This is a genomic window from Rahnella sp. BIGb0236 (assembly GCF_004364755.1).
In the GTDB taxonomy this organism is placed as follows: Bacteria; Pseudomonadota; Gammaproteobacteria; order Enterobacterales; family Enterobacteriaceae; genus Rahnella; species Rahnella victoriana.
Genome location: NZ_SOAO01000021.1, coordinates 1 through 52,430 on the forward strand (window position 1 = coordinate 1; position 52,430 = coordinate 52,430).

General features: G+C 54.4%; 51 protein-coding genes. 43 read left to right on the top strand and 8 right to left on the bottom strand.

The genetic code is table 11. The annotated features are described in order from the left end of the window. Nucleotides 1-780 precede the first annotated feature (780 nt). Both EDF78_RS24490 and EDF78_RS24495 read right to left on the bottom strand, forming a co-directional pair. Nucleotides 781-1,071: a Bor family protein gene (locus tag EDF78_RS24490; RefSeq protein WP_133824145.1), complete on the bottom strand. Its 291-nt coding sequence runs from the start codon at nt 1,069-1,071 to the stop codon at nt 781-783. 299 nt (nt 1,072-1,370) lie between these two features. Next, entirely contained in the window at nt 1,371-2,384 is a 1,014-nt protein-coding gene (locus EDF78_RS24495; protein ID WP_133824146.1) for a helix-turn-helix domain-containing protein, read from the bottom strand. Nucleotides 2,385-2,498: 114 nt separating this feature from the next. Here EDF78_RS24495 and EDF78_RS24500 point away from each other — a divergent pair, with 114 nt between their 5' ends. The 27 genes from EDF78_RS24500 (at nt 2,499) to EDF78_RS24630 (ending at nt 32,676) form a co-directional block, all read left to right on the top strand. Beyond that, nucleotides 2,499-3,974 (top strand): MFS transporter, encoded by a 1,476-nt coding sequence (locus EDF78_RS24500; protein ID WP_133824147.1) that lies wholly within the window; start codon nt 2,499-2,501, stop codon nt 3,972-3,974. Nucleotides 3,975-4,040: 66 nt separating this feature from the next. Beyond that, nucleotides 4,041-4,634, top strand: coding sequence for a hypothetical protein (locus EDF78_RS24505; protein ID WP_133824148.1), 594 nt, complete (start codon nt 4,041-4,043; stop codon nt 4,632-4,634). A gap of 99 nt (nt 4,635-4,733) precedes the next feature. Further along, nucleotides 4,734-6,428: a methyl-accepting chemotaxis protein gene (locus tag EDF78_RS24510; protein WP_133824149.1), complete on the top strand. Its 1,695-nt coding sequence runs from the start codon at nt 4,734-4,736 to the stop codon at nt 6,426-6,428. Between the two features lie 189 nt (nt 6,429-6,617). Beyond that, on the top strand, nt 6,618-8,288 hold the full coding sequence (locus tag EDF78_RS24515; RefSeq protein WP_119822394.1) for a methyl-accepting chemotaxis protein: 1,671 nt from the start codon (nt 6,618-6,620) through the stop codon (nt 8,286-8,288). Between the two features lie 81 nt (nt 8,289-8,369). Further along, entirely contained in the window at nt 8,370-9,242 is an 873-nt protein-coding gene (gene cheR / locus EDF78_RS24520; RefSeq protein ID WP_095922328.1) for a protein-glutamate O-methyltransferase CheR, read from the top strand. Continuing rightward, entirely contained in the window at nt 9,242-10,291 is a 1,050-nt protein-coding gene (locus EDF78_RS24525) for a chemotaxis response regulator protein-glutamate methylesterase (protein WP_095922327.1), read from the top strand. The genes cheR and EDF78_RS24525 overlap by 1 nt, the downstream gene beginning before the upstream one ends. Nucleotides 10,292-10,337: 46 nt before the next feature. Further along, a complete protein-coding gene (cheY, locus tag EDF78_RS24530) occupies nt 10,338-10,727 on the top strand; it encodes a chemotaxis response regulator CheY (protein WP_095922326.1) in 390 nt (129 codons plus the stop codon). A 10-nt stretch (nt 10,728-10,737) separates the two neighbouring features. Beyond that, a complete protein-coding gene (cheZ, locus tag EDF78_RS24535; protein ID WP_095922325.1) occupies nt 10,738-11,382 on the top strand; it encodes a protein phosphatase CheZ in 645 nt (214 codons plus the stop codon). A gap of 525 nt (nt 11,383-11,907) precedes the next feature. Then, nucleotides 11,908-12,099: a DUF4762 family protein gene (locus EDF78_RS24540; RefSeq protein ID WP_095922324.1), complete on the top strand. Its 192-nt coding sequence runs from the start codon at nt 11,908-11,910 to the stop codon at nt 12,097-12,099. 138 nt (nt 12,100-12,237) lie between these two features. Continuing rightward, complete coding sequence (locus EDF78_RS24545) at nt 12,238-12,912, top strand: DsbA family protein (protein WP_095922323.1); 675 nt, start codon at nt 12,238-12,240, stop codon at nt 12,910-12,912. Nucleotides 12,913-13,031: 119 nt separating this feature from the next. After that, nucleotides 13,032-13,859: an ABC transporter gene (locus EDF78_RS24550; RefSeq protein WP_243839488.1), complete on the top strand. Its 828-nt coding sequence runs from the start codon at nt 13,032-13,034 to the stop codon at nt 13,857-13,859. Between the two features lie 63 nt (nt 13,860-13,922). Beyond that, nucleotides 13,923-16,061 (top strand): ATP-binding cassette domain-containing protein, encoded by a 2,139-nt coding sequence (locus EDF78_RS24555; protein ID WP_133824151.1) that lies wholly within the window; start codon nt 13,923-13,925, stop codon nt 16,059-16,061. Nucleotides 16,062-16,126: 65 nt separating this feature from the next. Beyond that, nucleotides 16,127-17,239, top strand: a complete 1,113-nt coding sequence (locus EDF78_RS24560) for an efflux RND transporter periplasmic adaptor subunit (RefSeq protein ID WP_233432911.1) — start codon at nt 16,127-16,129, stop codon at nt 17,237-17,239. Continuing rightward, the gene (locus tag EDF78_RS24565) at nt 17,232-19,175 is read left to right on the top strand and encodes an ABC transporter permease (protein WP_095922320.1); all 1,944 of its coding nucleotides are present in this window, start codon (nt 17,232-17,234) and stop codon (nt 19,173-19,175) included. Before EDF78_RS24560 ends, EDF78_RS24565 begins: the two co-directional genes overlap by 8 nt. Continuing rightward, complete coding sequence (locus EDF78_RS24570; protein WP_133824152.1) at nt 19,172-20,566, top strand: efflux transporter outer membrane subunit; 1,395 nt, start codon at nt 19,172-19,174, stop codon at nt 20,564-20,566. Before EDF78_RS24565 ends, EDF78_RS24570 begins: the two co-directional genes overlap by 4 nt. Before the next feature lie 3 nt (nt 20,567-20,569). Further along, nucleotides 20,570-21,841, top strand: a complete 1,272-nt coding sequence (locus EDF78_RS24575) for a beta-ketoacyl-[acyl-carrier-protein] synthase family protein (protein ID WP_133824153.1) — start codon at nt 20,570-20,572, stop codon at nt 21,839-21,841. Continuing rightward, nucleotides 21,841-22,665, top strand: coding sequence for a MaoC/PaaZ C-terminal domain-containing protein (locus EDF78_RS24580; RefSeq protein WP_131694388.1), 825 nt, complete (start codon nt 21,841-21,843; stop codon nt 22,663-22,665). The genes EDF78_RS24575 and EDF78_RS24580 overlap by 1 nt, the downstream gene beginning before the upstream one ends. Before the next feature lie 56 nt (nt 22,666-22,721). After that, entirely contained in the window at nt 22,722-22,976 is a 255-nt protein-coding gene (locus EDF78_RS24585; RefSeq protein ID WP_095922316.1) for an acyl carrier protein, read from the top strand. 8 nt (nt 22,977-22,984) lie between these two features. Next, a complete protein-coding gene (locus tag EDF78_RS24590) occupies nt 22,985-23,719 on the top strand; it encodes an SDR family oxidoreductase (RefSeq protein WP_133824154.1) in 735 nt (244 codons plus the stop codon). Between the two features lie 704 nt (nt 23,720-24,423). Continuing rightward, nucleotides 24,424-24,972, top strand: a complete 549-nt coding sequence (locus EDF78_RS24595; protein WP_095922315.1) for a tyrosine-type DNA invertase — start codon at nt 24,424-24,426, stop codon at nt 24,970-24,972. A gap of 496 nt (nt 24,973-25,468) precedes the next feature. Next, nucleotides 25,469-25,990: a fimbrial protein gene (locus EDF78_RS24600; RefSeq protein WP_095922314.1), complete on the top strand. Its 522-nt coding sequence runs from the start codon at nt 25,469-25,471 to the stop codon at nt 25,988-25,990. A gap of 89 nt (nt 25,991-26,079) precedes the next feature. Next, nucleotides 26,080-26,766 carry a molecular chaperone gene (locus EDF78_RS24605; protein ID WP_131694385.1) on the top strand — a complete coding sequence of 229 codons (687 nt, stop codon included), beginning with the start codon at nt 26,080-26,082 and terminating at the stop codon, nt 26,764-26,766. A gap of 101 nt (nt 26,767-26,867) precedes the next feature. Beyond that, nucleotides 26,868-29,426, top strand: a complete 2,559-nt coding sequence (locus EDF78_RS24610) for a fimbria/pilus outer membrane usher protein (RefSeq protein ID WP_095922312.1) — start codon at nt 26,868-26,870, stop codon at nt 29,424-29,426. A gap of 14 nt (nt 29,427-29,440) precedes the next feature. Next, nucleotides 29,441-30,529, top strand: a complete 1,089-nt coding sequence (locus EDF78_RS24615) for a fimbrial protein (protein WP_229921055.1) — start codon at nt 29,441-29,443, stop codon at nt 30,527-30,529. 35 nt (nt 30,530-30,564) lie between these two features. Further along, nucleotides 30,565-31,119: a fimbrial protein gene (locus tag EDF78_RS24620; protein ID WP_095922311.1), complete on the top strand. Its 555-nt coding sequence runs from the start codon at nt 30,565-30,567 to the stop codon at nt 31,117-31,119. Between the two features lie 117 nt (nt 31,120-31,236). Continuing rightward, nucleotides 31,237-31,950: a response regulator transcription factor gene (locus EDF78_RS24625; protein ID WP_229921054.1), complete on the top strand. Its 714-nt coding sequence runs from the start codon at nt 31,237-31,239 to the stop codon at nt 31,948-31,950. A gap of 75 nt (nt 31,951-32,025) precedes the next feature. After that, nucleotides 32,026-32,676, top strand: a complete 651-nt coding sequence (locus tag EDF78_RS24630) for a LuxR C-terminal-related transcriptional regulator (RefSeq protein ID WP_095922310.1) — start codon at nt 32,026-32,028, stop codon at nt 32,674-32,676. Nucleotides 32,677-32,781: 105 nt separating this feature from the next. On the opposite strand, the gene EDF78_RS24635 is transcribed toward EDF78_RS24630, so the two are convergent. Next, nucleotides 32,782-33,333 carry a tyrosine-type DNA invertase gene (locus EDF78_RS24635; RefSeq protein ID WP_095922309.1) on the bottom strand — a complete coding sequence of 184 codons (552 nt, stop codon included), beginning with the start codon at nt 33,331-33,333 and terminating at the stop codon, nt 32,782-32,784. A 583-nt stretch (nt 33,334-33,916) separates the two neighbouring features. Between EDF78_RS24635 and flhB the strand changes: the two genes are divergently transcribed. The 5 genes from flhB (at nt 33,917) to EDF78_RS24660 (ending at nt 38,412) form a co-directional block, all read left to right on the top strand. Then, nucleotides 33,917-35,071, top strand: coding sequence for a flagellar biosynthesis protein FlhB (flhB, locus tag EDF78_RS24640; RefSeq protein ID WP_095922308.1), 1,155 nt, complete (start codon nt 33,917-33,919; stop codon nt 35,069-35,071). Next, nucleotides 35,064-37,148, top strand: coding sequence for a flagellar biosynthesis protein FlhA (gene flhA, locus EDF78_RS24645; protein WP_095922307.1), 2,085 nt, complete (start codon nt 35,064-35,066; stop codon nt 37,146-37,148). The genes flhB and flhA overlap by 8 nt, the downstream gene beginning before the upstream one ends. A gap of 1 nt (nt 37,149) precedes the next feature. Further along, the gene (locus tag EDF78_RS24650) at nt 37,150-37,566 is read left to right on the top strand and encodes a flagellar protein FlhE (protein ID WP_095922306.1); all 417 of its coding nucleotides are present in this window, start codon (nt 37,150-37,152) and stop codon (nt 37,564-37,566) included. A gap of 190 nt (nt 37,567-37,756) precedes the next feature. Continuing rightward, nucleotides 37,757-38,095, top strand: coding sequence for a toxin (locus tag EDF78_RS24655; protein ID WP_095922304.1), 339 nt, complete (start codon nt 37,757-37,759; stop codon nt 38,093-38,095). Next, nucleotides 38,092-38,412, top strand: coding sequence for a helix-turn-helix domain-containing protein (locus tag EDF78_RS24660; RefSeq protein ID WP_095922303.1), 321 nt, complete (start codon nt 38,092-38,094; stop codon nt 38,410-38,412). The genes EDF78_RS24655 and EDF78_RS24660 overlap by 4 nt, the downstream gene beginning before the upstream one ends. A gap of 66 nt (nt 38,413-38,478) precedes the next feature. On the opposite strand, the gene flgN is transcribed toward EDF78_RS24660, so the two are convergent. From flgN to flgA, 3 genes are all read right to left on the bottom strand, one after another. Next, a complete protein-coding gene (gene flgN, locus EDF78_RS24665; protein WP_095922302.1) occupies nt 38,479-38,916 on the bottom strand; it encodes a flagellar export chaperone FlgN in 438 nt (145 codons plus the stop codon). Between the two features lie 49 nt (nt 38,917-38,965). Beyond that, nucleotides 38,966-39,268, bottom strand: coding sequence for a flagellar biosynthesis anti-sigma factor FlgM (flgM, locus tag EDF78_RS24670; protein ID WP_095922301.1), 303 nt, complete (start codon nt 39,266-39,268; stop codon nt 38,966-38,968). Nucleotides 39,269-39,430: 162 nt separating this feature from the next. Then, a complete protein-coding gene (flgA, locus tag EDF78_RS24675; protein ID WP_233432853.1) occupies nt 39,431-40,156 on the bottom strand; it encodes a flagellar basal body P-ring formation chaperone FlgA in 726 nt (241 codons plus the stop codon). 164 nt (nt 40,157-40,320) lie between these two features. On the opposite strand from flgA, the gene flgB reads away from it, so the two are divergent. The 11 genes from flgB (at nt 40,321) to flgL (ending at nt 50,475) form a co-directional block, all read left to right on the top strand. Further along, nucleotides 40,321-40,731 (top strand): flagellar basal body rod protein FlgB, encoded by a 411-nt coding sequence (flgB, locus tag EDF78_RS24680; protein WP_095922299.1) that lies wholly within the window; start codon nt 40,321-40,323, stop codon nt 40,729-40,731. A 5-nt stretch (nt 40,732-40,736) separates the two neighbouring features. Then, complete coding sequence (gene flgC / locus EDF78_RS24685; protein WP_013575164.1) at nt 40,737-41,141, top strand: flagellar basal body rod protein FlgC; 405 nt, start codon at nt 40,737-40,739, stop codon at nt 41,139-41,141. A gap of 11 nt (nt 41,142-41,152) precedes the next feature. Then, a complete protein-coding gene (gene flgD, locus EDF78_RS24690) occupies nt 41,153-41,854 on the top strand; it encodes a flagellar hook assembly protein FlgD (protein WP_119822406.1) in 702 nt (233 codons plus the stop codon). A gap of 76 nt (nt 41,855-41,930) precedes the next feature. Then, a complete protein-coding gene (gene flgE, locus EDF78_RS24695) occupies nt 41,931-43,178 on the top strand; it encodes a flagellar hook protein FlgE (protein ID WP_095922297.1) in 1,248 nt (415 codons plus the stop codon). A 34-nt stretch (nt 43,179-43,212) separates the two neighbouring features. Further along, on the top strand, nt 43,213-43,968 hold the full coding sequence (locus EDF78_RS24700) for a flagellar basal body rod protein FlgF (RefSeq protein ID WP_095922296.1): 756 nt from the start codon (nt 43,213-43,215) through the stop codon (nt 43,966-43,968). A gap of 21 nt (nt 43,969-43,989) precedes the next feature. Beyond that, nucleotides 43,990-44,772 (top strand): flagellar basal-body rod protein FlgG, encoded by a 783-nt coding sequence (gene flgG, locus EDF78_RS24705; protein ID WP_095922295.1) that lies wholly within the window; start codon nt 43,990-43,992, stop codon nt 44,770-44,772. A gap of 129 nt (nt 44,773-44,901) precedes the next feature. Beyond that, nucleotides 44,902-45,606 (top strand): flagellar basal body L-ring protein FlgH, encoded by a 705-nt coding sequence (locus EDF78_RS24710; protein ID WP_095925152.1) that lies wholly within the window; start codon nt 44,902-44,904, stop codon nt 45,604-45,606. Nucleotides 45,607-45,616: 10 nt separating this feature from the next. Continuing rightward, nucleotides 45,617-46,723, top strand: coding sequence for a flagellar basal body P-ring protein FlgI (locus EDF78_RS24715; RefSeq protein WP_095922294.1), 1,107 nt, complete (start codon nt 45,617-45,619; stop codon nt 46,721-46,723). Next, nucleotides 46,723-47,691 (top strand): flagellar assembly peptidoglycan hydrolase FlgJ, encoded by a 969-nt coding sequence (gene flgJ / locus EDF78_RS24720; protein WP_095922293.1) that lies wholly within the window; start codon nt 46,723-46,725, stop codon nt 47,689-47,691. The genes EDF78_RS24715 and flgJ overlap by 1 nt, the downstream gene beginning before the upstream one ends. Nucleotides 47,692-47,832: 141 nt before the next feature. Beyond that, entirely contained in the window at nt 47,833-49,485 is a 1,653-nt protein-coding gene (gene flgK, locus EDF78_RS24725) for a flagellar hook-associated protein FlgK (protein ID WP_119822407.1), read from the top strand. Between the two features lie 27 nt (nt 49,486-49,512). Next, on the top strand, nt 49,513-50,475 hold the full coding sequence (gene flgL / locus EDF78_RS24730; RefSeq protein WP_119822408.1) for a flagellar hook-associated protein FlgL: 963 nt from the start codon (nt 49,513-49,515) through the stop codon (nt 50,473-50,475). 328 nt (nt 50,476-50,803) lie between these two features. On the opposite strand, the gene EDF78_RS24735 is transcribed toward flgL, so the two are convergent. Next, nucleotides 50,804-51,499 carry a CidB/LrgB family autolysis modulator gene (locus EDF78_RS24735; RefSeq protein ID WP_095922290.1) on the bottom strand — a complete coding sequence of 232 codons (696 nt, stop codon included), beginning with the start codon at nt 51,497-51,499 and terminating at the stop codon, nt 50,804-50,806. After that, complete coding sequence (locus tag EDF78_RS24740) at nt 51,492-51,896, bottom strand: CidA/LrgA family protein (protein WP_119822410.1); 405 nt, start codon at nt 51,894-51,896, stop codon at nt 51,492-51,494. The genes EDF78_RS24735 and EDF78_RS24740 overlap by 8 nt, the downstream gene beginning before the upstream one ends. Nucleotides 51,897-52,430: the final 534 nt, after the last annotated feature.

Sequence of the window (52,430 nt, forward strand, 5' to 3'; positions counted from 1 at the left end):
CGATGGTGCGAGATGGTCGTGAATGGGCAGCAAATTAATCGCTGCCGGATTGACATTCGACACAGCTGCTCCCCCTTCGCAGGGGGAGGAGCTAAAAACCGCCCCGGTCTGGCCGCCAGACATTGCTGAGAAAGTGCTCAGTTAGCTCCCACCCCTGCGAAGGGAAGGGCCGGGGTGGGGTATTAATGGCATCTGTGAACTGACCCTTTTTTTCGCACCCTTTCTAACTCATTGATTTTACTAAATCACGCAAGCCACATAAAAAGAGGGTATTTCTGCCGAAATAGGAATAATCTTTTGCAGTTCAACGCCTAAACCTGAAAACCCAACAGTTCACTGCCGCATAGGCCGCTTAGAAAGGCTGAGTAACATATCCCGTATCCATGCTGGGGTTGCCGAAGCCATCGGCGTAAAAGCCGAAACCATCTGGCCGAGCCGTTACACCGAAATCAACTACAACTGAGACCGGCTCCCTCCCCTGCGAAGGGGAGGGTTGGGGTGGGGTATTAAAGACGGCTTAACTGTTTGCGTTTCCATCAAACCCACACCCCATCCCAGCCTTCCCCTCGTGAGAGGGGAAGGAGCAAAAGCAAAGCGTGCTGCTTTGAGTTCACTGCCGCACAGGCAGCTCAAGATCGCAGGTCAATGCAGGAGGGCGCGATCTGATTATTGAGACCACAAGCGTTGAAAATTAATTAATACTAAGATCTGATTTAAAAGATGCCTGCTAATCATCTTTAGCAATGACAGCAGGCATTTATAAAAAATCATCATGAGTTATTATTTCGTGCAATAAACTCTTGCTTCACGAGGTGTATATATTCCTAAAGTGATGATGCGCAGGAATACATCCATACCTGATTCCTGAACTTCAGTACGAACAACTTTATTTGCGCCGCCACAAATTTTTGCTGCGTCTATTGTATGTTCTTGCCCAATACCATTAACGAAGAAAGCTTGTCTGGTAACATGAGCGGGTTGCTCTGCAATACCCTCATTTAATTTGAATGTCTGTTGAGCGCAGCCTGACAATGCAGTGACAGCAAGGACCGAAATAATTAATTTTTTCATGATAACTCATATTGATAATAAAGAGGTGAAATCATATATTCTGGCCTGTTGATACTTTCACAAATCCGACCACTCACTATTATTCGTTATTAAAGTACTTGGTTTACTCTGTGTTGAACTATGTGAGGATTGAGGCTTTTCTGTGTTGTATTAACGGAGGGTAAAGGTTATTAGCCGGTTGCATTTTAATATGAATGATAATCAATAATATTCAGCCATTATACTAATAATAAACGCTGCGTATTTATGCGGATCACGATTGGGCTGACTGTTTACTGCCGTCCAGCCAGCCCCAGCACTCACCCCACCAAATCCCGTTCAACAAACGCCTTGCGCCACTGTGACGGCGTCGTCCCGAGCCGCTGGCGGAAGTGATGGCGTAAAGTTTCCGGCGATCCGAAACCGGCCTGTTCGGCGACGCGGTCGATACTCAGTGTGCCGTTTTCCAGCAGGGCGCAGGCTTTTTCCAGCCTTACGCTCAGCATCCATTCGCCCGGCGTGGTGCCGGTAGCATCATGAAAACGACGCAGGAAGGTACGGCGGCTCATGCCAGCTTGTGCGGCGAGTTGATCAATCACCAGCGGCGTATTGAGATGGCTGCGTAAATCATCGAGCAGCGGAGCGAGGGTTTTTGCCGGATGCCGCGGCACTGGCTGTTGTATCAGCTGCGCCTGATTGCCTTCACGCAGCGGCGGCGTCACCATCCTGCGCGCGGTGCGGTTAGCGACTTCAATGCCGTAATCGCGGCGGATCAGGTGCAGACACAAATCGACGCCCGCCGCGCCACCGGCTGAGGTGATAATGCTGCCTTCATCGACATAAATCATGCCATGTTCAACCTGTACCCGCGGAAATCGCTGCGCCAGCACATCGGTGCTGTTCCAGTGCGCGGTGGCGCGTTTGCCGTCCAGTAAACCGGCAGCGCCGAGCACGAAACTTCCCGCGCAGATCGACACAATCCTCGAGCCGTTACGATGTGCTGTTTGCAGGGCCGCGATCAGCCGGTCAGAGGCCGGTTCGTGGATGCTTCGCCAGCCGGGGATGACAATGGTTCCCGCATCTTCCAGCAGTTCCAGCCCGCCATCGACCAACAGCCGCACGCCGCCTTGGGCGCCAAACGTTCCTTCCTCGACGGAGGCGACGGATAACTCATACAGCGGTTCGCCGGTGAGTTCATCGGCGCGACCAAACGCTTCGACGGCTGTCCCGAACTCGAAGGTACACAGACACTCATAGGCCAGCAGCACCAGCCGCCGGTTTCGCGGAGCAGGATTGCGCGGGGAAGACATCAATGACAGACCAGCGTTTTGCATAAAAGGAAAACCATCAGATTGGCATGATCTTGACGATATATGGCATCCGCGCGGATTTCTACGCCGCCGTCAATCTTCCATGCTGTGCGTCTCTTACCCTTGCAGGATTTCAGCATGAAAAACACCTTCGCCCTGATGGCGGTATGTCTGGCGGCTCTGATGTCAGGACTGGAAATCTCCAGCGTACCCGTATTATCACCGATACTTGAACAGCAACTGCATGCCAGCTTCCGTGAACTTCAGTGGATCATGAACGCCTATACGCTGGCCTGTACCACGGTACTGATGGCGACCGGCACGCTGGCCGACCGCTATGGTCGAAAACGTGTTTTTATCCTCAGTATTGCTGCGTTCGGACTGACGTCACTGTTATGTGGTTTAGCAGGCAGTGCGCAATGGCTTATCGCAGGACGTTTCGCGCAGGGGCTGAGTGGCGGTGCGATGCTGACTTGCCTGATCGCTATCCTCTCGTCGCAATTTCCGCAAGGAAAACCACGCAGCCGGGCTTTCGCTGCATGGGGAATAACCTTTGGTTTCGGGCTGGGATTTGGCCCGGTCATCGGCGGCATACTGGTTGCCTGGCTGAGCTGGCGATGGGTGTTTCTGATTCACGTATTTATCGCCGTACTGACCCTGATTCTGGCGCTGAAAAACGTAGTGGAATCCCGGGACGGACAGTCCCAAAAACTGGATCTCGGCGGGCTGGTTACGCTGTCGGTCACGGTGATGGGCGCGACGTTCCTGATTACGCAGGGCAGCAGTCTGGGCTGGAACAGCCTCACCGCAGGCGCCGTTCTGCTGGCGACTGCCGTCAGTGCTGCGATGTTCATCTGGATTGAAAAACGCCATCCGCATCCGATGTTCGATTTCTCTGTTTTTCGCATCCGCGCATTTTCCGGGGCGCTGATGGGATCCATTGGCATGAACTTCAGCTTCTGGCCGCTGATGATTTATCTGCCGGTCTATTACCAGGGCGGGCTGGGCTACGACAGCGTATCCACTGGTCTGGCGCTGCTGGCCTACACCTTACCGACTTTGCTGATGCCGCCGCTGGGCGAAAAGCTGACGGCGCGTTTTGGTGCGTCCCGGCTGATCCCGGGCGGGTTATTCGCAATCGGTGCGGGCTTTATGCTGATGCACATCGCGGTGGTTCATCATCTGAGCCTGTTACCCGGTGCGTTGCTGGCAGGCATGGCGCTCGGGCTGACCAATACCCCGGTCACTAACACTACCACCGGTTCGGTCGCAGCAAACCGCGCGGGAATGGCCTCAGGCATTGATATCAGCGCACGACTGATCACACTGGCGATCAACATTGCGCTGATGGGCAGCCTGCTGGTGGCGGGAATTGCCGCGAGCCTGAAAAAGGTCATGCCAGCCGCAGGGGAACTGTCTTCTCTGGCAGAACGTATTGCCGGTGGCGCAGTGACTGAGGACTTGCCCGGTGCGCAGATTGCGCAGGCGCTGACGGAGGGTTTTGCCGTCATTCTGGTCTACGGCATGGTCGGGGTGTGGATGCTGTCGCTGATGAGTTATGTGCTGTTTAACGTCAGACGGCAAAACAAAGCCCGAACCGCAATGAAAACTTGAGAATGTACGACGGGTGGCGTACATTGCGGGCAGTGTTTTCATCAGTGTTCATCATTAAGGAAGAATATGATTATTTATAAAGTCGGGGATGAGAAAAAGGCGATGTGCGGCGTGTGTGAGGCTTTTCGCACGGTGAGCTATCAGCTGCGCGATGTGCCGTTTGATGACGGCAGTGGTGTGGTGAAAAATATCATCGCGGGCGTGTGCAAAACCTGCGGCAATGTCGCGGTGATCCCTTATCAGTCTGTGCCTGCCATCCGTAAACAGCTGCAGGTACAACGTAAAGCCGTGGAAACCCGTGTGCCTGCGCACATGATTGATCTGCTGAATCTGGCCAGCGCGGAATTGGGGGCAACCCCTGATTTCGTGCCGTTACTGCTGAAGTATTACATTCATCAACTGGCCTCAAACCCGGAGGCGGCTATGCGTATGGTCACCCTGTTGACCTCCGAACTGGCGACCGGTCTGGCCAATAAGCGTCTCTCGCTGAAAGGGCGTGAGATTGGCAATGATATCGAAAAGCTCAAAAACCTTTCCCAAATCGACAACACCACCGAGCTGCTGAAAGGCGTGGTGCTGATGATTCACCACGATCTTCTGGTCAGTCCGGATAGCCATCGCATCGCACTTTTAAAGAGTTTTGTCGCCACCGTGGCCTGATCTCATTCCCCCCGAAAAAAATCTGATCCCTATCACATAAAGTTCCTCTTCTGTCTGCCGATAACTGTTCCAGATAATTCTCATTTGAAAAGGAACAACATGTTTAACCGTATGAAAGTGGTCACGGGCATCGTGATCTTACTGGTGGTCTTCGGTGCTTTACAGTTGGTATCCGGTGGCCTGTTCTTTAAATCCCTGAAGACAGACAAAGACAATTTCACCACATCACAGCAGATCCGTTTACAGCAGGCAGAATTTAATGCCAGCTGGATTTATCTGCTGCAAACCCGTAACACCCTGAACCGCGCGGGTATACGGTTCATGCTTGACGCTAACCAGATGGGGAGCGGGGCAACGGTCAAGGAACTGATCGATACGGCGACGAAAGATCTGCAAATCGCCGATCAGCACTTTGCCAATTATCAAAAAATCCCGGTGGATGCCAGCCAGAACCCGCAATACGCGGAAGAGGCTAAAAAGCAATATCAGGTGCTGCACGACGCACTTTCTGAACTGATTGAGCTGATTGGTCTGGGGCGTATCAATGACTTCTTCGAACAACCGACTCAGCAATATCAGGATAACTTCGAAAAAGCGTTCGTCACCTATATCGATCAGAACGATCACCTCTACGACAACGCGGTAAAAATCAGCGACAACTCTTTCCACCACGCCATGTGGATGCTGGGCACTGTGCTGATTGTACTGGCTATTTTCATTGTTCTGGCCTGGGTCGGCGTACAACGCGTTCTGATCCATCCGCTGAAAAATATCGTCGATACCATCCGCAAAATTGCAACCGGTGATCTGACGCACGAAATAGTCGTGAAAAGCCGTAATGAAATCGGCCAGCTTGCCGATAGTCTCAAGTACATGCAGGACGAACTGATCCGCACGGTCTCCGGTGTACGCCACGGCGCTGATGCGATTTACAGCGGCGCGAGCGAAATCTCCGCAGGCAACAGCGATTTGTCTTCACGTACCGAGCAGCAGGCGTCCGCGCTGGAAGAAACCGCAGCCAGCATGGAACAACTGACCGCCACCGTGAAACAGAACGCCGAAAACGCCCGTCAGGCCAGCCAGCTGGCGCTGAGCGCATCGGAAACGGCACAGAAGGGTGGGAAAGTGGTGGCAAACGTGGTCGATACCATGAATGACATCGCCAGCAGCTCGAAGAAAATCACCGACATTACCGGTGTGATTGACGGGATTGCCTTCCAGACCAACATTCTGGCGCTGAACGCCGCCGTTGAAGCCGCGCGCGCAGGTGAGCAGGGCCGTGGATTTGCGGTCGTGGCCGGTGAAGTTCGTACTCTGGCGCAACGCAGCGCACAGGCAGCAAAAGAAATTAAAGGGCTGATTGATGATTCTGTCAGCCGTATTAATACCGGTTCAGTGCTGGCGGAAAGTGCCGGTGACACCATGCACGACATGGTCAATGCCGTCACGCGTGTGACTGACATTATGGGCGAAATCACCTCGGCATCGGATGAACAAAGCCGTGGGATCGAGCAGGTCGCACAAGCCATTACTGAAATGGATCGGGTGACACAGCAAAACGCCTCACTGGTTGAAGAATCCGCGTCCGCTTCGGCGGCGCTGGAAGAGCAGGCCAGCCTGCTGACGCAATCCGTGGCGGTCTTTACGCTGAGTCAGACCACAAATAACAACGTGCGCCAGAACCCGGCCTCTTCGGCCAGACTGCCTCTGTTGACTCCGAACCTTTCAGGTTCAAAAGCCGGTACAGGTGGAGCGCAGGGTACAGATTTAACCGAAAACTGGGAAACCTTCTAAGCACGTACATCAACATCGCTACCCAACATAGCCAGGTTTGCAGGAAGGCGGCAAACGAGGAAATCCCGATGCGCTTACTTCAGTAAGAGATTCGGATGACTGAGAGCAGCCAACGCAACTGCAGACCTGAATATGAAGGGTATTAAGAAATAAGGTGCCGGTCAGGGCTGACACCTAACGAGGTTATCCATGTTTAAGCACATCCGTGTGTCCACCTGCATGTTTTTGTTATTGATAGTGTTCTTTGTAATGCAACTGGTTAACAGCGGATTATCGCTGCAGGCTGCCCACACGGATAAAATGAATTTTGAACAGATATCCAACACCACGGAACAACGCGATGCGCTGAGCCAGACCTGGTCTTATCTGCTGCAAACCCGTAATACCCTGAACCGTGCAGCAACACGTCTGGCGCTCCAGCAACCGCAGGACAACATCACTCAGCTGATAGCGGATGCCAAAAGCAGCCTGAAAAATGCCGAAGATTCTTATGCCGCGTTTCTGGCGCTGCCACGCAGAACCGAAAAAGCCGCAGAACTGACCACCGTGAACAAAGCCAGTTATCAGGCGCTGCATGACATGTTGCAGACGCTGATTAACCTGCTGTCCACCGGTGACATGAATGGCTTCCTGAACGGTCCGGCACAAAAATATCAGGATCAGTTCCAGAAAGACGTCGGCGATTATGTCGCCTACGTGGGCGGACGTTTCCAGCAAGCCAAAGCGCAAACGGCGGCGTCATACCAGAACGTTATGATCAACACCTCGGTGGTGCTGGTATTGCTGATTGCCCTGACCGCGCTGGCGCTGGTCGTTACCCGCCGCATTCTGTTTACGCCGCTGACCGTGATGCGCGGGCATTTTGACCGTATTGGTGCCGGTGATATCTCCGCGCCGATCACGGTAGAAGGGCGCTACGAAATCAAAGTCATGCTGGAAAGCCTGCAACAGATGCAGAAGTCGCTGGCAGACACCGTCCGTACCGTCCGTCACGGGGCTGACACCATGTTCTCCGGTCTGAAAGGCATTGCCGCCGGCAACACTGATTTATCTTCCCGTACCGAGCAACAGGCGTCGGCACTGGAAGAAACCGCAGCCAGCATGGAACAGCTGACCGCTACCGTGAAGCAGAATGCCGAGAACGCCCGTCAGGCGACACAACTGGCGCGTGATGCGTCGAATACAGCCGAAAAAGGCGGCGAACTGACCGGCAATGTGGTGAAAACCATGAATGATATTGCGGGCAGCTCGAAGAAAATCAGCGCGATCACCAGCGTCATTGATGGCATTGCATTCCAGACCAATATTCTGGCACTCAACGCGGCGGTAGAAGCTGCCCGTGCCGGTGAGCAGGGGCGTGGATTTGCGGTGGTCGCCGGTGAAGTGCGCAGTCTGGCACAACGCAGTGCTCAGGCCGCGAAAGAAATTAAAGCCCTGATTGATGAATCCGTCAGCCGTGTCAGCCAGGGTTCAACGCTGGTGGAATCCGCCGGGAATACCATGGATGACATCGTGCGTGCAGTAACCCGTGTCACCGACATTATGGGCGAAATCGCGTCGGCGTCTGACGAACAAAGCCGTGGGATCGAGCAGGTTTCGATTGCCGTGACGCAAATGGATCAGGTTACGCAGCAAAACGCCACGCTGGTTCAGCAGGCTGCTTCTTCCACGCATGCGCTGGAAGTCGAGTCTGAAAATCTGACCCGGGCAGTATCGGTGTTCCGCCTGGCCTCTGCGGACGGAGCGGTTTCACGCCGTGGCCTGCAGGCTCAGGGCGTAACACCTCGCCAGGTGGCGCAACCCGCGTTACTTCCGGCCACCGCGCGTGCGGGTTCGGCAGATAACTGGGAAACCTTCTGACAGGGTCATCTGATGAAAAGTCAGCGGATGAAGAGTAATTGGGTACCCGTAACACCACCTGTCCATTAATGGAGCTGCACCATGAATCAACCAGGCTCGCCAATGAGTGCTGATAACACCTCGATCATGGCACAGATGATCCAGCGTTTACCGCTGTCCGATACCCATTTCCGCCGGATCAGCGAGCTGATCTATCAGCGCGCGGGTATTGTGCTGGCGGATCACAAACGCGAAATGGTCTACAACCGCCTGGTCCGGCGGTTGCGGATCCTCGGGCTTAATGATTTCGGCAGCTATATGGCGCTGCTGGAAAACGACAGTAACAGTCCGGAATGGCAGGCGTTTATCAATGCGCTGACCACTAACCTGACGGCATTTTTCCGCGAAGCGCATCACTTCCCGATCCTGGCGGAGCATGCCCGTTCGCGTCCGAATAATTACAGCGTCTGGAGTACGGCGGCGTCGACCGGCGAAGAGCCGTATTCCATCGCCATGACGCTGAGCGAAGCACTCGGGCCGCGCATGGCAAACTGCCGCATTCAGGCCAGTGACATCGACACGCAGGTGCTTGAGAAAGCCACGGCGGGCGTGTACCGGCTGGAAGAGCTGCGCACGCTCAGCCCGCAGCAGTTGCAGAAATTTTTCCTGAAAGGCACCGGCCCGCACAGTGGTCTGGTGCGTGTGCGTCCCGAACTGGCGCAAATGGTGGCTTTCCAGCAGCTGAATTTGCTGGCAAACCAGTGGCAGCTGAACGGTCCGTTTGATGCAATTTTCTGCCGTAATGTGATGATTTATTTCGATAAAGAAACACAGGAGAAAATTTTACGCCGATTTGTTCCGTTACTTAAACCGGGTGGCCTGATGTTTGCCGGACACTCCGAGAACTTCAGCCAAATCAGCCGGGAATTTTATTTGCGCGGTCAGACCGTCTACGGCCTCGCCAAGGAGAGGTAATGAATAAAATCAGAGTGTTGAGCGTCGATGACTCGGCGTTAATGCGTCAGCTGATGACTGAAATCATCAACAGCCACCCGGATATGGAAATGGTGGCGACCGCGCCGGACCCGCTGGTGGCGCGCGATCTCATCAAAAAATTCAACCCGGATGTGCTGACGCTGGATGTCGAAATGCCGCGCATGGACGGACTGGATTTTCTGGAAAAACTGATGCGCCTGCGCCCGATGCCGGTGGTGATGGTCTCCTCGCTGACCGGTAAAGGCTCGGAGATCACCCTGCGTGCGCTGGAACTGGGGGCGATTGATTTCGTCACCAAACCGCAACTGGGGATCCGCGAAGGCATGCTGGCCTACAGCGAGATGATTGCCGACAAGATCCGCACGGCCTCGAAAGCGCGTCTGAATAAAAGCGTCAACATTGATCAGCCGCGCATTCTCAGCCATACGCCGCTGCTGAGCAGTGAAAAGCTGATTGCCATCGGGTCGTCTACCGGCGGAACCGAAGCCATCCGCCATGTGCTGCAACCGCTGCCGCCGACCTGTCCGGCGCTGATGATCACCCAGCATATGCCACCGGGCTTTACCCGCTCTTTTGCGGACCGTCTGAACAAGTTATGTCAGATCACGGTGAAAGAGGCGGAAGACGGCGAACGTGTACTGCCGGGCCATGCGTATATCGCGCCGGGCGACCGGCATATGGAGCTGGCGCGCAGTGGTGCCAACTATCAGGTTAAGTTGAACGACGGTCCGGCGGTGAACCGCCATCGTCCGTCGGTCGACGTATTATTCCGTTCGGTGGCGCAATTCGCCGGACGCAATGCCGTCGGGGTGATCCTGACGGGAATGGGCAATGACGGAGCCGCCGGCATGCTTGAGATGCACCGCGCAGGGGCTTACACCCTTGCACAAAACGAAGCCAGCTGTGTGGTGTTCGGTATGCCTCGTGAGGCTATCGCCACGGGTGGCGTAAACGAAGTGGTGGATCTCAGCCAAATCAGCCAGCGGATGCTGGCACAAATATCAGCCGGTCAGGCATTACGTATTTAATTTTTCAGCCTTGCGCTGGGTAGCAAACCTTAGGAGTAGATAAAACATGGCCGATCCAAATCTGAGATTTTTGGTAGTAGACGATTTCTCTACCATGCGTCGTATCGTTCGCAACCTGCTGAAAGAGCTGGGCTTCAACAACGTTGAAGAAGCGGAAGACGGTGTCGATGCACTGAACAAACTGCGTGCCGGAGGTTTTGACTTCGTGGTATCCGACTGGAACATGCCTAACATGGACGGTCTGGATCTGCTGAAAACCATCCGTGCTGACGGCGCACTGTCCAAACTGCCGGTGCTGATGGTGACGGCAGAAGCGAAGAAAGAAAACATCGTTGCCGCCGCACAGGCCGGGGCCAGTGGCTATGTTGTGAAACCTTTCACCGCCGCCACGCTGGAAGAAAAGCTGGGCAAAATCTTCGAAAAACTGGGCATGTAGGAGTACATATATGGCAGAGATACCAATGCCTGCAAATGATGCAGCCACCGCGGGCGATATTATCGCCCGCATTGGGCAACTGACCCGTATGTTGCGTGACAGTATGCGTGAACTTGGCCTGGATCAGGCCATTGCTCAGGCGGCAGAAGCGATCCCGGATGCCCGGGATCGTCTGGACTACGTGGTGACCATGACGGCTCAGGCGGCTGAACGCGCCCTGAACTGCGTCGAGGCCGCACAGCCACGTCAGAACAAACTGGAGTCGGGTGCCAAAAAACTCGACAAGCGCTGGGACGAGTGGTTTGAAAATCCGATTGAATTATCGGATGCCCGCGAACTGGTCACGGACACCCGCAGCTACCTGAAAGAAATCCCTGAGCACACCAGCTTCACCAATGCTCAGTTGATGGAAATCATGATGGCGCAGGACTTCCAGGATCTGACCGGTCAGGTCATCAAACGCATGATGACCGTGGTACAGGAAATTGAAAATCAGCTGTTAATGGTGCTGATGGAAAACATTCCTGAACAACAGGTTAAAGCCAAGCGCGAAAATGACAGTCTGCTGAACGGCCCGCAACTCGACGCCAACGGCGTCGGTGTGGTGGCTTCGCAAGAACAGGTTGATGATCTGCTGGATTCATTAGGTTTCTGATGAAGAACGTGTTGTGCCCATCCGTTTCCTGCGAAAGGAGGCGGATGGGATGTTGGCTCCCTTTGCTGTATTTTCCTTCCTAAGTCCCCGCGAAAGCGTTACGTCACGCTTAACTCCAATATTTTTTAAAATATTTTGCCCTTCGGGGATCCGGTATTCTTAATATTATCCGGGAAATATCCTGCATCATAAATAAGGCAGATCTGGCATCGGGCACGGCTGAATTTATCCGATGCGCTTTATCTTAATTTTATATCAGAAAACTCCTGTGACATAGGTAATGGAACGGTTGATTTTGCTCGTTTTATGTCATTTCAGGTGTATTGCCCAATTAAAAAACCGCCGCTACAATGCGCCGCATCCGACAATGAAAGCCTGAATGTTTCTGTTCTGGGTAATTATTTCGGAGCACAGGAGGACGTGTTTTATCATGTTTTTCTGTGCGGGGATTCACTGGAAACAGGTCAGTGAATAATATCCCCAAACTATTTTTATATTAACTCTGACTAAATAAGGATATCACAGATGAAAAAGATCAACATGAATGAAGCAAGCGCAATTGTTGGCGGTACCACGACTTGCGTAAACAGCTTTGAATTAAACCTGGTGGGTGATGCAACCGTTTGTAATGCAGTGAAAACTTGTACTGACAAAAATGGTGTTGTGACTAAAACCTTCACCGCTGCAGCCATCATCAACTGCGGTAACGTAGGCTGAGAAACATTTGTTTCTTATTAAATCAGACTAAATAGTTTTACTGTTTATCTGACAGGGCGTTGTATTACCTTTACAACGCCCGCCTGATATTTCCCCGGTGAGCGTCGCGTATTATTATTTCAGGATGAAAAGCCTCCCATGAAAAAAAGAATTCTGCCCATTCTGGCGTATACCGTTTTTGTCGCAGTTATTTCAGCGCTGATTACGACAGCCTGGATCCATTACCTTGTACGCAACCAAACCAGCGATGACGGACAACAGGTTCTGACGTCGCTGTCGGCGGATAAATTAGCCAAAAGTCCGATTACGGATGGGCAAGATATTATTGAAATCTTCTCATACGGTTGTCATTACTGTGCATTAAACGAAAAGAATGTTGAGGCGCTGGAAAAACGTATGCCAGCGGGCAAGAAACTGGTTCGTCTGCACTTCAGCCTGGATAATCAGGGCGGACTGGCGCGCTTTGCACCGGTATTTGCCACATTACAGGTGATGGGCATTGAAGAAGCCCACCGTGAAAGCGCCTATGACGCGGTCATGAAAAATCACATTGATTTAGGTGATCCGGCAAAACGAGATGCGTGGCTGGCAGAGAATAAGATTGATGTCGATGAATACCATAAAGTCAGTCAGTCGGCAGAAGTCAAAGACCTGCTCGATTATATGACCCGCGTTTCACAGTATTACGACATTAATGCGACCCCGACCTTTATTGTGGCCAAAAAATGGGTAGCGATTCAGGATCGTGATTTTCCGTCATTCTCTGACAAATTACTTTCTATTTTGAAGAATGATCAGGCGCCGGAGAAATAATGAAATTCGTTGCCCTGTGGTGCGCGCTGTTTTGGAAAAACCTCACCGTCAGATGTCAGTGGTTTTTGTATAAACTCCGGCTTACTGGCTACAGGGCGCATTGTTTATTATTCCGGCACATGCATTATCGCGTTATTTTTGCCTTGTCCCACGTCAGCCGCTTTTTAGGGCTGACAGGGCGTGATGTGAAGTTACGGGCGGCGGTCGCGCAGTCTAACCGTCAGTGTCTGATGAATGACAATCAGAAATTTGATTATATCTGGCTGACCCAGCGGCGACAGCTGCTGATTCAGGCGGTGACCTACGGACAGAACCGCCGTGCATTACGTGAGCTGGCTGACTGTTCGGCCAGGCTCAATGCGGTGGTCGAGCCGCTGCAACGCGCCGGTCAGCCGGTGATCCTCGCGCCATTACACATGGTGTCGGACGTACTCAGTACCATGGTCGGTGCCGCGGCGTTTCCGGGTAAAGCGACAGTCATTACCTCGCGCAGCGCGGATGCGCATTCCGCAGCAGAACGGCAACTGGGCGGCGTTGATCTGACCTATTGTTCGATACATGAAGATAATAAAAACATTGCCGGGAATCTGATGACGTCGGTCATGGAGGCCGCCGATAACCAGCGGAATATTATTTTATTCCCGGATATCACGCCTGATTTCACGCAGTACGCGAGTAAAGACAAAGCTGAGAAATTATCCTGCCGGATATTTGGTCGTCCCGCCAGTTTACACAGCGGTATTATCCGGCTGGCACGAATGATGTCTGCGAAGGTGATTTTTTATCATCTTTATTATGACAAAGGGTTAAATATCGTTATTCATGACCCGGTCAGTGCTAAAGAATTAAAAGAAAAAATGCCGCGCATTATTGAACAAAGTATTCGTGAACATTCAACCGACTGGATGCTGTGGCATTCACATTCGTTATTTTTTATTAATGAATGAAAACCCATCCGCAACAGCGCAGCGATATTACTGAAAAGAACAGGGCGTTTTAAGGTATCGATTATGGATAATATTATTCCTAAGCTGGTTTATCAGGCAGAAACGAACGAATGCGCGCTGGCCTGTGTTTCTATGCTGGCGGAAACTCAGGGCATCAGCGCACCGCTTGAAGCGTTACGCGAACGTTTCCCGACATCGTCTCACGGCACCGCGCTGTCGGCCCTGTGCGACATCTTATCTGAGCTGGCGATCCCGGCGTATCCGGTGGCGTTTGATTTCGATGAGCTGGCAGAACTGCCATTACCGGCCATTTTGCACTACGGTGCCAGTCACTATGTCCTGCTGGCCTATCGTCAGGGCAGCTATGTCTGCGTGATGAATCCGGCGATTGGCGAACAGCTTCTGCCGGTTGCCGCGCTCAAATCTGAAATCAGCGGTTACGCGGTGGTGCTCGATCAGGAGGCGCCGCGCACTGCGCAGACAGCAGAAAAACAACCGCGCACGCGTCGTTTCCGTGCGCTCGAATGCATGAGCCTGAAACAAACGGCGGCGATCCCCGGTATTTACAAGCTGATGTTGCTGGCATTTCTGGTGTCACTGACCTTGTTCATCATGCCGGTAATGGTCAGCTCGGCAATCAACAACGTTTTCTCTTCCGGCGGCAAAACCGAATTCCCGTATTTCTATTATCTGCTGGCCTTCGTGGTCTCGACGCTGCTGGCGTTTATTGTGCGCAGCGTGACCGAGCGGTTTATCAAACGTTTTGTCGTGATGCAAAGCGTCAGCGGTTTTGCCCGGTTGCTGAACAACACGCTTTCGTTCTTTGAGAAGCGCAGCCCCGGCGAAATCTACAGCCGTTTCTCCAGCTGGCAGATGGCGGCGGCGCAAAAAATCGAGCTGGATAACGGCCTGCGTGTGGACTGGGTGGTCGGTGTGATTGCGCTGGCAGTGATGTGCTATATCAGCCCGCTGCTGGCCGGCATTTCCGCCATCGGCGTCACGCTGATGGGGCTGGTCAGCGTCTGGGCGATTTTCCGCGACCGCCATTACACCCAGCAGATTCAGGTAAAGAGTGCAGAACAAAGCGACTTCCTGCTGGAAACGATTCAGGGTTTCGCCACGCTCAAATCCGCCGGGCTGAACAGCCAGCGTCAGGCGGCATTCGCCGGATATGCGCTGTCGCTGTTTGACTGCCGCCAGAAACAGAAAGTGTACGAGCAGGTGAAAAGCAGTCTGTATCAGCTGATTGGCAGCCTCGAGATGGTGTTCTTTATGCTGCTGGCGCTGCCGTTGCTGAAAGATAACCGGATTTCACTGGGTGAATTCTTCGCCTACAGCTTTGTGCGCCAGATTTTTACCGCTTACATCACGCAGATTTTCTTCTCTGTGCTGCAAAAGAACCAGCTGCACGTGATTGATACCCGCGCCGCCGATCTGTTCCCGCCGGTCAGGGAAGAGGCCGCCGGTGACGTGCTGCCGCCTGTCCGCTTCAGCCAGCAGCTCAGCTACCGGGCACTTCAGTTTGCTTACGATCCCGGTAAACCGGTGCTGGATCACGTGTCGCTGACGGTGCGTCAGGGCGAAACGCTGGCGATTGTCGGTGAGTCGGGCGCGGGGAAAAGTACGCTGCTGAAAGTCATTACAGGGCTTATCGAGCCTCAGGGCGGAGAAATCCTGGCCGACGGACACCCGGTCAGCAGCCGTCAGGCACAGAAGCTGTTCTTCCTGCAAAGTCAGGAGGACATCCTGTTCAATACCAGCGTTCTGCAAAACATCACGCTGTTTGATCGTGAACACGACGCGCAAAAACAGCTGCGTATCGATAAGTCGCTGCGCGGGCTGAACCTGACGGAGGTGATCGACCGTCTGCCAGGCAAACAAAACGCGCTGATCCGTGAAAGCCATCCCGCGCTGTCGCTGGGGCAACGCCAGCGTCTGATGCTGGCGCGTGCGATGTACAGCGATTGTCCGGTGATGGTGCTGGATGAGCCGACGGCCAATCTCGATGAAGAAACGGCGCAGCAGGTGATGCAAACCCTGATCAGCCATTGCCGTGAATACGGGAAAACCCTGATCACCGTGACGCACAGTGAAACCGCGCTGTCCCTGTTTGACCGGGTCTGTGTGATGAGAAATGGCCGCGTAGCGGCGACAACGGGGGCTGTGATTTCCGTTATCACTCCGCAGGGAGAACCGGCGTGAGTAACTCAGTCAGACACATCGCCGCCGGACGCCGCAAGGTCATTTATACGCTGATCATTGTGTTGTTGATCCTGCTGGCCGGGGCTGCGTACGGCATACACCGCATGATGTCCGGCACCGTCGCGCCGCAGGTTTCGCAGGCTATCGGCCGCGGGGATATCGAAAAAACCGTACTGGCGACCGGTATCCTCAAGCCTTCCGCGCAGGTCAACGTCGGTGCGCAGGTCAACGGTCAGTTGAAAAAACTGTATGTCCGTGCGGGCGATCGCGTTACCAAAGGCCAGTTACTGGCGGAAATCGACCCGACGCTGCAACAGAGCGAACTGCGCAAATCCGAGGCGGAACTCGACAGTGCCGTGGCGCAAAAACAGGCGTCGCTGTACACGCTCAGGCAATATCAGCTGGAGCTGAAACGTCAGTTACAGATGGATCGCGACGGCTCAGGCACCAAAAGTAATCTCGAGCAGGCGCAGGCTAAAGTCGATACCCAGAAAGCGCAAATCAAAGTCAACGAAGCGCAGATTGTGCAGGCGCAGATGGCGCTGGAAACAGCGAAAGCCAATCTGGGTTATACGCGGATCCTCGCACCGGTGGACGGACAGGTGCTGGGCATCGTCACCAAAGAAGGGCAAACCGTGGTCTCCTCGCAGACCGCGCCGACCATTCTGGTGCTCGCCAACGTCGATACCATGACCGTGCAAACCCGTATCTCAGAAACCGACATCCTGAAAGTGCATCCCGGCCAGCCGCTGTGGTTTTACGTGGTCGCCGATCCCAAACATCGTTATCAGAGCGTCATGGGCACCTTGCAGGACGCGCCAAACGACGCCTTACAGGATGAAAGCACCAGCAGCCAGACTCAACAACCTTCTGCCGTCTATTACAACGGCGTGTTCAGCGTGCCGAACCCCGGTCATTTGCTGCGCACCTCAATGACCGCGCAGGTCTTTATCATCACCGAACAGGCTAAAAATGTGCTGCGTCTGCCGGTGATGGCGCTGGGTCAGCCACTGGGCGATGACCGGTATCAGGTGCAGGTGGTGAACGGCGATAAGACCGAACCACGGGTGATCCGTGCGGGCATCAATGACCGTCAGTTTGTCGAAGTGAAAGACGGGTTGCGCGAAGGTGAGCAGGTGGTGGTGATGCAAAATGAGGCTGTGACGGCAAATGGCTAATTCTCCGGTCATCGAACTTTCGCATATCTCCCGCCGTTTTGGTGAGGGCAACGCTGCCGTCACGGTGCTCAAAGACATTTCCCTGCGCGTCAATGCCGGGGAAATGCTGGCGATTATCGGCGCGTCCGGTTCGGGTAAATCGACGCTGATGAACATTCTCGGTTGTCTGGATAAGCCGTCGGAAGGCGAAATGCGCATTATGGATGTGCCTGCGCATGTGGCGACCAGCGAACAACTGGCGCAATTGCGCAGCCAGTATCTGGGCTTTATTTTTCAGCGCTATCACCTGATGCCGTATCTCACGGCCCTCGAAAACGTCACCATTCCGGCGCTGTATACCGACATGCCCGCGGCGGCGCGTCAGGCGCGGGCGGAACATTTGCTTAACCGGTTAGGCCTTGGCAACCGCATGAATTACCGGCCTGCGCAGCTTTCCGGCGGGCAACAGCAACGCGTCAGCATTGCGCGGGCACTGATGAACGGTGCGCCGGTGATCCTCGCCGATGAACCGACCGGCGCGCTCGACAGCACCAGCGGTCAGGAGCTGATGGCGATTTTGCATGGCCTGCATCAGGCGGGGCATACGCTGATTATCGTCACCCACGACCGCAGCATTGCCGAACAGTGCCAGCGTATTGTCGAAATCCACGACGGCGAGATTGTCGCGGATCGCATCAATCCGGTGATGCAGCAGGGCAAATCTCAGGGGTTACCGGCCATTGCCGCCACCGGACGCACGCCGCTGTGGCAGAGCCTGAAAGAAGCGGTGCGCATGGCGTGGCGTTCCCTGCTCGGGCACCGGATCCGCGCTTTTCTTTCCATGCTCGGCATCATTATCGGCATCTCTTCGGTGGTGTCCTCAATGGCGGTGGGCGAGGGCGCGCGGCAGAGCATTCTCAGCCAGATAAGCCAGCTTGGTACCAGCACCATCGAAATTCAGCCCGGTCTGGGCTGGGATAAACCGCGTCCTGATTTTGAACGTTCCCTGACGCTGGAAGACGTGGATTTGCTCGGCAGACAGCCGTACATCGACAGCCTGTCGCCGGTGGTGAGCAAAACCGTCATGGCGATCCGTGGCGGTAAGCAGGTGCTGGTGTCGTTGTCGGGCGTCAGTAACGGATTCTTCCGTGTGCAGGGGCTGAATTTTATAGCCGGAAACCGTTTTACGCCGCGCGATCTCGATGACCGCGAACCGGTGGTGATCATCGACCCGAATGTGCGCAGCACGCTGTTTCCCGGACAGGATCCGCTGGGCGAAATTATCCAGCTTTCCGGCGTGCCTTACCGGGTGATCGGCGTGGCGGATAAAAAAGGGCCGAAGTACATCGGCGAGCAGCTCGGCGCGTGGATCCCTTACACCTCGCTGCTCGAGCGCATGTCGGGGGATACGCCGCTGCAATCCATCACCCTGCGCATTGCCGACGGTTACCCGACGGATGTCGCCCAGCGCAACGTCGAACAACTGCTTGATGCGTCGCATGGTAAACGCGATTTCTTCACCATGACCAATGATCAGCTGACGAAAACCATCCGTAAAACGTCGGAATCCATGACGTTACTGATCACCGCAATTGCCGGAATTTCGCTGCTGGTGGGCGGTGTGGGCGTGATGAACATCATGCTGGTGTCGGTGACGGAAAGAACGCACGAGATTGGCATTCGTCTGTCGGTTGGCGCACGTCCGGCGGACATCATGCGTCAGTTCCTGATTGAGGCGGTGGTGATTTGTACCCTCGGCGGTCTGACCGGCATTGTCGGATCCGGCGTGGCGGGGCTGATTTTTTCTCAGGTTACGCAGGAATTCACCATGATTTTCACCTGGCCGCCGATCCTATTAGCCTGCGGTTTCTCGGCGCTTATCGGACTCGGCTTCGGCTTTTTCCCGGCACGCAACGCCGCGCGTTTGCATCCGACAGAGGCGCTGGCACGCGAATGAACAAACTGAATTTACTCTCAATGGCGGTGATGACGTTACTGCTGACCGGCTGTGGTCAGGCGCTGAAAAGCGAATACCAGCGGCCGATGCTGTCAGTTCCGCCAACCTGGCGCGTGCAGGATACCGGCGAAGGCGTGGCGAAATTTTCTCCGCACTGGTGGGATAACTTTGATGACCCGCAGTTGTCACGGCTGATTGTTTCCGCATTGCAAAGCAATAACGATCTGGCGCTGGCGGGCATTAAACTGCGGCAGGCGCTGCTGACGGCGGGACTCTCAGATCTGAATCAGACCCCTGATTTCTCCGCCAGTGCATCGGCCAGCAACACCAAAAATATGCGCCGCGACACCACGCCGGTCGAAAGTTACGCAAACTCACTGTCGGCCTCTTATGAGCTGGAGCTGTGGGGAAAACTGGCGCGCACCCGTGAGCAGTCCGACTGGCTGGCAAAAGCCTCGGAACAGGATTTGCAGGCCACGGCGCTGACGCTCATTGGCACGACTTCACAGCTTTACTGGCAGATTGCCAGCCTCAATCAGCAGATCAGTAATTTGCAGCAAAGCCTGGCGATTGCCCGGGAAACGCAGGTGATGGTGACCTCGCGCTGGAAGGCCGGTGATCTCGGTCAGCTGGATTATTTGCAGGCACAGCAAACGGTTTTGAGCCGCGAAAACAACCTGCGCGATTTGTATCAACAGCGCGATGAAAACCGTAATGCACTGGCGATTTTACTCAGCCGCCCGCCGGGGCAATACCCTGCGGAGCGTCAGTCGCTGGATATTCATCAGAGCGTGCCGGTGGCGCAGCGTTTACCGCTTGACGTGATCGCCAGAAGGCCGGATGTACAGTCGGCTGAACTGAATCTGCGTGCGGCGCTGGCCGGTTCGGACGTCGCCCGGCTGAGCTTTTATCCGTCGCTGACGCTCAATGCGTCGCTGAATGCCGGGGCTTCGGTGTTTCAGCAATGGTTCAGCAATCCGGCCAGAACGCTCGGTTCTGCGCTCGACCTGCCGTTTATCGAATGGAACAAAGTGCGGCTGACCGTTGAACAATCCGGTCTGGATGTGCAAACCGCGGCGATTCAGTTCCGCAGCGCGTCCTACAGCGCGTTGCAGGATATCGACAATGCCATGTCGCAGCGCCTGACCTATCAGCAGGAAAAACAGCGACAGCTGCAAGATCTGGCATTAAGTCAGCAGCGGCTGGCACTGGTGGAAAGCCAGTATCGCCACGGTTCGGTGGTGTATCAGACGCTGCTCGACGCGCAGAACACCTTGCTGGACAGCCAGAACACGCTGGTCACCACGCAATATAACTATCTGTATTCCACGATGAAACTCTGGCTGGCGCTGGGTGGCGGGGAAGACAACACATTGAGTCAACAAGGATAAAGCATGCAAAAGGATGTTTTACAGACGGCTGATACGCCGCGTCGGGTGGTCGTGACCGGTTATGGGGCGGTGACCCCGCTGGGGGTGAACTCCGCCGAAAGCTGGGCCGCGATCATGGATTACACCCCCGGCTACCGCTACTGCGACAAATCAGCTGCGGGGATTAAATCCCGTTTTTACGGCCTGATTGATCATGAACCTTCGCTCAAAGGCGTGCCTGCGGCAATCCGTCGCCGCCTGCCGCGTTATGCACGGCTGACGCTGGCGTCTGCGCGGGAAGCCATGCAGATGGCGTTTGGCGATGACAAACCGGAGCAACATTACGATTTGCGCGACTGCGGCGTCATTATGGGCACCGGCTGGGCGGGGCAGGATGAAACTCAGCTGCATTACGAAGACTATCTGCGTACCGGTATGGGATCTCCTTTTGGCTGCTTTTTCTCCATGCCGAATTCCGCCACGGCGGCAGTCAGTTTGCTGTGGGGATTGCGTGGCTATCAGAACACGCCGGTGGCGGCCTGTGCGACCGGAACCATGGCGGTCGGCGACGCTTTCGAACTGATCCGCAATGGCCGGGCCGGCATGATGCTGGCGGGCGCGGGAGAATCACTGCGTTCTGATTCGGCGGTATGGAATATTGACGTGCTGGGCGCGCTGGCCAGTGAACAAGAAGAGATCACCCGCGCCTGTTGCCCGTTCAGCCTGCATCGCAACGGTTTTGTGCTCAGCGAAGGTGCGGCGGTGCTGTGTCTGGAAGAACGGGAATCGGCCCTGGCGCGCGGCGCAAACATTCTCGGTGAGATCCTGGGTTACGGCAATTTCTCGGATGCCTTTGATTTTACCGCACCGGCTGAAGACAAAATTGCGCGGGTGCAAACTATCCGCCATGCGCTGGCGCAGGCCGGTATTGCCGCCAGCGATCTGGATTATATCAATGCGCACGGCACCTCTACGCCGCTCAACGATCTCAACGAAACTGAAGCGATCAAGATTGCGCTGGGCGAAACGGCGGCTTACGCCACGCCGTGCTCCAGCACCAAATCCTATACCGGACATCTGATCGCGGCGGCAGGCAGTTTTGAATCCATCGTCTGCCTGCAGGCGCTTGCGCATCAGATCATGCCCGCGACCTGCCATCTTGATGCGCCCGATCCGGCGTGCGATCTGGATTACGTCGCCAACGTGCATCGCCCGGCGGTACTGAACACCACGCTGAATCTGAGTTTCGGTTTCGGCGGGGCGAACGCCGCGCTGGTGATCGGAATGGGGAAATAATGCTGGCGGGTGACACTCTGCGTTACAGCCTGTCGGATGCCGAACGCTGGGCGGCATTTTCCGGTGATTACAATCCGATCCATTTTGACGCGGCTGAGGCGCGGCGTCTTGGTCTGACCGGATTATGCGTTCACGGAATGCGCGCAATGCTGGATATGAAACTGGTACTGACTACTTCGCAGGAAAAGCATGGGTTAACGGCAGACGGACTGATGTTCACCAGCCGTCTGCGCGAACCGGTGTTGTGCGACACGCCGTATCAGCTGCCGGTGCGCGAAACGCTGCGTGATGACGGGGTGCAGCTGAGCGCAAGCTTGCGTCATGCACAGACACAGCAGGCCAGCATCAGCAGCAAACTGACACCGACGAAGGCACTGGTGCTGTCGCCGCACACGCCGGGGAATACGCTGGCCGCGCAGGAACTGGCAACGCTGCATACTCAGTTTCTGGCTGTCGGCAGCCCGGTGGTGCCGGCGTGGAGCTTTCTCGACGCGGTGCTGTTTCGCCAGATGGTGAATGCCCCGCAGACGCTGGAAACCGTGCACAGTCTTTTACCGTCGCTTCAGGCGACCCGCCTGAGTGACGTTTTTACTCTGGTACAGGTGGTGCAGACGCATCATGAAACGCATTTTTCCCCGCGATTACTGACGCAGACAGGGCAGGGACAGCGTTTCGGCGCGATAGATTACGCCATCCGGCCGACGCTGGTTATGGGCGAAAAACAGCGCGGGCTGGTGCTGCTGGCAGGCATTCAGGCATGGCAGGCCGGTGAACCGCTGATGTCCGTCGCGGTCACGCTGAAAACCGGACCGCTGACGGAATAGCACACTGATTTTTTCATAATAAACAAAGACAACTGACTCACTTAAAGGAATAAAACATGGCGAATTATGATGAGGTTTACAGCAAGGTTTGCGAGATGCTGTGTGACGCGAAGGATCTGGAGCAGGAAGATCTCACCCCGGACATGCCGTTGTATCAGCTCAAACTCGACAGCCTGGATTACGTTGAACTGATGGTGCTGGCGAAGAAAGAGTTTGGCGTCACCATCGAGGCTGATTTGTTCGTCGATAACGTCAACATTACGCTGCGTGAGCTGTGCCAGTATCTCAGCGAAAAAGCCACTAAGCCATGAATGACGTCATGGGAAATCAATGGATTCTGGTCACCGGTGGCAGCCGGGGGATCGGACGCGCCGCCGTGCAGCGTCTGGCGAAAGAATGGAATGTGGTGTTTACCTGGTGTCAGGGCGAAAGCGCCGCCCGCGAGGTGGAACTGGCCTGCGTGGGGTTGCCCGGCCGGGTCGAAAGCCATCAGTGCGACGGGCGTGATGAGCAGGCGGTTACGCGTCTGGCCACTGACCTGCTGGCACGCTACGGCGCGCCGCACGCCATGGTACACAATGCGGGTATCACGCTTGATGCGCTGCATATTCACCAGAATGCGGATAACTGGCGCAACGTCATGGACACCAATTTAAACGCCATTTTCTACTGGAACAGCCAGTTACTCGAACCGATGATGATGCAGGGCGGGGGTTCGGTGGTAATGATGTCGTCGGTGACCAGCATAAAGGGTAACAGTGGCCAGAGCGCTTATGCGGCGAGTAAGGCTGCGATGATCGGCCTGGCGCGGACGTTATCGGTTGAACTGGGGCGCTTTAACGTCCGGGTTAACTGCCTGCTGCCTGGCTATATCGACACCGAAATCCTCGCGGATATGCCTAAAGACAAGCTGGTTGCACTGCGTAAAACCATTCCGATGAAACGTTTCGGAAAGGTGGACGAAGTGGCAGGCGCGGTGGCGTGGCTGGTCGGTGAAGACAGCAGGTACATGACCGGACAATCTCTCATTCTGGACGGTGGTCTTTCCGCCTGATCCCCCCCTTATCGTCTGCCTGACCCAAACAGGACGCATTGCGTCCTGTTTTTTTATTTTCGCACTGTCTCAGGTTCTTCCTGCTTTGCCTGTCCCCGAACATAGACGGTATAAAAACGACTTTTGGCGACCAGATCACCGTATATTTGGCACAACGTTCGGATGTTCTGCTTTTCCCCTGAAATAAAATCCCCGCCCGCGATAAAAATGCTTAAAAGGCCTCAGAAATTTCCTTGTAAAAAATTCCGGCCACAGGCAGGATAAAACGCCTCCGAAGTGCCGAAAATGAGAGAGTATTAAAGGGTAAACGCGAAAAAATGCCCTGCTGATTGTCACGGTCGCGACAGGTTAAATATAATTCACAACAGTTTAAAAAGGGTGAATTATTTTAAATCACGCCTCCGTTGTGGCGAATGTGATATAAACTTAATTGTCAGTGCTGATAAGCATAATGCGTTGGTTTTTATTTTATTTGATGACGTTGGGTTTAGGACGTATATTGAAAATGAGTGAATTAATTTTACAGGTATCACTTTAAGGAGGGCTTGAAACACACAGGGTTATTAAAACCCCTGTTATTAAACGACGAATTAATGAACCGCTGTGCAGCAGGCGATCACTAATTCCATTTTCGGAAAGTGTTGAATGATGAGTGCCACTGAAATCAATACTTATCCGGGACGACATGAACATGAAGAGGCACTATGAAAAATCGTAAATACCTGACTCCGTCTGAGGTTGAGAAACTGCTCGAGGCGACGTTGCGCGGAAGGCACGCAGAACGGGATTATTGTCTGATTTGGATGTGTTTTATCCACGGTTGCCGGGTCAGCGAAATCAGTAGCTGGCGGCTCTCGGATATCGACATGGAAGGCAATAATATCTATATCCACCGGTTAAAAAATGGCTTCTCTACCGTTCATCCTCTCTATATGCGGGAAAGGAAATCGTTAATGCTCTGGATGAATAAAAGAAAGCAATACCGTGGTGCGGATTCAGACTGGTTGTTTCTTTCTAACCGTGGTTCTAAATTATCACGGCAGCGCATTTACTGGTTAATTAGAAATTATAGTCAGGCCGCTAATCTGACTATTAATGCCCATCCGCATATGTTAAGACACGGCTGTGGTTTTGCGCTGGCAGACAGAGGGATTGATACCCGCTTAATTCAGGATTATTTAGGTCATCGTAATATTCAGAATACGGTTTTATATACGGCGAGTAACGCCAAAAGATTTAAAGAAGTCTGGTAGTTAACCTGTAATTAATTGTTTCAATGGAGTCATTTTGAACTAAATTGGAGCATACTCTAATCAGCCGGTAAATTTCTGTCAATACTGAATGCACCCCTCCGCAGAAGTTTATTAAAATCATATCAAATTCAGTTGCTTACACATTTATTTGTTATTTCAGCACACCAGAAGCCTCTCGGTTTTTTCTTATATCCACTTCCCTTGATTTCCCGTGTCATTCTCACCCTGCCTGCCAATACGTTAGTTAAATCTCACAAAAACTTCACGTCAAAGCAGTAAACTCCGCACAATGTCATCTATTTAGCATAATAAACCAAAGGAGTCACTTTAGTTCAAAATGAATCGTTTGGGTTTCGGGGTTAAACCCGTCCGGCGGCTTATTAAGTGGGGTGGAACCTCATGAACTAAATAAAGGAATGACAGATGGTTTTGTCAAAACTAATTCGGACACCGGGAAAGGTGTTTCGATGTGCATTATGTTAATAGGAAAAATTTCGTGAAAAAGAATCTTCTTGCTGTTGCCCTGATCGCGTCTTCTGTATTCGCTTCTTCTGCTTTTGCAGCAGATGGCGCCGTTAACTTTACCGGCACTATCACAGATGCGGCTTGTACGATCGATACTGCTTCTCAAAACCAGGATGTCTTCCTGGGTAATATCGCCCGTACCGCGTTCCCTGTGGCGGGTTCACTGGCCGCTGCCAAAAAATTCACTTTAGTTCTGACCGACTGCCCTGACACCGTGACCGGTGCGACCGTGCGTTTCGACGGTACTCAGGTTTCTGGTGACAACACCGTGCTGGCACTGACTGCCGGTGACAGCACTGCCTCAGGCGTGGGTATTCAGATTTCTGACAACCAGAACAAAGTGGTTCCGTTGTACGAAGACTCCTCTGTTTATCCGCTGGTCAGCACTGGTCCTAACAACCTGGACTTCAGCGCCCGTTACATCTCCCTGACTGACGCTGTCACCGTGGGTGATGCAAACGGCGTGACTCAGTTCACCGTGGTTTATCAATAAGCCTTTTGATTCGCTTCAGTTGAATTAAGTCAGACCAGGGGAGTGTATCCCCCTGGTCTATTTGAATGGTTAAGACAGGCAGGAACACCATGAAAACATGGCGCGCTACAGCGGTGGCAGCATTATTAATGACCTTTGGCATGGCCGCACAAGCGGGTGTCGTGGTCGGCGGCACGCGTCTCATCTATGACGGCGGCAAGAAAGAATCCTCCATCAATATCAGTAACCCCGATAAAACGCCGTATCTGATCCAGTCCTGGGTGGATGGCGATGAAAACGGCAAAACAGCACCGGCAGACAAAGCGCCGTTTATCGTGACGCCACCTTTATTCCGCCTTGACGGTAATCAGCAAAACATTCTGCGCGTTGTGCGTGCGGGCGGTGATTTGCCTGAAACCAAAGAGTCGCTGTACTGGCTGAACATCAAATCGATTCCTTCCGCTGAGAAGCGGGAAAACACCCTGCAGATTGCCGTGAAGACGCGCATTAAGCTGATTTTTCGCCCGTCTGGCGTGAAAAGTACCCTGGACGAGTCCGCTAAAACGCTGACATGGAAACGCACCGGTAACCACATTCAGGTGACCAATCCGTCAGCGCATTACATCACATTCTTCAACGTGAAAATCAATGGCAGCGCGATGAAGAACGTCACCATGGTCGCACCGCAGTCTGACGCCAGTTTTGACTTACCGTCCGGCGTCACCGGCGGCTCATTGAGCTGGCAATTCATCAATGATTACGGCGGCACCAGCACACCTTTTATTGCCAGTCTCTGACCTGAATTCATAACCAGCAGAAGTCTGTCACGGCGGTAAACAAGGAAGGCGAGGGAGAAGCGCCAGAAATTCTGGCTGCGTTGCAACATGGAATTAACACAATGAAGAACAAAACGAAAAGTCATAATTCGACCGGCTTTACGCGTTCCCGGCTTGCCTGGCTGGTGTCGTGCCAGATAGCCATGTTAACGGGCGGAACACATCTGGCCAGCGCAGCGGAATATTTCAACCCGGCCTTACTGGAAATCGATAATCCTGCACAGGGTAATGCCGATCTGTCAATTTTCGAAGATGGGGATTTACAGCCGCCAGGCACTTATCGTGTTGATATTTATCTGAATGGATCAGAGGTCGATACCCGCGACGTAAAATTTACCCTTACGACGGATGCGGCGGGTAAGCAAAGCCTGCAACCCTGCCTGAGCGGCGAACTGCTGCGGGATATGGGCGTGAAGATTGGCATGTTCCCCGGCATCCAGGCGACAGACGAGTGTGCCAATTTCACCGGTGCGATAGCGCAGTCTTCTGCGGCTTTCCGCTTCGATCAGCAACGGCTGGATCTGAGCATTCCCCAGGCGGCGCTGAATTCGCAGGCGCGCGGTTACGTGTCTCCGGACAAATGGGATCCGGGCATTCCGGCTTTGCTGATGAACTACAGCTTCAGCGGCGCGAACACCGAAGCGCGGGAAAACGACACGCGAAACAGCAATACCTATTACCTGAACCTGCGTTCAGGGGCGAATCTGGGTGTCTGGCGTTTGCGTAACTATTCCACCTGGAACCGCGACAGCAAAGGCACTGACCACTGGGATTCCATCAACACCTATTTGCAACGTGACATTCAGATGCTGCGGAGCCAGCTGACGTTGGGCGACAGTAACTCGCCGACCGAAGTGTTCGATACCGTCCCGTTTCGCGGTTTACAGCTGGCCTCCGACGACGACATGTTGCCGGACAGCATGAAAGGCTATTCGCCGGTGGTGCGTGGCATTGCCAACAGTAATGCGCAGGTGACCATCCGCCAGAACGGCTATGTCATCTACCAGAGTTACGTGCCTGCCGGGCCGTTCGCTATTTCTGACCTCTATCCGACAGCAGGCAGTGGCGACCTGAATGTGACGATCAAAGAAGCCGATGGCAGTGAGCGAAATATGGTGGTGCCTTTCGCGTCGGTGCCGGTGCTTCAGCGCGAAGGACATCTGAAATACAGCTTCACCAGCGGTCAGTACCGCTCGTATAACGATAACGTCGAAAAGACGCCGTTCACACAGGGCACCGCAATTTATGGTTTATCGCATGGTGCGACGGTGTACGGCGGCTTGCAGGCGGCCAGCAAATACCAGTCAGTGGCGATGGGGCTGGGTCAAAACCTCGGCAGCATCGGTGCGCTGTCCGCTGACGTGACGCAGGCCTGGACTAAACAGGAAGATGCGCCAAAAGACAGCGGTCAGTCTTACCGGCTGCGTTATGGCAAAAGCTTTGTCGAATCAGGCACCAACTTCAGCCTGGCCAGCTACCGCTATTCCACGGCCGGGTTTTACACCTTGCAGGAAGCGCTGGAAAGCTACTCCGGCGGCAGCGGGTATTACAGCGATCATAAAAAAAGCCGCGCTGAACTGACCCTGAGCCAGAACTTGTGGGAAAAGGGCGGTGCGCTTTCCCTGAGTCTGGTGAAAGAAGAATACTGGAATAACAACCGGTCAACCCAATCAGGCAGCGTGGGCTACAACAACACCTGGGACGGCATTTCCTGGGGGGTTAACTACACCTATAACCGCAATGGCACGGACAGCAACGGCAACCGGACCTATTACACCGATCAGATTGTGGCTTTTAACGTCAGCGTGCCGTTGAGCAAATGGCTGCCGGGCAGTTACGCCACCTATAACCTCAACAGCAGTAAAAATGGCAATACCTCGCATAACGTCGGGCTGAGCGGCACGGCACTGCGTGATGACAATTTGAATTACAACATCAGTCAGGGTTACACCACGCAGGGGCAGGGTGCGAACGGCTATGCCAGCGCCGACTATAAAGGTGGCTACGGCGAAGTGAATGCCGGTTACGGCTACGACCGCAGCCAGCGCCGTATGGATTACGGTCTGCAGGGCGGCATTTTGCTGCATGAAAATGGCGTGACCTTCTCGCAACCGCTGAGTGAAACGGTGGTGCTGGTGAAAGCACCCGGCGCGGACGATGTCAGCATCACCAGCAATACCGGGGTTAAAACCGACTGGCGTGGCTATGCGGTGGTGCCTTACGCCACGGCGTACCGGCGTAACCAGATTTCCCTGGATACCTCAACCTTGCCGGACAATGTCGATATGACGCTGACCAGCACCACGGTGATCCCGACACGTGGCGCGGTGGTGCGTGCGGACTTTGATCCGAACATCGGCCAGCGTGTGCTGATGACACTGACCCGCGCCAATGGCGAGCCGGTGCCCTTTGGTGCTACCGCAGGGGTGAACAACGGGGACAAGGAAAACAGCAGCATTGTCGGCGACGGCGGCCAGGTTTATCTGTCAGGTATGTCCGACAGCGGCACGCTGACAGTGAAATGGGGTAATTCAGCGGCGCAGTCCTGTCAGGTGAACTATCGCCTGCCTGAACAACCGGCCACGTCGGGTATTCAACTTATTAACGGAGACTGCCGGTAAGGCGGAACATGGAAATGACCGATCGTATGAATCAATTAACCACACACGTGACTTCTCCACGCCAGCCCATTCTCCGCGGCGTGTCCGGGGGTAAAAAGGGCGCATTGTTCGGGCTGTTGCTGGCCGGTGGCATGCTGAGCGCCAACGTGCAGGCAAGTGACTGTGCCCCGACGGATGGGACAAAATCCTATACGTTCAACATGACTTATTTGTTGACCGACCCGACTCAAAACACGGCCGGAAAGATCGTCAACAACGCCTATGAATGGAACCTCAGCGGTAACTACAATGTGACCTGTTCCTGCACCGGCGACTATGTCGGGGGTTACGTGACCGCAAAAGTGCCGGATACCGGGCTGGCGTACAACGACGGTAACCTGAATTATTACAGTATCAACGAGTTTCTGGCAGTGGCCAGTCAGGTCTATATTGCCGGGGGATTTGGCGATTATAAATCGACGCCGTTTACCAGTGTCAGTAACCAGAATACCGCCACCAGCTGCGCCCGATATCCTTATGCCACGGGCGCCCGCGGCACCATTTCACTCTACTTCCGCCGGCCTTTTGTCGGTGTACAAACCATTCCGCTGACCAAAGTCGTGGATGTGTATATCGCGTCTGATCCGACCACGCAGTCGACCGTTCCTGTCTCGACCGTCTGGATGAGCGGCACAGTGACGGTGCCGCAGTCGTGCGTTATCAATGGCGGGGGTGTGATCACGGTACCCTTTGGCGACATCATGTCGGGCGATATCGCCACCAAAGGTCAGATGGCGAAAAACTTCACGCCGAAAAACGTCAATTTCAACGTGGCCTGCACCAATATTTCCGAAGGCGTCAATGTCAGTCTCTCTTTCCAGGGAACGCCGGATGCCAATGATCCGACCGCACTCTCGACCACTAACGCCGATGTGGGCGTCAGGATCCAGGACAGCGCGGGTGCAACCGTGGCACCGCTCAGCGGCCGCTTACCGCTGACGATGGATTACGCCACTCAGGCGGGCACGTCGCAAATTAACTTATTTCCGATTAACACCAGTGGTAAAGAGCCGGGCACCGGTGATTTCACCGCCACCGCGACTATCCGCGCAGAAATACAGTAATTCCGGAACGTGACCGGTAAGGGAATATCACCAAGATGAAAAGCTTAGCGGCATTTGTAATAACTAAAGGAAAAGCACCGGCGCTGTTTCTGGCGCTTGGACTGGGGCTGACGGCCAGCACGCTGTGGCAACCGGTCAGCGCGGACACCGTACTGAATATCACCGGCAATATTAAAGCGTCGCCGTGCACGGTCAGTCTGCCTTCCGGCGGAATGAATGTGGATCTGGGGCAGAAGATTCTGGCCTCGTCGATGGCTGAGGCCGGGTCATCATCAGACTGGAAACCTTTTTCGATTGCGCTGACGGCGTGTCCGGCATCGACCTCCGAAGCCACCATGACCGTGAACGGGACACCGGATGAGGCTGAAAGCGACATGTATGCCAACACCGGCAGCGCCACGCAGGTGCAAATTCAGCTGCAAAGCAGCGACGGTACCGCACTGGGAAACGCGGGGTATAAAGTTCAGAACATTGATACCGCCACCCGCAGTACCACGTTTGATCTGCGCGCCCGGGCGTACAGCGCGCAGGGGAAGGTGACGCCGGGGACGATTGTCGGCAGCGTACAAGTCACGTTTACCTACCAGTAAGCCCATTTGCACGCTCAGCAACTGAGGGAAATCAGTAAGCACCATCAATAAAGAACGTAAGGATTTTGTACAGGATTATGTCCCTGTCGGGAATGTGACTGAGAAAACAAGGAAGCTATGATGAACAGTGTCGACAACCTCACGCCGGGTCATGTTGCCCGTGACGCTTTCCGCCCAAATTTACCGGCGGAAGGCGTACTGATTATGGACGCTTGTCCCGTTACTGCTCTGGGCATGAAGCGTGTACTGACCGCTTCCTGCGGCATCACAAAATCCGTCAATTATGTACAGCGCCTTGCAGGTATTCAGGCGGCCATCGCCCGCTCGCTACCGGCACTGCTTATCATGGACATTTGCGGCGAAAAGGAATCGGTGCTTGATGGCCTGCGCTTGCTGGCCCATCTGCAAGATTCACATCCGCAGATGAAAATTATCATCTGCACTGATTTCAGCGACCACCGCGTGCTGGAACTGCTGGCGTCTTCTCCGGCCAACGGTGTGTTACTTAAACACGAGCCGGAGCTGGCGCTGGTGCAATGTGTTTTTGACGTGATGGCCGGCGGGCGCCAGTGGCTGAGCCCGAAAGCCAAGAGGCTGGTGACGACCCCCGCGATGAAAAACCCGGCACTCACCGCCCGTGAACTCGAGGTGCTGACCTGTCTTTTCTCGGGCATGAGCGTTTCCAGCGTCGCACAGACGCTGCATCGCGATATCCGCACAGTGAGCACGCATAAGCGCAATGCGATGATGAAACTGGGTTTTCACAATGACAGTGAACTTTTTGCCCAGGGCTCATGGATGGCGAAGATTGGTCCGGCTGCCAGCCATTAATTCCGGTGGCAATAGGACATCCTCAAATGGAACGGTGCCGGGAAATGAAGCCCGGCAGCAAGGAGCAAGAGAGTTATGCATCATACTCATACATCGACCCGCGCTGTGGCGCTGATGGACAGCCAGCCGCTGACGCTCTCCGGACTGTCATCACTGATTACGTCCATTGACAGCGGCTGCGATATCCGCGTGAAAGAAACATGTCTGGAGAAAATCTCAGAAGCCCTGATGTATCAGTCCGTGGATATTCTGGTGACAGACCTGCAAAGCGCCCAGGAAAACCTGCACCAGGGGCTGGATATTCTGCTAAATCTCAGTGAGCAATTTCCCCGTCTGAATATGGTGGTTTATACGCTTTGCCATAATGGCAACGAACTGCGAAAGCTGGTCAACCAGCGCAATATCAGTCTGATTGCACGCGGTGAATCGCTGCGCGACACCGAGGATTATTTCAGACAGGCATTTGCCCGAAAGCGCGTCTTAAGCCCGCGGATCTGTTGCGACCTGGTGCGTCTGACTGAGCAAAACATTCAGGCTTCTGCACGGATCACGCGAAGCGAAACGGAGGTGCTGCGACATCTGTTTAACGGCATGGACCTGCGTGAAATTGCGCAAGCTAAGCAACTGAGCATAAAAACAATCAGTGCGCACAAATGCAATGCGATGCGCAAACTGGGTGTGAAAACCGATTCCGAACTGTTCCTGATGTTGAAAAACATGTGTTAAAAAAAGGTATTGAACAGGCCGTGAAGGGGAGGGGGCTGCGGGCGGGGGAAATGCCCCTTCATAAATAAAGCGGGCATTTCCGTTTCGGGGTGCAGAACACGATGACTATATATTGATGGCCCTGAATCGCTCTGCATTACTTGCCGTATAAATAACGGTATTTTGAATGTTTCTGTGGCCGAGATAATCCTGAATCAGCCGGGTGTCACAGCCTTTATCTGCCAGCGCAAACCCGCAAGCATGCCGGAGCATATGGGGGTGAACATTGACGTTGATACCGGCTTGTTTTCCATAGTTGCGTATTAAACGGTAGATCTGCTGGCGTGAGATCTGACCACCGTGTCGTGAGAGAAATAACCACTCAGTGTCTGGATCAAGATATTGTGAACGTACTTTCAGCCAGTCTTTAATTGCCTTAACCTCGCGGATCTGTAACGGGTGATGAACCGAAAAACCATTTTTCAGCCGGGATATGTGAACTATATTCGTTGCCAGTTCAATGTCGTTTACCCGTAACTTTGTGAGTTCACTGACACGAAGACCATGAATGAAACACATTAATAACATGCATTTATCTCTGACTGCGTTTTTTCCGCCCGCGGTTGCGGCGACCAGTTTCTCAATTTCCAAATGAGTGAGATATTTTCTCCCTGCCATTGTCCTAATCCTTTGAGCAATTCTTTTATTTTACAGGTTATTGTGCTTCATACGCGATGGTGAGCTATTTAAGCATTAGATTATACATTCAGCAAATGAATTATTCAGAGCGGGTATTATTCGACGTATTAGGTAATTAAATTTCGGTGTTTAGACCCAAAAAATATAATGTGATAATGAAATCATCATGCGTGAAATTAGTTTTCTGCACGCGCTGTATCATTTAAATATTATTTAAACAGGCTGCATAATTAATTGTTTTAATTATCAATCTGAGAGGATCCCAGGATTATTCCTATTACCTGTGCCGTGTATGACTGGCGTGTAAATCAAAAGCCTCCGGCGCGGGGATATTTGCGTGATTGTCACAAAATAGCCAAATGTAAATTTTACCGGTGACAACTCAGCACAGTACGTTATTTTCACTTTCCTGAGCCGGGCACGCCGTCCCGTTTGATTTAGGGAAAAGACCTCAAAACCTCCCTTTGTTCTCCCCATCGAACCTGCAGATGTTTGTCATGCTAAGCCTGAAATTGTGCCCGTGGTGTTTTACACGTCGGGTTAACGCTGACAGGAACCCCCGGTGGCTGAAGAAAGCGATCTCGAAAAAAGTGAGGCCCCCACCGCACACAGGCTTGAAAAGGCGCGTGAAGAAGGGCAAATCCCGCGCTCGCGCGAACTGACGTCCGTTCTGATGCTCGGCGGCGGGTTAACGCTGCTTTGGATGTCCGGCGAATCCATGGCGCGCCAGCTGGGTGTGATGATTTCGCAGGGTCTGAAATTCGATCACGGCATGGTCAGCGATGACCGGCAGGTGTTGCAGCAAATGGCGACCCTGCTCGGACGCGCGGTCTGGGCGTTACTGCCGGTGATTGGCGGCCTGATTTTGATCGCCCTTGCCGCGCCGTTACTGCTCGGCGGGCTGATGTTCAGCGGCAAGTCTTTTGCGCCCAAGTTCAGCCGTATGGATCCGATTGCCGGTTTCAAGCGTTTATTTTCCGGTCAGGTGCTGGCCGAACTGCTGAAAGCCATCCTGAAAGCGTTACTGGTGGGCACCGTCGCCGGGTTGTATTTGTGGCACAAATGGCCGGACATGATGCGTCTGATGGCGCAACCGACCATTCCCGCGCTCGGCGAAGCGCTGAACATGGTGGTGTTTTGCGGGCTGATGGTCGTCCTCGGATTAACGCCGATGGTGGCGTTCGACGTGTTCTGGCAAATCTGGAGCAACCTGAAAAAGTTGCGCATGAGCAAGCAGGACATCCGCGACGAACATAAAAGTCAGGAAGGTGATCCGCACGTCAAAGGGCGTATCCGCCAGCAACAACGTGCGATGGCCCGACGCCGCATGATGGCCGATGTGCCGAAAGCGGATGTGATCGTCACCAACCCGACGCATTACGCCGTCGCGCTGCAATACAGTGAAAATAAAATGAGTGCACCGAAAGTGTTGGCGAAGGGCGCAGGGAACGTGGCACTGCGCATTAAAGAACTCGGTGCCGAACACAAAATTCCGATGCTGGAAGCGCCGCCTCTGGCGCGTGCGCTGTACCGGCACAGTGATATTGGTCAGCAAATTCCGGCCACGTTGTATGCCGCCGTCGCTGAAGTGCTGGCCTGGGTATATCAGCTGAAACGCTGGAAGCGTGAAGGCGGACTGATCCCGAAAAAACCTCAACATTTACCAGTGCCTGATGGTCTGGATTTTGCAGCAGGAGAGAGTGATACCCATGGCTAATCTGGCCGCGATACTGCGTTTACCCGCCAACTTTAAGTCCGGACAATGGCAGGTGCTGGCAGGCCCTATCCTGATCCTGATCATCCTGTCGATGATGGTGCTGCCGTTGCCGCCGTTCCTTCTCGACTTGCTGTTCACCTTTAACATTGCCTTATCCATTATGGTGTTGCTGGTGGCGATGTTTACCCAGCGAACGCTGGATTTCGCGGCGTTCCCGACCATTCTGCTGTTCTCCACCTTATTACGTCTGTCGCTGAACGTGGCCTCGACGCGTGTGATCCTGATGGAAGGTCACACCGGCGGCGCGGCGGCAGGGCGGGTCATCGAAGCCTTCGGCCACTTTCTGGTCGGCGGTAACTTCGCCATCGGTATCGTGGTGTTTATCATCCTGGTGCTGATCAACTTCATGGTTATCACCAAAGGTGCCGGGCGTATCGCCGAAGTCGGCGCGCGTTTCGTGCTCGATGGTATGCCGGGTAAACAGATGGCGATTGATGCCGATCTGAACGCCGGTCTGATTGGCGAAGACGAAGCGAAAAAACGCCGCAGCGACGTGACGCAGGAAGCGGACTTCTACGGTTCCATGGACGGTGCCAGTAAATTCGTTCGTGGTGACGCCGTGGCGGGTCTGATGATCATGATCATCAACGTGGTCGGCGGCCTGCTGGTCGGTGTTCTGCAACACGGCATGGATCTCGGTCACGCGGCTGAAAGCTATACCCTGCTGACCATCGGTGACGGTCTGGTGGCGCAGATCCCTGCGCTGGTTATCTCCACCGCAGCGGGTGTTATCGTGACCCGCGTCGGCACCAACGAAGATGTCGGCGAACAGATGGTCACCCAGCTGTTCCGCAACCCGCGCGTTATGATGCTGAGCGCCGGTGTGCTGGGCTTACTCGGTATGGTGCCGGGCATGCCCAATCTGGTGTTCCTGCTGTTCACTGCGGGCCTGTTAGGTCTGGCGTGGTGGACGCGCGGTCAGGAGCTGAAAAAACCGGCGACCAAAGAAGCGGCACCGGCGGCCTCAGACAGCGGCAAGCAGATGGTGGAAGCCAGCTGGCAGGACGTTCAGCTGGAAGATCCGCTGGGCATGGAAGTCGGCTACCGTCTGATCCCGATGGTGGATTTTGCACAGAACGGCGAACTGCTCGGGCGTATCCGCAGTATTCGTAAAAAATTCGCGCAGGAGATGGGCTATCTTCCGCCGGTCATTCATATCCGCGATAACCTCGAACTGCCGCCTGCGGGCTACCGTATTCTGATGAAAGGCGTGGAAATCGGCACCGGCACGGCGCACCCTGGCCGCTGGATGGCGATCAACCCGGGCAGCGCCATTGGTGAATTGCCGGGCGAGCCGACGGTCGATCCGGCATTCGGGCTGGCGGCGGTGTGGATCGAACCGGCCATGCGCGAGCAGGCACAGATTCAGGGCTTCACCGTAGTGGAAGCCAGTACCGTGGTCGCCACGCATCTGAATCACCTGATCAGCCTGCACGCCAAAGAACTGTTTGGCCGTCAGGAAACGCAGGAGCTGATGGAGCGGGTGAACAAAGAAATGCCGAAACTGACGGAAGATTTCATTCCGGGCGTCATTTCCCTCACCAACATGCATAAAGTTCTGCAAAACCTGTTAGCCGAGCGTGTCTCGATCCGGGATATGCGCACCATTATTGAAACGCTGGCGGAATATGCGCCGAACCAGCAGGATCCGAACGAACTGACGTCTGTCGTGCGTGTCGCGCTCGGTCGCGCCATCACTCAGCAATGGTTCCCTGGCAACGGCGAAGTACAGGTTATCGGGCTGGATACCTCGCTGGAGCGTCTGTTGTTACAGGCGCTGCAAAGCGGCGGCGGGCTGGAACCGGGCCTTGCCGACCGCCTGCTGACGCAATCCGAAGCCGCACTGCAACGTCAGGATATGCTCAGTGCGCCGCCGGTTCTGCTGGTGAATCACGCGCTGCGTCCGCTGCTGTCACGCTTCCTGCGTCGCTCACTGCCGAATATCGTGGTGATGTCGAACCTTGAAATGACCGACAGCCGCCAGATCCGCATGACGGCCACCATCGGTGGTGAATAAGATGTGCCGTCCCGCGCTGCTGTTATTGACCGCGCTGAGCCTGCCAGCCATGGCGGCCTCCGGCTCGTGGTCGGATACGCAGCGCGGTGTCACATTGCAAAACCGGGGCGTAATGATGTCGTCGGGGGCCTTAGCGCCACCGGCCTCCGCGCCGGTCAGAAGTCAAAACGCGCCCACGATCACCACAATCAGCTGGAAGTACCAACTGCTGGGCGCAAGACCCGCCGGATTGCAGGTGAAGCTGTGCAACACAGTAAATCATTGCGTGAATCTGGATGCAGACAGCGGCGTTACCCAATCCTTCTACGGCCAGACAGCCATCGCACCGCTGCGGCTGGTCTATTTCGTCCCCGGCGGCGGCGCAATGAATACCCCGCTGCGGGTGATCAGTAATGAAGTGATCGTGAATTATAAGTAAGCACTCGACCGTCTCCTGCAATCCCTGCAATCCCTAAAAACCTTCTGGAAGCCGTCTCCCATCCCTGGTTATTCCCTCTTAGCAGTCTGTCATCATTCCGTTAATGTTGCGCGTGTAGTGATTTGAATCGTCTAACTATCCTTTACATGGGGATAGTTTTATCAGAATATAGGGAATCTCAGGGGCATGGATGAAAGCTGTATTTGTAGAATTACCCGTTTTTGAAGCACATCGGTCTGCATATCTGACGGACGATGAGTACCGGATCCTCCAGAATGCGTTATTGCTTTTCCCTACCTGTGGAGATGTGATTATGCATACCGGGGGGTTACGCAAACTCCGTTTTCCTGATCGTCAGAGAAATAAGGGTAAGCGTGGTGGTACAAGGATTATTTATTACTGGTGGGTCGCAAAGGCGCATTTTCTTCTCATTACGGTGTACGGAAAAGGCGAAATGGATGACCTGACCTTCGCGCAAAAGAAGATGTTAGGACTGCTGTTGAAACAGCATAAGGCGAAACAAGAATGACAATGAAAAGGGATCTGTTTGCTGAGATTGCTGATGGCCTGAATGCATGGGGTGAGGCTGGTCAGGGTAAGCGTACGCTTAAAACGGTGGAAAGAACTGTCGGTCGTGAAGTGAGATTGAGCGCGGTTGAGTTAAAAGAGATTCGGGAGAACCTGAATATCTCTCAGGCAGTTTTCGCCTATTACCTGCAAACCGCTCTGACAACCTATCAGAACTGGGAACAGGGCAGAGCGAAACCTAACCGGCAGGCCATTTTGCTGATAAAGCTGGTCGAAAAGGATCCGGCGACATTAGAGCAACTGGCGGGGCTGGTATAGATATCGTGGATATGAATTGGCGAACGGGAGAAGTGCTGAGGGGAAAGCGTTTCCCCTCGTTCGGCGTTAAACGGAGATCTTCCTGACGGTTTGCCCCGATACGGTTTCCTGCCCGTTCGGTCCGTAGAATTTCTGCGTCTGACTGGCGTTGAGGATCGCCAGCGCCTCAGTGTTATAGGCGATTTGTTTACCCAATAACATGCCGTTATGACGGTTAATCTGACTCAGTCTGGTGGTCAGTTGCACCACATCCTTCCACATCGCGGCGATTTCCGGCTGGCGGGAATAGGGTGCGGATTGTCTGAGGCGTTCGTCATGCTGACGACGCTGTTTATCAAGATAGTCTACCGTGGCTAACAATGAGCTTTTCTGCTCGGTGATATGTTGCAAGGCTGCACCATTAACGCGGCCTGAGCACAGTATCGTTTGTTCGTGATTAATCACTTGATCCAGCGCCTGCAACGTTTCAACCAAGGTAGTCATGGTCTTGATAAAGTTCTTCATCGGGCCTTATTACCTTCCAACTTTTTGTCTTTACACTGAGATCTTCAGTTTAAAAACCTTTGAGATAATCCTGCGTGTCCTGCAACAAAGCGTCGGCAATTTTGCCGGTATCCATGGTCAGTTTGCCGTCACGGATAGCTTGTTTCAGTTCGTCGACACGTGCCGTGTTGATATCCTGCGCACTTGACTGGGTCAGCGACGTTTGTGCTGAACTCAGGGTCACCGCCGTACCGCTGGTGGTGGTGCCAGAAACAGTGTCTTCTTTACGCGCGTTCTGTACTGAAGCTTCAGAAGTGTCGCGTTGCTGGATCGGAGTTAAAGGTGAAACACCTTGAGTACGATCGATAGCCATAAATTTCTTCTCCAGTATGGGGACTCAGGGTTTTGAAAAATGTCACGAAAACCCTAAAAATGCCGTCGTGGGACGACTCTGATACGTTTGTTATCGACATGTGGCGAAATAACTTTAGCCTTTATTGAAGCTTTTTCTACAAAACCCCGCTGCAATACCGGATTAAATTTCCACCGTCACAGACCCATCCGAGCCTACCGTTCCGTTGACAATCACGCCTGACGGCATTCTGATCCTCACGGATTCATTCGCGGCAGCATTGTTCATCGCCTTACCGGCACTCGATACATTGAAACCACTGCCTGTTGCCTGAACCTGAACATCCTGCCCCGCATGAACCATCCACGGACGGCGCAGCATGGAAAGCGTCAAAGGCTGCCCGATGCTGATATTGCGCAGCGTGATGCCGTTAACGGCCAGCTTACTGTCCAGCACCGCTTTAGGCGGTAACAAATCCAGACGCCCGGTTTTTTGTTGCATGTCTGTTTCCGCCAGATGCGATCCGGCAGGCACATTTTTCGCGGCCACCCAATAGGTGCCGCTCACCTGTACTTTGGTCTGCACATAGCTTTTGCGCCCGTTACAGTTCACCGCCACCGAGACATTGCCCCAGGTGCGACTGTTCGGAGAAAGCATAAATTGCGGCGATAAACATTGTGGCTGACGGGCGCTCGGGGTGTTGACCACCACCGTGACCTGCATACCACTTTCCGCATATTGCTGGCGGAAGAACTGCTGAATTTGCGAGGACAGCAGTGTATCGCTATTGGATGAAGCAGGCACGCTTTTGACCTGCGTTGTCTGCGCATAGCTCATGCCGCCGGACGTCGCACCGATCATGATGCAGCCCAGCGTGATGCCTAAACGACGGATTGTCTGCCTGTTCATACGCAATTTACCTTTGTGCCAACCTACTACTGGCGACAAGTCTACGCTCACTTCGCAATTCCTAAAGGGACAAATAGCGCCCGATTTTATGCTTATTCAGACGATAGGTAGTTGACACTCGCATTTATGCTGTCGACTCCAAAATCTCACTTTGCGGAGGGCGCATGCTCGACAAATTGAACGCCGCACTACAGTTCCAACAGGAAGCGCTCAACCTGCGCGCCCAGCGGCAAGAAATACTTTCAGCCAATATTGCGAACGCGGATACCCCGGGGTATCAGGCCCGCGATATCGATTTCGCCAGTCAGTTACAGAAAGTGATGGAGCAGGGGCGTGCCAGCGGCAGCGGCATGTCGTTATCGCTGACCTCCGATCGTCATATCGCGGCCTCGAACGTTCAGCCCGCTGATATGGATCTGATGTACCGGATCCCTGACCAGCCGTCAGCAGACGGCAACACGGTAGACATGGACCGTGAACGTACCAACTTTGCGGATAACAGCGTGCGCTATCAGACCGATTTGACCGTTCTCGGCGGGCAAATTAAAGGGATGATGTCGGTGCTGCAAGGATAATTCATATGTCGATGCTCGGTATTTTTGATATCGCCGGTTCTGCGCTTGCCGCGCAGTCTCAGCGTCTGAACGTCAGCGCCAGTAACATGGCCAACGCCGACAGCGTGACCGGCCCTGACGGTAAACCCTACAAAGCGAAGCAGGTTGTCTTCCAGGTGGATGCGGCACCCGGACAGGAAACGGGCGGCGTGAAAGTGGCGCAAGTGGTTGATGACCCGGCGCCGATGCGCATGGTGTACGAGCCGGGCAATCCGATGGCGGATGCGAAAGGTTATGTACAGATGCCAAACGTAGATGTGGTCAGCGAAATGGTGAACACCATCTCCGCTTCCCGCAGTTATCAGGCCAACGTCGAAGTGCTTAACACCACCAAGTCGTTGATGATGAAAACTCTCACTCTGGGGCAATAGCGGAGCGAACCATGGCAATTACGACGTCGATTAATGACACCACTGATAACACGACGATATCCAGTACCAGTTCCAGCACATCGACCACCGGCACCAGTTCGGCAGAAGACTTATCCAGCAGTTTCCTGACCCTGCTGGTGGCGCAGCTGAAAAACCAGGATCCGACCAATCCGATGGATAACAGCGAGCTGACCAGTCAGCTGGCGCAAATCAGCACCGTGAGCGGGATTGAAAAACTCAATACCACCTTGGGCAGCATCTCCGGACAAATCTCCAGCGGGACTTCCGTGCAGGCCAGTTCGCTGATCGGCCACGGCGTCATGGTATCCGGCAGTGCGATCCTGGTCGGCAGTGATACCGACGGCACCGTCAGCACCACACCTTTTGGTTTCGAACTGGAAACCGCGTCCGATACCACCACCGCCACTGTCAGTGACTCCACCGGTAAAGTCGTGAAAACCATCACTCTGGGATCCCAGACTGCCGGGGTTCACAGCTACACCTGGGATGGCACACAGGATGATGGCACCAAAGCACCGGACGGCAGCTATACCTTCAGCATCAATGCCCTGAACAATGGTCAGCAAATGGTGGCAACACCGCTGAACTATGCACTGGTCAACGGTGTGACCACAGATTCATCCGGTAATACCGCGTTGGATCTGGGTGTACGTGGAACCGCTACCGTGGATTCCGTACGCCAGATTTTGTAAGCGAATAACTCAGACCGCTCCCTCCTCTGCGAAGGGGGAGGAGCTGAAAACACTTCACACAGTAAACGGAGCTAACATGAGCTTTTCACAAGCAGTCAGCGGTCTCAGCGCGGCATCAACCAACCTCGACGTGATTGGTAACAACATTGCCAACTCCGCGACCGTTGGGTTTAAAACCGCGACCGCCTCTTTTGCCGATATGTTTGCCGGTTCCCAGACCGGTATGGGCGTTAAAGTTGCCGCTGTCACCCAGAACTTCAACGACGGTACCACGACGTCTACCTCGCGCGGACTGGACGTGGCACTGAGCGGCAACGGTTTCTTCCGTCTGACCGATGCCAGCGGCGGTGTGTATTACTCCCGTAATGGTCAGTTCTCTCTGGATGAAAACCGTAATCTGGTCAATACCCAGGGCCTGAGCGTGACAGGTTATCCGGCAACCGGTACACCACCGACCATCGCGGCGGGCGCACAGCCTGTTGCCCTGAGCATTCCGACCACCATGATGAGCGCCAACGCGACCACCGTGGGGACGATGGTGGCTAACCTGAACTCTACTGATACCGCGATCCCGGCAGCGACCACGTTCAACCCGAACGATGACACCAGCTACAACTACGTCAGCACCATCACCACCTATGACTCACTGGGTAACTCCCACGATAACAGCGTGTATTTCGCCAAAACTGCCGCCAACACCTGGGATGTGTATTCCCTTGATGGCAGCGACGCGACGGCGACCGCAGCCAAAATCGGTACCCTGAATTTCAGCACCAGTGGCGCACTGACCAGCACCGATGACGCAGCGGGCAACCCGACGACCACTCCGCTGACTCTGACCCTGCCAATGAGCACGGCGACAAACGGTGCGGTGGATCCGCAATCCGTGGCGCTGAACTTCACCGGCAGTATCCAGCAGAGTACCGGCAGCGACAGCATCGGTTCCCTGACTCAGGATGGTTATGCCGCAGGTCAGATGACCGGTTACACCATCAATGATGACGGCACCATTTCAGGGACTTACTCCAACAACAAAACCCAGTTACTGGGGCAAATTGTGCTGAGTAACTTCTCCAACCCTGAAGGTTTGAAATCTGAGGGCGATAACGTGTGGTCCGCCACCGCGTCTTCCGGTCAGGCTGTGAATGGCATTGCAGGTGAAGGCGGTTTAGCCTCCATGACCAGCGGCGCGCTGGAATCTTCCAACGTCGATCTGAGTGCTGAACTGGTCAACATGATTGTTGCTCAGCGTAACTATCAGTCGAATGCGCAAACCATCAAAACTCAGGACTCCATCCTGAACACGCTGGTTAACCTGCGTTAATAGCCGTTTTATCACCTGAGAACAGGGCAGCATTATGGATCACGCTATCTACACCGCAGGCGGCGCCGCCAGTCAGACGCTGGTTCAGCAGTCGGTGACGTCGAGTAACCTGGCCAACGCCAATACACCGGGCTTCCGCTCGCAGCTTTTAGCGATGCGCGCAGTGCCGGTGGACGGTGAAAGCCTGCAAACCCGTACGCTGGTCACCGCGTCTACGCCGGGCGCAGACATGACCCAGGGGAAACTGAACTACACCGGACGCCCGCTTGACGTGGCGTTACAGCAGGACGGTTTCCTTGCGGTGCAGATGCCTGATGGCTCTGAAGCCTATACCCGTAACGGTGACATGCAGGTTTCCCCCACTAACCAGCTGACCGTTCAGGGTCATCCGGTGATGGGGGATAACGGGCCGATCGAAGTTCCGCCGGACTCTCAGCTCACGATTTCAGCGGACGGCACCATTGCCGTACTTGAAGCCGGTGCTGATCCCAACACCATGGGGCAGCTCGGCAAACTCAAGCTGGTAAAGGCTGCAAACAACGAAGTCACCCGTGGCGACGACGGCATGTTCCGGCCAACCCCGGCCACCGTGCAGGCGCGGGGTGCCGCGTTACAGGCTGACCCGACCATTCACGTCATGCCCGGCACGCTTGAAGGCAGTAACGCGGACCCGGTGTCTACCATGGTTGACATGATCGCCAACGCCCGTCGCTTTGAGATGCAGATGAAAGTCATCCACAGCGTCGATGAAAATGAACAGAGTGCCAACAATCTGCTGTCAATGAGCTGATGATGGCAGAGGAGTAAAAACATGATCCCATCGCTGTATATTGCGAAAACCGGTCTGGATGCCCAGCAGACCAACATGGACGTCATCGCCAACAACCTGGCGAACGTCAGCACTAACGGCTTTAAACGCCAGCGTGCGGTATTTGAAGACCTGCTTTACCAGACCGTCCGTCAGCCTGGTGCGCAGTCTTCTGAACAGACGAACCTGCCATCCGGTTTACAGATCGGTACCGGTGTGCGTCCTGTGTCTACAGAACGTCTGTTCTCGCAGGGTAACCTGTCGCAGACCAGCAACAGCAAAGACATCGCCGTAAAAGGGGAAGGGTTCTTCCAGGTGCAGTTGCCGGACGGCACCACCGCCTATACCCGTGACGGTTCTTTCCAGGTTGACCAGAACGGTCAGCTGGTGACCTCCAGCGGTTATCAGGTGATCCCGGCCATCACCATTCCGGCCAATGCCCTGAGCATGACCGTGGGCCGTGACGGTATCGTCAGTGTGACCACGCAAGGTCAGACGGCGGCACAGCAGGTCGGTCAGCTGACGCTGAGCACCTTCATCAACAACAGCGGCCTGGAGTCACTGGGTGAGAACCTGTATCAGGAAACCCAAAGTTCCGGCGCACCGACTGAAAGCACACCGGGCCTGAACGGCGCGGGTCTGCTGTATCAGGGTTATGTGGAAACCTCTAACGTCAACGTGGCGGAAGAACTGGTCAACATGATCCAGACGCAGCGCGCTTACGAAATCAACAGTAAAGCCGTGTCCACGTCGGACGAAATGCTGCAGAAACTTTCTCAGCTGTAAGTTTTTTGTGTCAGTAAGACAAAAAGAGGACAGGGGCGGATCCGCTCCTGTCCTGAACCGGTTCAGATCCCTACCAGGTCGATTTTTTTAAAGGCGATAACTGTGGTGACCAAAAAAAACACGTCGGTAATGACTTCTTCTACAGACCGACCAGGCAAGCTGGTGCTGCCGCTGTTAATCACATTACTGGCGAATGGCTGCGCGTATATGCCGCACACCCCGCTGGTCCCCGGAACAACCACAGCGGCGCCTGCGCCTGCCGCACCGCCGGTTCCAAACGGTTCGATTTTCCAGTCAGTACAGCCGATGAACTACGGTTATCAGCCGCTGTTTGAAGACCGCCGTCCACGTAATATCGGCGATACGCTGACCATCGTCTTGCAGGAAAACGTCAGTGCGAGCAAAAGCTCCTCAGCGAACGCCAGCCGTAACGGCTCCACGACGTTTGGCTTTGATACCACCCCGCGTTATCTGGAAGGCTTGTTCGGCAATGGCCGTGCCGCCGTGGATACCTCCGGTGCGAACACCTTCGCCGGCAAGGGCGGTGCTGCAGCCAATAACACCTTCAGCGGCACACTGACCGTGACCGTCGCCGAAGTGCTGGCCAACGGCAACCTGAAAGTGGTCGGTGAAAAACAAATCGAAATTAATCAGGGAACCGAATTTATCCGGTTCTCCGGTGTGGTCAACCCACGCACCATCAGCGGCGCGAACGCCGTGATCTCCACGCAGGTGGCAGATGCACGCATCGAGTACGTGGGTAACGGCTACATCAATGAAGCGCAGAACATGGGCTGGTTGCAGCGGTTCTTCTTAAACTTATCGCCGTTATAACGAGGCAATCATGCGAAAACTTCTCTCCGGTATTCTCTGTCTGGCGATGTCTACCCTGGTGGTACTGCCCGCATCCGCCGATCGTATTCGCGATCTGACCACCGTTCAGGGTGTGCGTGATAACGCCCTGATCGGCTACGGTCTGGTTGTCGGCCTCGACGGTACCGGTGACCAGACCACCCAGACGCCGTTCACCACCCAGACGCTGACCAACATGTTATCCCAGCTCGGTATCACCGTACCGGCAGGCACCAATATGCAGCTGAAAAACGTGGCGGCGGTCATGGTCACGGCCAAGATGCCGCCGTTTTCGCGAGCCGGTCAGGCCATCGACGTCGTGGTGTCTTCCATGGGTAACGCCAAAAGTATCCGTGGCGGCACCTTGCTGATGACGCCAATGAAAGGCGTGGATAACCAGGTGTACGCGCTGGCACAGGGTAACGTGCTGGTGGGCGGTGCCGGTGCGTCTGCCGGTGGCAGCAGCGTCACGGTGAACCAGGTGTCCGGCGGTCGTATCACCGGCGGGGCAACCATTGAACGTGAACTGCCAAGCACCTTCGGGACCGAAGGCGTGATCAACCTGCAACTCAACGACGAAGATTTCAATCTGGCTCAGCAGATCAGCGATGCGATCAACCGTCAGGGGATGGGCGTGGCGTCGGCACTGGATTCCCGCAATATTCAGGTGGTGGTGCCGCGTGGCAACACCTCGCAGGTGCGCATTCTGGCGCAGATCCAAAATATCGAAGTCAACGTCGGGCCGATGGACGCGAAAGTGATCATCAACTCCCGTACCGGTTCGGTGGTCATGAACCGCGATGTCACGCTGGACAGCTGTGCGGTGGCGCAGGGCAACCTCTCTGTGGTGGTCGATCGTCAGAACGATGTCAGTCAGCCGAACACGCCATTTGGCGGCGGTCAGACCGTGGTGACGCCAAACACCAATATTTCCGTTCGTCAGTCGGGCGGGTCGATTCAGCAGGTACGTTCGAGTGCCAGCCTGAACAACGTGGTGCGTACCCTGAATGCGTTAGGCGCGACGCCTATCGATCTGATGTCTATCCTGCAGGCAATGAAAACAGCCGGATGCCTGCGTGCTGATTTGGAAATTATCTGATGAGCGATCTGATGTCGATGTCAGGGACGTTTGACCCGCAATCTGCGGCGTACGATACGAACTCCCTGAACAAACTGAAGCGGGATGTGGCGCAGGATCCGCAGGCGCACATCAAAGAAGTGGCTAAACAGTTTGAAGGGGTGTTCGTGCAGATGATGCTGAAAAGCATGCGTCAGGCACTGCCGCAGGGTGGCATTCTGGATAACGAATCCACCAAACTTTATACATCGATGTACGATCAGCAAATTGCGCAGGACATGTCCAACAAAGGGTTGGGCATGGCTGACATGATGGTGGAACAGCTCACCGGCGGCAGTAAACAACCGTCTGAACTGGCGGGTACGGTGCCGATGGCGCTGGATAACGAAGTGCTCAAAACCCTTCCGGTTCAGGCCATGGAACAGTACCTGCGTAAAGTCATCCCGACCGCGCCGGACCGCACCACCGGCGGCGCACCGTTGCCAACCGACAGCGGACAGTTCGTCTCCAGCCTGACCATTCCGGCGCAGGTCGCCAGTAAAGACAGCGGGATCCCGCATCAGCTGATCATGGCGCAGGCCGCGCTGGAATCCGGCTGGGGGCAGCGCGAAATCCCGACCTCCGATGGCAAGCGCAGCTTCAACCTGTTTGGTATCAAAGCGGGCAGCAGCTGGGACGGCCCGACCACCCGGATCACCACCACCGAATACACCAACGGCGTGGCGAAAAAAGTGCAGGCCAGTTTCCGCGTCTATGGCTCTTATGTCGAAGCCATCAGCGACTACATCAAATTGCTCACCAATAACCCGCGTTACGCACAGGTTGCCTCCGCCAATACCCCGGAACAGGCGGCTCACGCCCTGCAACGTGCCGGTTACGCCACCGACCCGAATTACGCCGATAAACTGGTCAGTGTGATCCAGAAAATTAAAGGCGCGGGCGAGCAGGCGGTGAAGGCATATAGCCATGATTTAAAAGATATCTTTTAGACCTGCAAATCCTCGTTTTTTTTCTCAAGTTTTAGCGGTGCAGGCCGATAACACGATCAGAATGGGAAAAGGGGAAAGCCCCGGTTCAGCTCCCTTAATTACACGGTGGTAAAAAAGTCACCGGCAGCCAAAAGGTCACTCATGTCCAGTAGCTTAATAAATACCGCAATGAGCGGACTGAACGCAGCGCAGGCCGCGCTCAGTACCACCGGGAACAACATCGCTAACGTCAGTGTGGCCGGTTATAACCGCCAGACGGCCATTATTGCTGAAAGCAACGGCACCTCAACCTCTGCCGGGTACATCGGTAACGGTGTTACGGTTACGGGCGTTAACCGTGAGTACAACTCTTTTGTGGTCAAACAGCTTCTGGGTGCCAGCGCAACCAGCAGTGCGTTATCGACACAGCTCGATCAGGCCAGCTCCATCGATGACTTACTGGGCGACAGCTCAACCGGTATCGACGCCACCATGGCGACGTTCTTCACCGGCCTGCAAACCCTGACCAGCAATGCCAGCGACAGCTCGGCGCGTCAGGCGGTACTGGGCGAAGCGCAGGGCTTAACGGCGCAGTTCAACAGCTCAGCCAAATACCTGAACGACATGAACACGGCGGTTAACCAGCAGATCACGCAGAATGTTGACCAGATCAACACCTATGCGACGCAGATTGCCAAACTCAACGATCAGATCACCGCGACCCGCGGCAGCACCGGGCAGGAGCCGAATGCCCTGCTTGACCAGCGCGACCTGCTGGTCAGCCAGCTGAATGACATTACCGGCGTGACGGTGACCCAGCAGGATGGCGATACTTACAACGTCTCCTTTGCCAACGGCACCCCGCTGGTCAGCGGTGGGTCGGCGAAAACCGTCGTGGCGATGGCGTCGAGTGCGGATCCTTCCAAACTGACCGTGGGCATGACGCAGGCGGACGGTTCCGTGACCGAAATTCAGGAAAGCCGTCTGACCACCGGTTCACTTGGCGGCACACTGGCTTTCCGTAAAGAAAACCTGGAACCGGCCATCAACCAGTTAGGTCAGCTTGCGCTGGCGCTGGGCGACAGTTTCAATACCACCAACAAAGCCGGTTTTGACCTCAACGGTGACGCAGGGACGGATTTCTTCTCCTTCACCGGCGCGACCACCGTGGGCAACACTAAAAACACGGGCACGGCAGCCGTGGATGTGGCGTATACCGACACCTCAGCGGTAAAAGCCAGCGATTACACCATGTCGTACAACGGCACAAGCTGGGATGTGACCCGCGTTTCCGATGGGGCAAAAATCACCCCGACGGCAGGGACTGACAGTAACGACGATCCGACCCTGGAATTTGATGGTCTGTCGGTGTCTGTCAGCGGCACACCGGATACCAAAGACAGCTTCACCATCAAAACGGTGAGTAATGTCGCAGGCAGCCTGAATGTCGCCATCAGTGATTCTTCCCTGATTGCCGCCGCCAGTGCCGCAGACAGCGGTGTCAGTGATAACACCAACGCACAAAACATGCTGAATCTGCAAACCGCCAAACTGGTGGAAGGCAAATCCACCCTGACCGGCGCGTATGCCAGCATGGTGAGTAACGTCGGTAACCAGGTTGCCACGCTGACCACCACCAGCACGGCGCAGGCCAATATTGTGACGCAGCTGACCACGCAGCAGCAGTCTATCTCCGGGGTTAACCTCGATGAGGAGTACGGCGACCTGCAACGTTTCCAGCAATATTATCTGGCTAACGCCCAGGTTGTGCAGACAGCATCGACGATATTCGACGCCATTATAAATCTCCGCTGATCCCGGAACTGATAAGGAACTGATGCCATGCGCCTTAGTACCAATATGATTTACCAACAGAACATGGATGCGGTGCTGGATGGTCAGAACCGTTTCCAGGCGACCGGCTTACAGCTGTCTACCGGCAGCAAAGTGAGCAAGCCTTCGGATGATCCGCTGGCGGCATCGCAGGCGGTGCTGGTGCGTCAGGCACAAACAGAAAACAGTCAGTATTCGGTAGCCCGTACCTTTGCCAACCAGAGCATGAGTCAGGAAGAATCGATTTTAGGCAGCGTGACATCCACCATCCAGGATGCGCAGACGCTGATCGTTCAGGCCGGTAACGGTACGCTGAGCGATGACGACCGCTCTTCACTGGCGACCAAACTGGAAAGCCTGAAATCTCAGCTTCTGAATCTGGCAAACAGCACTGACGGCAATGGACGCTATATTTTCGCCGGTTATAAAAGTGATACCGCGCCTTATACCCAGGATGCCACCACCGGCGAAGTGACTTATTCCGGCGGTACGACGGCGATCACCCAGCAGGTTGATGCCAGCCGCACGATGACCATCAACCATACCGGTAATCAGATTTTTGATACCCTAACGGGTGATGCGAAGACCGAACCGGGCGGTTCTGTCGGTGAATCGGATATATTCAAAACCATCGACGGCGCGCTGAAAGCCCTGACCACGCCATCCGCCGACTATACCACTGACACGGAATATACTGATGCCATCGATAAAGCCAACCGTGGACTGAGCAACTCACTCAACAACGTGCTGTCAGTGCGTTCTGAGCTGGGTACGCAGATGAGTGAACTGGACAATCTGGATACGCTCGGCGATAACCGTGAAGTCACCAACTCCACCAAACTCAGTAATCTGGTGGATACGGAATGGACCTCGGCGATCTCGACCTACACCCTGCAACAGGTCGCGCTTCAGGCGTCCTACAAAACCTACAGCGCCATGCAAGGTATGTCACTGTTCCAGATGAATTCGTAATCCTCTCCGGCGCGTGATCCTGCGCGCCAGACACCTTCTCGTTATCGACTGCATAACCGTAAATCTGCGGTTATGCAGGCACTTTTCTGACTGTACTTAAACCGGGTACTCTCAGCTTTGTATGTCGTCTTTCTAAGGTTTGGCGACATACTCTTTTTCCCTCTTCATATTTCAGACTGGCTCAGCGTTGGCTTCCTTCGCGAACCCCGGTCACATACTTATTGTATGCTCCCGGGGATTCACTCAGTTGCCGCCTTGATACAATCCGAACCAGTTAGAGGAATCTGTACTCGTTATTCAGGGGAACCTACCAGAGGATTAATCATTCTTAATGACCAAACAGGGCAAGTAATACGGGGAACAGGAACGGGGCGAGGAGGGAGGTGATGATCCCGCAAATCACCAGCGCCAGTGAGCTGAACGCGCCTTCCTGATAATCCATTTCTGCGCAACGTGCGGTGCCCAGTGCGTGCGAGGCGGTGCCCATCGCCAGTCCGCGTGAGGCTTTGGTGGTGATTTTGAGAATATTCAAAATCGTGTGACCAAAGACGGCACCAAGAATACCGACGAAAATCACACACACGGCGCTGATAGCCGGAATGCCGTTGATGGATTGCGCTGTCGCCATGGCGATCGGCGTGGTGACGGATTTCGGTAAGACCGATGCCGCAATCTGCGGTGTTGCACCCATCCACAGCGCGATCGCCGTGCCGGTGACCATGGCGACGACACTGCCGATAAAACAGATACTGATGATCGATTTCCAGCGGGCGCGGATCTGATGCAATTGCTCATACAACGGAAAAGCCAGCGCGACCACCGCCGGTTGCAGCAAATCATTGAGGATTTTGCTGCCAGCGAAATAGCGGGCGTAAGGAATATTTGTCACCAGCAGCAGCGGAATAATCACCACCATCGACATCAGCAGCGGATTGAGCAGCGGCATTTTTAGTTTGATGGCGAGCTTACGGGTGGCAAAAAACACGATAAGCGTCAGCGGCAATGACCACAGAATATCAATCATTTTTGTTCTCCGCCTTTTCGCCCACCGCACCGCGTTCGCCATGAATGTAGTGTGAACAATAGGCGACAACCAGCAGCACGATAAGGGTACTCACCAGACAGGACACCACCAGCGGGCCAAACTGCGTGCGCAGTTGCTCGTAGTAATTCATCACCCCGACGCCGATAGGCACGAACAACAGCGCCATATAACGGATCAGAATGTTACAGCCCGGTTTGACCCATTTAAACGGCAGAATTTGCGTGGAAAGCAGCCCGAACAGGATCAGCATCCCGATAATGCTGCCAGGTATCGTGAGTGGCAAAAGAGATGAAATCGCATTCCCGGCGAATAAACAGAGATAAATCAGAATAAACGCCCGAATATATTGAAATGTCAGAGAGGTTGCGTTGCTCATGGTGTTTCACCCAGTTGAATGATGCATTCATCATACAATTAAGATGTGATCTGTGCCACATAACTCAGTATGAAATTTAGGAATGAAGTGTATTCCAAAATGGCGTGCGACTGGCAGGTTTTGTTTTCTCCTTCACCGCGCCGGAGGGACGTTTCAGCGGGTATTGAGAAAGTAGCAACGGGTCCGTGACGTGCTCCACTCATGGCGAAGTGTGAGGCGGCAACGCAGTTTTGGCTCCTCCCCCTGCGAAGGGGGAGGCGGGGAGGGGGTTCAGCAGGCAACACCAGATTCCGAGTTGTCATTAATACCCCACCCCAGCCCTCCCCTTCGCAGGGGAGGGAGCAAGCCGGTTTTCGGCTCCCCCCGCGGCGAAATGTGAGGGAGAAAGCCGGTTTTCGGTTCCACCCATGGCGAAGTGTGAGGGAGCAACGCGGTTTTGGCTCCTCCCCCTGCGAAGGGGGAGCAGCTGTGTCGAATGTCAATCCGGCAGCGATTAATTTGCTGCCCATTCACGACCATCTCGCACCATCGCAT

Bases quoted from the DNA above. Each gene is read 5' to 3' on its own strand.
- EDF78_RS24740 (WP_119822410.1), bottom strand. From the start codon at position 51,896: ATGAGCAACGCAACCTCTCTGACATTTCAATATATTCGGGCGTTTATT.
- EDF78_RS24715 (WP_095922294.1), top strand. From the start codon at position 45,617: ATGCGAAAACTTCTCTCCGGTATTCTCTGTCTGGCGATGTCTACCCTG.
- EDF78_RS24650 (WP_095922306.1), top strand. From the start codon at position 37,150: ATGTGCCGTCCCGCGCTGCTGTTATTGACCGCGCTGAGCCTGCCAGCC.
- EDF78_RS24500 (WP_133824147.1), top strand. From the start codon at position 2,499: ATGAAAAACACCTTCGCCCTGATGGCGGTATGTCTGGCGGCTCTGATG.
- EDF78_RS24540 (WP_095922324.1), top strand. From the start codon at position 11,908: ATGAAAAAGATCAACATGAATGAAGCAAGCGCAATTGTTGGCGGTACC.
- flgE (WP_095922297.1), top strand. From the start codon at position 41,931: ATGAGCTTTTCACAAGCAGTCAGCGGTCTCAGCGCGGCATCAACCAAC.
- EDF78_RS24625 (WP_229921054.1), top strand. From the start codon at position 31,237: ATGATGAACAGTGTCGACAACCTCACGCCGGGTCATGTTGCCCGTGAC.
- cheY (WP_095922326.1), top strand. From the start codon at position 10,338: ATGGCCGATCCAAATCTGAGATTTTTGGTAGTAGACGATTTCTCTACC.
- EDF78_RS24510 (WP_133824149.1), top strand. From the start codon at position 4,734: ATGTTTAACCGTATGAAAGTGGTCACGGGCATCGTGATCTTACTGGTG.
- EDF78_RS24595 (WP_095922315.1), top strand. From the start codon at position 24,424: ATGAAAAATCGTAAATACCTGACTCCGTCTGAGGTTGAGAAACTGCTC.
- EDF78_RS24515 (WP_119822394.1), top strand. From the start codon at position 6,618: ATGTTTAAGCACATCCGTGTGTCCACCTGCATGTTTTTGTTATTGATA.
- EDF78_RS24590 (WP_133824154.1), top strand. From the start codon at position 22,985: ATGGGAAATCAATGGATTCTGGTCACCGGTGGCAGCCGGGGGATCGGA.
- EDF78_RS24555 (WP_133824151.1), top strand. From the start codon at position 13,923: ATGGATAATATTATTCCTAAGCTGGTTTATCAGGCAGAAACGAACGAA.
- flgK (WP_119822407.1), top strand. From the start codon at position 47,833: ATGTCCAGTAGCTTAATAAATACCGCAATGAGCGGACTGAACGCAGCG.
- EDF78_RS24710 (WP_095925152.1), top strand. From the start codon at position 44,902: ATGACTTCTTCTACAGACCGACCAGGCAAGCTGGTGCTGCCGCTGTTA.
- EDF78_RS24610 (WP_095922312.1), top strand. From the start codon at position 26,868: ATGAAGAACAAAACGAAAAGTCATAATTCGACCGGCTTTACGCGTTCC.
- cheR (WP_095922328.1), top strand. From the start codon at position 8,370: ATGAATCAACCAGGCTCGCCAATGAGTGCTGATAACACCTCGATCATG.
- EDF78_RS24580 (WP_131694388.1), top strand. From the start codon at position 21,841: ATGCTGGCGGGTGACACTCTGCGTTACAGCCTGTCGGATGCCGAACGC.
- EDF78_RS24495 (WP_133824146.1), bottom strand. From the start codon at position 2,384: ATGCAAAACGCTGGTCTGTCATTGATGTCTTCCCCGCGCAATCCTGCT.
- EDF78_RS24505 (WP_133824148.1), top strand. From the start codon at position 4,041: ATGATTATTTATAAAGTCGGGGATGAGAAAAAGGCGATGTGCGGCGTG.
- EDF78_RS24700 (WP_095922296.1), top strand. From the start codon at position 43,213: ATGGATCACGCTATCTACACCGCAGGCGGCGCCGCCAGTCAGACGCTG.
- flhA (WP_095922307.1), top strand. From the start codon at position 35,064: ATGGCTAATCTGGCCGCGATACTGCGTTTACCCGCCAACTTTAAGTCC.
- flgJ (WP_095922293.1), top strand. From the start codon at position 46,723: ATGAGCGATCTGATGTCGATGTCAGGGACGTTTGACCCGCAATCTGCG.
- flgB (WP_095922299.1), top strand. From the start codon at position 40,321: ATGCTCGACAAATTGAACGCCGCACTACAGTTCCAACAGGAAGCGCTC.
- flgC (WP_013575164.1), top strand. From the start codon at position 40,737: ATGTCGATGCTCGGTATTTTTGATATCGCCGGTTCTGCGCTTGCCGCG.
- EDF78_RS24735 (WP_095922290.1), bottom strand. From the start codon at position 51,499: ATGATTGATATTCTGTGGTCATTGCCGCTGACGCTTATCGTGTTTTTT.
- flgD (WP_119822406.1), top strand. From the start codon at position 41,153: ATGGCAATTACGACGTCGATTAATGACACCACTGATAACACGACGATA.
- EDF78_RS24620 (WP_095922311.1), top strand. From the start codon at position 30,565: ATGAAAAGCTTAGCGGCATTTGTAATAACTAAAGGAAAAGCACCGGCG.
- EDF78_RS24490 (WP_133824145.1), bottom strand. From the start codon at position 1,071: ATGAAAAAATTAATTATTTCGGTCCTTGCTGTCACTGCATTGTCAGGC.
- EDF78_RS24605 (WP_131694385.1), top strand. From the start codon at position 26,080: ATGAAAACATGGCGCGCTACAGCGGTGGCAGCATTATTAATGACCTTT.
- flgM (WP_095922301.1), bottom strand. From the start codon at position 39,268: ATGGCTATCGATCGTACTCAAGGTGTTTCACCTTTAACTCCGATCCAG.
- EDF78_RS24635 (WP_095922309.1), bottom strand. From the start codon at position 33,333: ATGGCAGGGAGAAAATATCTCACTCATTTGGAAATTGAGAAACTGGTC.
- cheZ (WP_095922325.1), top strand. From the start codon at position 10,738: ATGGCAGAGATACCAATGCCTGCAAATGATGCAGCCACCGCGGGCGAT.
- flgG (WP_095922295.1), top strand. From the start codon at position 43,990: ATGATCCCATCGCTGTATATTGCGAAAACCGGTCTGGATGCCCAGCAG.
- flgL (WP_119822408.1), top strand. From the start codon at position 49,513: ATGCGCCTTAGTACCAATATGATTTACCAACAGAACATGGATGCGGTG.
- EDF78_RS24630 (WP_095922310.1), top strand. From the start codon at position 32,026: ATGCATCATACTCATACATCGACCCGCGCTGTGGCGCTGATGGACAGC.
- EDF78_RS24545 (WP_095922323.1), top strand. From the start codon at position 12,238: ATGAAAAAAAGAATTCTGCCCATTCTGGCGTATACCGTTTTTGTCGCA.
- EDF78_RS24660 (WP_095922303.1), top strand. From the start codon at position 38,092: ATGACAATGAAAAGGGATCTGTTTGCTGAGATTGCTGATGGCCTGAAT.
- EDF78_RS24655 (WP_095922304.1), top strand. From the start codon at position 37,757: ATGAAAGCTGTATTTGTAGAATTACCCGTTTTTGAAGCACATCGGTCT.
- flgN (WP_095922302.1), bottom strand. From the start codon at position 38,916: ATGAAGAACTTTATCAAGACCATGACTACCTTGGTTGAAACGTTGCAG.
- EDF78_RS24615 (WP_229921055.1), top strand. From the start codon at position 29,441: ATGACCGATCGTATGAATCAATTAACCACACACGTGACTTCTCCACGC.
- EDF78_RS24585 (WP_095922316.1), top strand. From the start codon at position 22,722: ATGGCGAATTATGATGAGGTTTACAGCAAGGTTTGCGAGATGCTGTGT.
- EDF78_RS24575 (WP_133824153.1), top strand. From the start codon at position 20,570: ATGCAAAAGGATGTTTTACAGACGGCTGATACGCCGCGTCGGGTGGTC.
- EDF78_RS24565 (WP_095922320.1), top strand. From the start codon at position 17,232: ATGGCTAATTCTCCGGTCATCGAACTTTCGCATATCTCCCGCCGTTTT.
- EDF78_RS24525 (WP_095922327.1), top strand. From the start codon at position 9,242: ATGAATAAAATCAGAGTGTTGAGCGTCGATGACTCGGCGTTAATGCGT.
- EDF78_RS24550 (WP_243839488.1), top strand. From the start codon at position 13,032: ATGCATTATCGCGTTATTTTTGCCTTGTCCCACGTCAGCCGCTTTTTA.
- flgA (WP_233432853.1), bottom strand. From the start codon at position 40,156: ATGAACAGGCAGACAATCCGTCGTTTAGGCATCACGCTGGGCTGCATC.
- EDF78_RS24570 (WP_133824152.1), top strand. From the start codon at position 19,172: ATGAACAAACTGAATTTACTCTCAATGGCGGTGATGACGTTACTGCTG.